41 protein-coding genes (1 of these 41 running past the window's edge) are annotated in these 47,384 nt (G+C 63.6%); 20 read left to right on the top strand and 21 right to left on the bottom strand.

Annotated elements, in window-relative coordinates; all coding sequences use genetic code 11:
- Positions 1-306 precede the first annotated feature (306 nt).
- Positions 307-498, bottom strand: a complete 192-nt coding sequence (locus P0D80_RS25480) for a rubredoxin (protein WP_007175738.1) — start codon at positions 496-498, stop codon at positions 307-309.
- Between the two features lie 325 nt (positions 499-823).
- Here P0D80_RS25480 and P0D80_RS25475 point away from each other — a divergent pair, with 325 nt between their 5' ends.
- The 5 genes from P0D80_RS25475 to P0D80_RS25455 all read left to right on the top strand — a co-directional run bounded on the left by P0D80_RS25475 (position 824) and on the right by P0D80_RS25455 (position 8,766).
- Positions 824-1,225 carry a DUF4399 domain-containing protein gene (locus P0D80_RS25475; protein WP_134456770.1) on the top strand — a complete coding sequence of 134 codons (402 nt, stop codon included), beginning with the start codon at positions 824-826 and terminating at the stop codon, positions 1,223-1,225.
- Between the two features lie 181 nt (positions 1,226-1,406).
- Positions 1,407-3,344: an ATP-binding cassette domain-containing protein gene (locus tag P0D80_RS25470; protein ID WP_132375402.1), complete on the top strand. Its 1,938-nt coding sequence runs from the start codon at positions 1,407-1,409 to the stop codon at positions 3,342-3,344.
- A 356-nt stretch (positions 3,345-3,700) separates the two neighbouring features.
- Positions 3,701-5,686 (top strand): DNA topoisomerase IV subunit B, encoded by a 1,986-nt coding sequence (locus P0D80_RS25465; RefSeq protein ID WP_408287362.1) that lies wholly within the window; start codon positions 3,701-3,703, stop codon positions 5,684-5,686.
- A gap of 64 nt (positions 5,687-5,750) precedes the next feature.
- Positions 5,751-8,075 carry a DNA topoisomerase IV subunit A gene (gene parC / locus P0D80_RS25460; RefSeq protein ID WP_408287359.1) on the top strand — a complete coding sequence of 775 codons (2,325 nt, stop codon included), beginning with the start codon at positions 5,751-5,753 and terminating at the stop codon, positions 8,073-8,075.
- Positions 8,076-8,307: 232 nt separating this feature from the next.
- A complete protein-coding gene (locus P0D80_RS25455) occupies positions 8,308-8,766 on the top strand; it encodes a CopD family protein (protein ID WP_012432243.1) in 459 nt (152 codons plus the stop codon).
- A 104-nt stretch (positions 8,767-8,870) separates the two neighbouring features.
- On the opposite strand, the gene P0D80_RS25450 is transcribed toward P0D80_RS25455, so the two are convergent.
- From P0D80_RS25450 to P0D80_RS25425, 6 genes are all read right to left on the bottom strand, one after another.
- A complete protein-coding gene (locus tag P0D80_RS25450; protein WP_342960565.1) occupies positions 8,871-10,079 on the bottom strand; it encodes a chromate transporter in 1,209 nt (402 codons plus the stop codon).
- A gap of 167 nt (positions 10,080-10,246) precedes the next feature.
- Complete coding sequence (locus P0D80_RS25445) at positions 10,247-12,601, bottom strand: bifunctional diguanylate cyclase/phosphodiesterase (RefSeq protein ID WP_342960554.1); 2,355 nt, start codon at positions 12,599-12,601, stop codon at positions 10,247-10,249.
- 496 nt (positions 12,602-13,097) lie between these two features.
- Positions 13,098-13,988 carry a PhzF family phenazine biosynthesis protein gene (locus P0D80_RS25440; RefSeq protein WP_408287354.1) on the bottom strand — a complete coding sequence of 297 codons (891 nt, stop codon included), beginning with the start codon at positions 13,986-13,988 and terminating at the stop codon, positions 13,098-13,100.
- 166 nt (positions 13,989-14,154) lie between these two features.
- Positions 14,155-14,619, bottom strand: coding sequence for a RidA family protein (locus P0D80_RS25435; RefSeq protein WP_132375398.1), 465 nt, complete (start codon positions 14,617-14,619; stop codon positions 14,155-14,157).
- An 88-nt stretch (positions 14,620-14,707) separates the two neighbouring features.
- Positions 14,708-15,904 carry an aminotransferase-like domain-containing protein gene (locus tag P0D80_RS25430; RefSeq protein WP_132375397.1) on the bottom strand — a complete coding sequence of 399 codons (1,197 nt, stop codon included), beginning with the start codon at positions 15,902-15,904 and terminating at the stop codon, positions 14,708-14,710.
- A 72-nt stretch (positions 15,905-15,976) separates the two neighbouring features.
- Positions 15,977-16,678, bottom strand: coding sequence for a VOC family protein (locus tag P0D80_RS25425; RefSeq protein WP_408287347.1), 702 nt, complete (start codon positions 16,676-16,678; stop codon positions 15,977-15,979).
- A 263-nt stretch (positions 16,679-16,941) separates the two neighbouring features.
- On the opposite strand from P0D80_RS25425, the gene P0D80_RS25420 reads away from it, so the two are divergent.
- A complete protein-coding gene (locus P0D80_RS25420; RefSeq protein ID WP_408287342.1) occupies positions 16,942-18,396 on the top strand; it encodes an aminotransferase-like domain-containing protein in 1,455 nt (484 codons plus the stop codon).
- 180 nt (positions 18,397-18,576) lie between these two features.
- Positions 18,577-20,475, top strand: a complete 1,899-nt coding sequence (gene htpG / locus P0D80_RS25415; RefSeq protein WP_408287339.1) for a molecular chaperone HtpG — start codon at positions 18,577-18,579, stop codon at positions 20,473-20,475.
- 155 nt (positions 20,476-20,630) lie between these two features.
- Here htpG and P0D80_RS25410 read toward each other — a convergent pair whose 3' ends face one another.
- Positions 20,631-20,912, bottom strand: a complete 282-nt coding sequence (locus tag P0D80_RS25410) for a hypothetical protein (protein ID WP_408287336.1) — start codon at positions 20,910-20,912, stop codon at positions 20,631-20,633.
- A 262-nt stretch (positions 20,913-21,174) separates the two neighbouring features.
- Here P0D80_RS25410 and P0D80_RS25405 point away from each other — a divergent pair, with 262 nt between their 5' ends.
- Positions 21,175-22,983: a tetratricopeptide repeat protein gene (locus tag P0D80_RS25405; protein WP_408287333.1), complete on the top strand. Its 1,809-nt coding sequence runs from the start codon at positions 21,175-21,177 to the stop codon at positions 22,981-22,983.
- A gap of 44 nt (positions 22,984-23,027) precedes the next feature.
- Positions 23,028-24,851, top strand: coding sequence for a tetratricopeptide repeat protein (locus P0D80_RS25400; RefSeq protein ID WP_408287330.1), 1,824 nt, complete (start codon positions 23,028-23,030; stop codon positions 24,849-24,851).
- Between the two features lie 63 nt (positions 24,852-24,914).
- On the opposite strand, the gene P0D80_RS25395 is transcribed toward P0D80_RS25400, so the two are convergent.
- Positions 24,915-25,421: an OmpA family protein gene (locus tag P0D80_RS25395; RefSeq protein WP_408287327.1), complete on the bottom strand. Its 507-nt coding sequence runs from the start codon at positions 25,419-25,421 to the stop codon at positions 24,915-24,917.
- Positions 25,422-25,661: 240 nt separating this feature from the next.
- Between P0D80_RS25395 and P0D80_RS25390 the strand changes: the two genes are divergently transcribed.
- The 6 genes from P0D80_RS25390 (at position 25,662) to P0D80_RS25365 (ending at position 31,243) form a co-directional block, all read left to right on the top strand.
- On the top strand, positions 25,662-26,345 hold the full coding sequence (locus P0D80_RS25390) for a chorismate--pyruvate lyase family protein (protein ID WP_408177967.1): 684 nt from the start codon (positions 25,662-25,664) through the stop codon (positions 26,343-26,345).
- Positions 26,345-26,818 carry a DNA-deoxyinosine glycosylase gene (locus tag P0D80_RS25385; protein WP_132375388.1) on the top strand — a complete coding sequence of 158 codons (474 nt, stop codon included), beginning with the start codon at positions 26,345-26,347 and terminating at the stop codon, positions 26,816-26,818. Before P0D80_RS25390 ends, P0D80_RS25385 begins: the two co-directional genes overlap by 1 nt.
- A complete protein-coding gene (locus P0D80_RS25380) occupies positions 26,815-27,756 on the top strand; it encodes a class I SAM-dependent methyltransferase (RefSeq protein WP_408177968.1) in 942 nt (313 codons plus the stop codon). The genes P0D80_RS25385 and P0D80_RS25380 overlap by 4 nt, the downstream gene beginning before the upstream one ends.
- A gap of 408 nt (positions 27,757-28,164) precedes the next feature.
- Positions 28,165-28,404, top strand: coding sequence for a DUF3311 domain-containing protein (locus tag P0D80_RS25375; RefSeq protein ID WP_132375386.1), 240 nt, complete (start codon positions 28,165-28,167; stop codon positions 28,402-28,404).
- Complete coding sequence (gene mctP, locus P0D80_RS25370; RefSeq protein ID WP_132375385.1) at positions 28,404-29,954, top strand: monocarboxylate uptake permease MctP; 1,551 nt, start codon at positions 28,404-28,406, stop codon at positions 29,952-29,954. Before P0D80_RS25375 ends, mctP begins: the two co-directional genes overlap by 1 nt.
- A gap of 164 nt (positions 29,955-30,118) precedes the next feature.
- Entirely contained in the window at positions 30,119-31,243 is a 1,125-nt protein-coding gene (locus P0D80_RS25365) for an FUSC family protein (protein ID WP_408177969.1), read from the top strand.
- Between the two features lie 22 nt (positions 31,244-31,265).
- Here the strand turns inward: P0D80_RS25365 and P0D80_RS25360 are convergent, their stop codons facing one another.
- The 5 genes from P0D80_RS25360 to P0D80_RS25340 all read right to left on the bottom strand — a co-directional run bounded on the left by P0D80_RS25360 (position 31,266) and on the right by P0D80_RS25340 (position 36,794).
- Positions 31,266-31,679 (bottom strand): VOC family protein, encoded by a 414-nt coding sequence (locus P0D80_RS25360; RefSeq protein ID WP_132375383.1) that lies wholly within the window; start codon positions 31,677-31,679, stop codon positions 31,266-31,268.
- A 481-nt stretch (positions 31,680-32,160) separates the two neighbouring features.
- The gene (gene tal / locus P0D80_RS25355; RefSeq protein WP_132375382.1) at positions 32,161-33,114 is read right to left on the bottom strand and encodes a transaldolase; all 954 of its coding nucleotides are present in this window, start codon (positions 33,112-33,114) and stop codon (positions 32,161-32,163) included.
- A gap of 288 nt (positions 33,115-33,402) precedes the next feature.
- On the bottom strand, positions 33,403-34,623 hold the full coding sequence (locus P0D80_RS25350; protein ID WP_408287320.1) for a benzoate/H(+) symporter BenE family transporter: 1,221 nt from the start codon (positions 34,621-34,623) through the stop codon (positions 33,403-33,405).
- A gap of 40 nt (positions 34,624-34,663) precedes the next feature.
- Complete coding sequence (locus P0D80_RS25345; protein WP_132375380.1) at positions 34,664-35,839, bottom strand: vWA domain-containing protein; 1,176 nt, start codon at positions 35,837-35,839, stop codon at positions 34,664-34,666.
- Positions 35,840-35,951: 112 nt separating this feature from the next.
- A complete protein-coding gene (locus P0D80_RS25340) occupies positions 35,952-36,794 on the bottom strand; it encodes an AAA family ATPase (RefSeq protein ID WP_132375379.1) in 843 nt (280 codons plus the stop codon).
- 446 nt (positions 36,795-37,240) lie between these two features.
- Between P0D80_RS25340 and P0D80_RS25335 the strand changes: the two genes are divergently transcribed.
- Both P0D80_RS25335 and P0D80_RS25330 read left to right on the top strand, forming a co-directional pair.
- The gene (locus P0D80_RS25335) at positions 37,241-37,609 is read left to right on the top strand and encodes a c-type cytochrome (RefSeq protein WP_132375378.1); all 369 of its coding nucleotides are present in this window, start codon (positions 37,241-37,243) and stop codon (positions 37,607-37,609) included.
- Positions 37,610-37,665: 56 nt separating this feature from the next.
- Positions 37,666-38,049, top strand: coding sequence for a c-type cytochrome (locus tag P0D80_RS25330; protein ID WP_132375377.1), 384 nt, complete (start codon positions 37,666-37,668; stop codon positions 38,047-38,049).
- 105 nt (positions 38,050-38,154) lie between these two features.
- Here P0D80_RS25330 and P0D80_RS25325 read toward each other — a convergent pair whose 3' ends face one another.
- The 3 genes from P0D80_RS25325 to rsxB form a co-directional block, all read right to left on the bottom strand.
- A complete protein-coding gene (locus P0D80_RS25325; RefSeq protein WP_012432270.1) occupies positions 38,155-38,589 on the bottom strand; it encodes a DUF1841 family protein in 435 nt (144 codons plus the stop codon).
- Between the two features lie 145 nt (positions 38,590-38,734).
- Positions 38,735-39,379, bottom strand: coding sequence for an endonuclease III (nth, locus tag P0D80_RS25320; RefSeq protein ID WP_408287315.1), 645 nt, complete (start codon positions 39,377-39,379; stop codon positions 38,735-38,737).
- A 19-nt stretch (positions 39,380-39,398) separates the two neighbouring features.
- Positions 39,399-40,232 (bottom strand): electron transport complex subunit RsxB, encoded by an 834-nt coding sequence (gene rsxB, locus P0D80_RS25315; protein ID WP_408287312.1) that lies wholly within the window; start codon positions 40,230-40,232, stop codon positions 39,399-39,401.
- 231 nt (positions 40,233-40,463) lie between these two features.
- On the opposite strand from rsxB, the gene P0D80_RS25310 reads away from it, so the two are divergent.
- Positions 40,464-41,096: a TetR/AcrR family transcriptional regulator gene (locus P0D80_RS25310; protein ID WP_012432273.1), complete on the top strand. Its 633-nt coding sequence runs from the start codon at positions 40,464-40,466 to the stop codon at positions 41,094-41,096.
- A gap of 94 nt (positions 41,097-41,190) precedes the next feature.
- Here P0D80_RS25310 and P0D80_RS25305 read toward each other — a convergent pair whose 3' ends face one another.
- Together P0D80_RS25305 and P0D80_RS25300 are read right to left on the bottom strand one after the other, a co-directional pair.
- Positions 41,191-42,468, bottom strand: a complete 1,278-nt coding sequence (locus P0D80_RS25305; protein WP_132375373.1) for a polyhydroxyalkanoate depolymerase — start codon at positions 42,466-42,468, stop codon at positions 41,191-41,193.
- Between the two features lie 180 nt (positions 42,469-42,648).
- Positions 42,649-44,529, bottom strand: coding sequence for a glycoside hydrolase family 15 protein (locus P0D80_RS25300; RefSeq protein WP_408177975.1), 1,881 nt, complete (start codon positions 44,527-44,529; stop codon positions 42,649-42,651).
- A 241-nt stretch (positions 44,530-44,770) separates the two neighbouring features.
- On the opposite strand from P0D80_RS25300, the gene P0D80_RS25295 reads away from it, so the two are divergent.
- Positions 44,771-45,016, top strand: a complete 246-nt coding sequence (locus P0D80_RS25295) for a hypothetical protein (protein ID WP_132375371.1) — start codon at positions 44,771-44,773, stop codon at positions 45,014-45,016.
- 243 nt (positions 45,017-45,259) lie between these two features.
- Here the strand turns inward: P0D80_RS25295 and P0D80_RS25290 are convergent, their stop codons facing one another.
- Positions 45,260-45,412 carry a DUF3096 domain-containing protein gene (locus P0D80_RS25290; protein ID WP_007175701.1) on the bottom strand — a complete coding sequence of 51 codons (153 nt, stop codon included), beginning with the start codon at positions 45,410-45,412 and terminating at the stop codon, positions 45,260-45,262.
- A 231-nt stretch (positions 45,413-45,643) separates the two neighbouring features.
- On the opposite strand from P0D80_RS25290, the gene P0D80_RS25285 reads away from it, so the two are divergent.
- On the top strand, positions 45,644-46,939 hold the full coding sequence (locus tag P0D80_RS25285) for a lactonase family protein (protein WP_408287308.1): 1,296 nt from the start codon (positions 45,644-45,646) through the stop codon (positions 46,937-46,939).
- Positions 46,940-47,057: 118 nt separating this feature from the next.
- On the opposite strand, the gene P0D80_RS25280 is transcribed toward P0D80_RS25285, so the two are convergent.
- Positions 47,058-47,384, bottom strand: the final stretch of a protein-coding gene (locus P0D80_RS25280) for a DNA translocase FtsK (protein WP_408287305.1). The gene runs 3,972 nt beyond the window's last position; 327 of the gene's 4,299 nt are visible here — the last part of the coding sequence; its start codon lies off the right edge, out of view; its stop codon occupies positions 47,058-47,060.

The following is a 47,384-nucleotide window of genomic DNA, read 5'->3' as shown; positions in this document are numbered from 1 at the left end:
TCTGACAGGCCTTGCGCCTGTCATTCCACCCCCTGAACTACAGGGAGAGGACCAAACCAAAATGATCGCCGCAATCCCGCTATCGAACAAGGTCCGCGAGGATCGGCGAGTCCAAATTCGCCAGCGAGCGCAGAGTATATCAAACACGCCCAAACGCGAGGAGGGCCGTGCAGGAGCGCCGAAGCCCGTCCCACAAAGCAAACGGCCCAGCAGTCAAAGCCTGCTGGGCCGTGTGAACTGCCCGGGCGATCGCTCCAGCGCGTGCAGCGACCTAACGCAGCGCCCCGGCAGCCCGATAAATCCGCCTCAGAATTCCACCACCGCGAACTCAGCCTTGCCCACGTCGCACAGCGGGCAGCGCCAGTCTTCGGGAATCGCGGCGAAGCGCGTGCCCGGCGCGATGCCTTCCTCGGGCAGGCCTTCTTCCTCGTTGTAGATCCAGCCGCAAATCAGGCAGACCCAGCTCTTATATTCAGTCACTTCAATTACTTCGCTCACGACGCACTCTTCTCTAGTTCAATGCAAAATCCGCCCAGTCTGCCCCTTTTTTGGGCACGGCGGCGACCCGCAATATTACCGGAATTTGTCAATCCGGCTGAAAACGGCCGATGTGGCAGCGCCGTAAAGCGTCCGGCACCACGCCGAACCCACTCGACGGACCGCGTCACACACAGCGTGTATGCTCTGATCCGCAGCTGATCTTTTGGACCGGCGCGCCGGGGCGCCTGGCATGAACTGCGACGATCGGCCTCAGGCCACTGAGGCGCCATCGCCGCCGACATGGCCCGCGCATGACTTTCGTTTCCCAAAAAGGAGAAAAACGATGTTCAAGAACAAATGGTTGGTCGGTGCGGCATTGGCCGGATTGCTCGCCGTATCCGGTGCGGCGCAGGCCGCGAGCGTGTCGTTCGTGCAGCCGGCGGACGGCGCGACCGTCAGCAATCCCGTCCACGTGGTGTTCGGTGTCGACGGCATGAAGATCGCGCCGGCCGGCACGATGACGGAAGGCACGGGCCACCATCATCTGCTGGTGGACGGCAAGCCGCTGCCCAAGGGCGAGGTCATCCCCGCGAACGACAAGTCGCTGCACTTCGGCAAGGGCCAGACCGAAACCGATCTGACGCTGCCGCCGGGCGACCACACGCTGACGCTGCAATTCGGCGACGGCGCGCATCGTTCGTACGGTCCGGAAATGAGCAAGACCATCACGGTGCACGTGAAGTAACCCGCCGCACGAGACAGCCGGGTGGGTGCAACTGCCCGTCCGGCGTCCGCGCCATGCGCAGCCGGGCTACCCGCGTCGGGCAAGCCGGCCGTTCGATCTATCTCTTCCGGCATACAGGCACCCGCCCGTGCGCCCGGTACAATGGGCAGTTCCGACTCATCGCTGTCTTCTCCAATTCTCCATGTCGCTTTACACCATTACCGGAGCCCAACTGGCGTTCGGTCACGTCGCGTTGCTCGATCACGCGGATTTCTCTCTCGAAGCGGGCGAACGCGTCGGGCTGATCGGCCGCAACGGCGCGGGCAAGTCGTCGCTGCTGAAGATCGTCGCCGACCTGACCAAGCCTGACGACGGCCTCGTCACGCGCCAGCAGAGTCTGAGCACGATTTACGTACCGCAGGAGCCGGAGTTCGACACGGACGACACGGTGTTCGAAGCGGTCGCCGCCGGCCTCACGCACGCCCGCGCGCTGCTGGACGAATACGACGCGGTCGCCAACCAGCTCGCCGACGAGCCGGAAGGCCCGGAGCACGACGCGCTGATGTCGCGCATGAACACGCTGCAATCGGCCCTTGACCATTCGGACGCCTGGAACTGGAGCACGCGCGTCGCGACCACGCTGCAGCAGATCGGTCTGAACGGGGAGGCGCGGGTGGGCTCGCTGTCGGGCGGCATGCAAAAGCGCGTGGCGCTGGCGCGCGCGCTGGTCGTGCAGCCGGACGTGCTGCTGCTCGACGAGCCGACCAACCACCTCGACTTCGACGGCATCCGCTGGCTCGAAGACCTGCTGGTGTCGCTGCGCGCGGGCCTGCTCTTCATTACCCACGACCGCGCGTTTCTCGACCGCGTCGCCACGCGCATCGTCGAACTGGATCGCGGGCGTCTGTTGTCGTATCCGGGTAATTTCTCGGCTTATCAGACGCGCAAGGCGCAGCAGCTCGAAGTCGAGCAAGTGGAAGCGGCCAAGTTCGACAAACTGCTCGCGCAGGAAGAAGTGTGGATTCGCAAGGGCGTCGAGGCGCGCCGCACGCGTAGCGTCGGCCGGATTGCGCGGCTCGTGGAAATGCGCAACCAGCGCGCGGAACGCCGCAACGTGCAGGGCAACGTCAAGCTCGACGTCGGCCAGGGCGAGAAGTCCGGCAAGATCGTCGCCGAATTGACCGACGTCACCAAGCGCTACGGTTCGCGCACGGTGGTCGACAGCTTCACGGCCACCGTCATGCGCGGCGACAAGATCGGCTTTGTCGGGCCTAACGGTGCGGGCAAGACCACGCTGCTCAAGATGATCCTCGGTGAATTGGCGCCCGACGAAGGCACGGTGCGCATCGGCACGAATCTGCAGGTCGCGTATTTCGACCAGATGCGCGCGCAACTCGATCTGGACAAGAGCCTCGCCGATACCATCAGCCCGGGCAGCGAGTGGGTGGAAGTCAACGGCCAGAAGAAGCACGTCATGAGCTATCTCGGCGACTTCCTGTTCGCGCCGGAACGCGCGCGTTCGCCGGTCAAGTCGCTGTCGGGCGGCGAGCGTAACCGCCTGCTGCTCGCGCGTCTGTTCGCGCGTCCGGCCAACGTGCTGGTGCTCGACGAACCGACCAACGACCTCGACATTCCGACACTCGAACTGCTCGAAGAACTGCTCACGGAATACGACGGCACGGTGCTGCTGGTCAGCCACGATCGCGCGTTCCTCGATAACGTCGCGACCTCGGTGATCGCGTCCGAAGGCGGCGGCAAGTGGCGCGAGTATGTCGGCGGCTTTACCGATTGGCAGATCCAGCGCGACCGTTCGCAGCAAATGGCGCTGGACGCGCAGAAAGAAGCCGGCAAGGACGCGGGCAAAGATGCGGCCGCGGCCAAAGACAGTTCCGCGGGCCGCAATACGCAACGCGCCGCGAAGCTGTCGTTCAAGGAGCAGCGCGAACTGGAGGCGCTGCCGGAGAAGATCGCCGCGCTGGAAGCCGAGCAGAAAGCGATTGGCGCACAACTCGAAGACGGCTCGGTGTTCGCCAAAGACGCGCAGGAAGGCACGCGTTTGACGGAGCGCTATGCCGCGATCGACGAAGAACTGCTGGTCGCGCTCGAGCGTTGGGACGAGCTGGAAAACCGGCGCAAATGAGGCGCGGGGGCGGCGCGGGATGGGGCCGCGCCACCGCCGTCCCTTATCCAGACGGCCAATCCCGTGCATCGTGAATTGCCGCGCGTATCGAAATCAGTAAAATACCCCGCGAACAGGCTTCCCCGGCGTTCGCACCAGCGTCGACGTTGCCCGCCTTGTTGCACTTGCAGGGCAGGCTTCGAGCCGCCGTCGAGCGCGCCAACGGGAAGCCATGCGACAAAACAGCTTGCCCGCACTGCGGGCACCCCACCTAACCCCGTTGTTTCGTTTCGCTTTTTTTGAAACCTCAACGCATTGTCCACAGACCTGTGAACAGGACCTGTGGACAACGATGAACCGACGCACCCGAGTCAACCATGTCTACGAAAAAGCCAAACGCCGCGTATAGCGAAGCGTCGATCAAGGTGTTGAAGGGTCTGGAGCCGGTCAAGCAACGGCCCGGGATGTACACCCGCACCGAGAATCCGCTGCACATCATTCAGGAAGTCATCGACAACGCGTCGGACGAGGCCCTCGGCGGCCACGGCCGGCAAATCACGGTCACGCTGCACGCGGACCATTCGGTCTCGGTCGAGGACGACGGCCGCGGCATTCCCTTCGGTCTGCATCCGGAAGAAGGCGTGCCGGTCGTCGAGATCGTTTTCACGCGTCTGCACGCGGGCGGCAAGTTCGACAAAGCCGCCGGCGGCGCGTACACGTTTTCGGGCGGCTTGCACGGCGTCGGCGTGTCCGTCACCAACGCGCTGTCCACGCGCCTCGACGTTACCGTGTGGCGCGACGGCAAGATCGCCGAACTGAGTTTTGCCAATGGCGACGTCGCCAAGGAACTCGAAGTGCGGGCCGCCACGAAAGGCGACAAGAAATCCGGCACGCGTGTCACCGCGTGGGCCAATCCCAAGTACTTCGATTCGCCGAACCTGCCGCTCGGCGAACTGCAACGTCTGCTGCGTTCGAAAGCCGTGCTGCTGCCGGGCGTCGAAGTCACGCTGATCAACGAGAAAACCGGCGAACAGCAAACCTGGAAATACGAAGACGGTCTGCGCGGCTATCTGCTCGAAGGCATGAACGGCAGCGATCTGCTGATTCCGCTGTTCGAGGGCGAGCGCTATGCCGAAAACTCGCGCGCGAGCGAAGAGACGTTCGCTGAGGGCGAGGGCGCCGCATGGGTGGTCGCGTGGAGCGAGGAAGGTACGCTCATGCGCGAGTCGTATGTCAACCTGATTCCCACGCCCGCGGGCGGCACCCACGAATCCGGTTTGCGCGACGGTCTGTACCAGGCGGTGAAGAGTTTCGTCGAGTTGCACAACCTGCAGCCGAAGGGCGTCAAGCTTCTCGCTGAAGACGTGTTCGCGCGCGTGTCGTTCGTGCTTTCCGCGAAGGTGCTCGATCCGCAATTCCAAGGGCAGATCAAGGAGCGCCTGAATAGCCGCGACGCGGTCAAGCTGATGTCGTCGTTCGCGCGGCCGGCGTTGGAGTTGTGGCTGAATCAGCACGTCGAGCACGGCAAGAAGCTCGCCGACCTCGTCATCAAGCAGGCGCAGGCGCGCACGCGCGCCGGGCAGAAGGTCGAGAAGCGCAAGAGCTCGGGCGTCGCGGTGCTGCCGGGCAAGCTGACCGATTGCGAATCGACGGAAATCGGCCGCAACGAACTGTTCCTCGTCGAGGGCGACTCGGCGGGCGGCTCCGCGAAGATGGGCCGCGACAAGGAATATCAGGCGATCCTGCCGCTGCGCGGCAAGGTGCTGAACACGTGGGAAACCGAGCGTGACCGCCTGTTCGCCAACAACGAGGTGCATGACATCTCGGTGGCGATCGGCGTTGATCCGCACAGCCCTGACGACAAAGTCGACCTGTCGAATCTGCGCTACGGCAAGATCTGCATTCTGTCGGACGCGGACGTCGACGGCTCGCACATTCAGGTGCTGTTGCTCACGCTGTTCTTCAAGCATTTCCCGCAGCTGATCGAACGCGGACATGTGTGCGTGGCGCGTCCGCCGCTGTTCCGGGTCGACGCGCCCGCGCGCGGCAAGAAGCCGGCGCAGAAGCTGTACGCGCTCGACGAAGGCGAACTCGAAGCGATTCTCGACAAGCTGCGCAAGGACGGCGTGCGCGACACGCAATGGTCCATCAGCCGCTTCAAGGGTCTCGGCGAAATGAGCGCGGAACAGTTGTGGGACACCACGATGAACCCCGACACGCGGCGCCTCTCCCCGGTGGCGCTCGGCGAACTCGACTACGACGCCACGGTCGCGCGCATGACGATGCTGATGGGCAAGGGCGAAGCGGCGTCGCGCCGCAGCTGGCTGGAAGAAAAGGGCAACGAAGTGGAAGCGGATATCTGAGCGCTTTTTAAAGCGCACTCGCTCCGCACGAAAACTTCACGCCAAACACGGATACGGAATCTAGATGGACGACGATAACACTCTCGACCTTTTCACTGAGCCGCCGCCCCCGGAGGGCGACTTTCTCACGCTCGGCAACTACGCGGAACGCGCGTATCTCGACTATGCGGTGAGCGTGGTCAAGGGCCGCGCGCTGCCGGATGTGTGCGACGGCCAGAAGCCGGTGCAGCGCCGCATCCTGTTCGCGATGAACGACATGGGTCTGTCCGACAACGCGAAGCCGGTCAAGTCGGCGCGCGTGGTCGGCGACGTGCTCGGTAAGTATCACCCGCACGGCGACCAGTCCGCGTACGACGCACTGGTGCGTCTCGCGCAAGACTTTTCGATGCGCTATCCGCTGATCGACGGCCAGGGCAATTTCGGTTCGCGCGACGGCGACGGCGCGGCGGCAATGCGGTACACGGAAGCGCGCCTCACGCCGATCGCGAAGCTGCTGCTCGATGAAATCAACCAGGGCACGGTCGATTTCATGAAGAACTACGACGGCGAGTTCGACGAGCCGAGGTTGTTGCCGGCGCGCTTGCCGTTCGTGCTGCTGAACGGGGCGTCCGGCATCGCGGTGGGTCTGGCCACGGAAATCCCGTCGCACAATCTGCGCGAAGTCGCGGGCGCCACCGTTGCCATGATCCGCAATCCGAAGATCTCGCACGCGGAATTGATTCAGCACATTCCGGGTCCGGACTTCCCGGGCGGCGGCCAGATCATTTCGAGCGAAGCGGAAATCTCCGCGGCGTACGAATCCGGCCGCGGCAGCCTCAAGGTGCGCGCGCGCTGGAAGATCGAAGAGCTCGCACGCGGCCAGTGGCAACTGGTGATCACCGAACTGCCGCCGAATACGGCCGCGCAGAAAGTGCTCGAGGAGATCGAAGAGCAGACCAATCCGAAGATCAAGCTCGGCAAGAAGGCGCTCACGCCCGAACAGTTGCAGACCAAGCAGACCATGCTGGCGCTGCTCGACGCGGTGCGCGACGAGTCCGGCAAGGACGCGCCGGTGCGTCTTGTGTTCGAGCCGAAGTCGAGCCGCATCGATCAGACCGATTTCGTCAATACGCTGCTCGCGCATACGAGCCTGGAATCCAACGCCTCGCTGAATCTGGTGATGGTCGGTGGCGACGGCCGGCCGCGTCAGAAGGGCTTGAGCGAAATCCTGCACGAGTGGATCGCGTTCCGTTTTGCCACGGTCACGCGCCGCACGCGGCATCGTTTGTCGAAGGTCGACGACCGGATTCACATCCTCGAAGGCCGGATGATCGTCTTTTTGAATATCGACGAGGTCATCCGCATCATCCGCGAATCGGACGAGCCGAAGGTCGCGTTGATGGCCGCGTTCGGCCTGTCCGATCGTCAGGCCGAGGACATTCTTGAAATCCGGCTGCGTCAGTTGGCGCGGCTCGAGAAGATCAAGATCGAGAAGGAACTCGCCGAACTGAAAGACGAGAAGGCCAAGCTGGAAGAACTGCTCGGCAGCGAATCGGCGATGAAGCGCCTGCTCATCAAGGAAATCGAAGGCGACGCCAAGCAGTACGGCGACGAGCGCCGCACGCTGATCCAGCAGGAAAAGCGCGCGACGTTCGAAGCGCGCGTGGTCGATGAACCGGTGACGGTCGTCGTCTCGCAGAAGGGCTGGGTGCGTGCGCTGAAGGGCCACGGCCTGGACGCGGCGGGCTTCACGTTCAAGGCCGGCGACGGCCTCTATGCGGCCTTCCAGTGCCGCACGCCGGACACGCTGGTCGCGTGGGGCAGCAACGGCCGCGTCTATTCGGTTGCGGTGGCAATGCTGCCGGGCGGCCGCGGTGACGGTGTGCCGGTCACGTCGCTGATCGAACTGGAGTCGGGCAGCCATCTGATGCATTACTACGCGGCGTCCGCGGATCAGGCGTTGCTGCTTGCTTCGAGCAACGGCTTCGGCTTCGTTGCCAAGGTCGGCGACATGGTGAGCCGCGTGAAGGCCGGCAAGTCGTTCATGACGATCGACGCCGGCGCCGCGCCGCTCGCGCCGATGCCGATGCTGCCGGACGCGACGCACATTGCGTGTCTCTCCTCGGGCGGGCGTTTGCTGGTGTTCGGCCTCGACGAGATGAAGACGCTCTCGGGCGGCGGCCGCGGCGTCACGCTGATGGGCCTCGACGACAAGGAAACGCTCGTGCAGGCGCTGGCCATCAATAACGCGGGTGTCGTGTTGATCGGCACGCGCCGTGGCGGCCGCGTCGACGAAGAAAAGGTGAGCGGCGCCGCGCTCGCGCCTCATATCGGCAAGCGGGCGCGCAAGGGCCGCGCGCCTGAGAGCAAGATGAAGCTCGAAGGCATGCGTCCCGTGCTGGCCGTTTAACAAAGCTTGACGCTGGAACGCGGCAAGCGTCTGCTAGCATGCGAGGCGCTTGTCGTGCGTAGTACAAAACCGGGGAGCAGCATCGCCATTGCAGTGGGCATGCTGCGATAACAACTACAAAAACGGCGTGAAAGCCACGAATGCCATGGAACTGCGTGCATAGCGCGCGGTCGAATGCGCTCAATAGCCGCTCGTTATACGCGGTGTGGCGTCGTCGGGAGAGGAAAACAACATGAACAAGGCTATCGAACTCGCGCTCTTTCTCCATCTACTCGCGGTTGCGGTGTGGGTAGGTGGGATGGTGTTCGCGCATTTCTGTCTGCGCCCGGCAATTGCCGATCTCTCGCCTCAATTACGCTTGCCGTTGTGGGAATCGGTGTTCGGCCGCTTCTTCAATTGGGTCGCCGCCTCCGTGCTGGTGATTCTCCTCACCGGCGGCTTCCTGCTGATGCAATTCGGCGGTGGGCATGCCACCTGGCCGCTGCATGCCATGGCCGGCCTCGGCATTGTGATGATGCTGATCTTCGGGCACATCCGTTTCGCCGTGTTCCCGCGCATCCGCCGCGCAGTGCAGGCGCAAAAATGGCCGGATGGCGCGCGGGCCGTCGGCACGATCCGTCGTCTGGTGCTGATCAATATCGTGCTTGGCGTGGTGACGATCGGCGTCGCGGTGCTGTCGCGCGGCTTCTAAAATTTTGCAATTGCCCGTTTGAAGTCCGATCGCCGCGTGGTGACACCGCCGCGCGGCGCACCCTTGAAGCCTCGCCATCATGGAGCGAAGCGCCGCTGCGCCGTCTAGATCAGCGCGCCATACGCGAGCCACAGCCCGCACACCACCGCGACCGTCCCGTACACCACGTACACCGGCACCTTCAGCTTGGCGAAGCACATCGCGGAGAACAACGCGGTCAGCAGATAAACCGGTTTGAACGGCACATGCGCGGCAATGCGCAGCACGGCCACCGCGAGAAACGCGGTGGTGACGGCGCGCAGGATCCGCATGCCGTGCTCGAAGCGCGGATTGGCCTTCAATTGATGCAGATGCCGCTGTGCCAGCACGACGAGGCACCCCGACGGCACGAATAACGCGAGCGTGGCAATCAGCGCGCCCACCCAGCCATCCACCAGATAGCCGAAGAACGGCACCACGTTCAACAGCGGCCCGGGCGACAGCGGCGACAGCGAGAACGCCAGCGTGAAGTCGTTATCGGAGACGCCGATCGCCGGCGTGACGAACAGCGTCTTGAGCACCGGCAATGCCGAGAAGCCGCCGCCGAACAACGTCATGCCGGCACCCGCAAGCCGCGGCCACAACAGCGCCAGTTCATAGCGATGCGGCAACGGCATCGCGAACAACACGAGAAACACGCTCAGGGCGGTCAGCATCTGCCAGTCGCCGCGCGCGAACGACACGACGACGCGCGAGTTCCGAACCGGGCTCACCAGCCAGCCGGTGCCGAAGGCCGCCCCGAGCATGACGACATAAGCGGCCGGACTGCGCGCATAGAAGAGCGCGATGCAACCCAGCACCGCCGCGCCCCATTCGAGTTTGCCGCGCACCAGCGCGCGCGTCTGTTTGTACCAGGTGATCGCGATCAGCGTGGCCAGCACGACACTGAAGTGATTGAGCAAGGTTTGCGAGGCGGCGGCGCGCACGAACGGCGTGCGATAGAAGATCGCGAACAATGTCATCAGCATGAAGAAGGGCAGCACGCTGGCAATGCCCGCGACCCAGGCGCCGGCGCGTCCGCGCAGCGCATGTCCGAGTTGCACGGCGACATTGCAGCCTACCGGGCCGGGCACCATCCAGGCGAGTGCGATCAGATCGGAGAAAGCGACGCGCGAGAGGCGTCCTTCGCGTTCGACATAATGGTTTTCAAGTTGCGCCATGAGCGCGAGGCCGCCCCATGACAGCGCGGACAGGCCGAATACGACCCGAAACAGCGTCCATAGCGGTTCCCGTTCGCCTCGTCGGGCAGCATCCTGGCTCGTGATCATCTGCATGGCGCCACGAGCGCCCGGCAGGCGGCCGCTCGTCCTTTGAGATCATCGTTTAGTGGTTTTGACGCGGCCGGCGGGCGGCATCGCGCTGTGATGCAGTACAGCGAGAATGTAGCCGGTTTTGCGGCGCTGCGGGTAGATGACCCGTGACGACCCGCTGCGTGCGCCGCTCAGGTGTTGGTGCTGGACACGCTGCTGGCGCTGTCGGCTTCGTGCGCGGTGCGGCGGCCCGTCATGCCGCAGACGCCGAAACGTTCGAGCAGCGCCGGAATCGCGTCCACCGGAACTGGACGCGAGAACAGGAAGCCTTGCGCCTCGATATGGCCGAGCGCGGCGAGCCACGCGATCTGCTCTTCGGTCTCCGTGCCTTCGACTACCACCGTGAGCCCGAGCGAACGCGCCAGATTGACGATCGCGGTGACCATCACGCAGACGCTGCGGTCGCCCGGAATTGCCTGGATGAACGAACGGTCCACCTTCAACGTATCCACCGAGAAGCGGTTCAGATAAGACAGCGACGAATAGCCGGTGCCGAAATCATCGAGCGCGATGCGCACGCCGAGACGCTTCAACGCGAAGATCTTCTCCGAGACGAGTTCGGGATACTCCATCATCGCCGTTTCGGTGATTTCGAGCTCGAGGCGGCGCGCGGAGATACCGCTTTCCTCGATGGCGTGCGAGATCGTTTCGTACAGGTCGCCGCGCCAGAACTGCACTGCCGAGATGTTCACCGCCAGCGACAGCGTGTCGTAGCCCTGTTGCTGCCACAGCGCGAGTTGCCGGCAGGCGGTCTCGATCACGAAGTCGCCGATCGGCACGATCAGGCCGGTCGACTCGGCAACCGGAATGAACTCGTTGGCCGGAATCAAACCGTGCTGCGGATGATTCCAGCGCACCAGCGCCTCGAAGCCGGTAATGCAGCGGCGCGTCAGATCGATCTTCGGCTGATAGGCGAGGAACAGTTGCCCTTCGGCGAGCGCGACGCGCAACTGCTGTTCCCACTTCATCAAATGATCCGCGCGATGCGACAGTTGCGGCGAATAGAACTGATAGCAGTTCTTGCCCGCGTCTTTCGCGCTGTACATGGCGAGGTCGGCTTTTTTCAACAGGTCGATCTCGCTTTCGTTGGTGACGGAGTAGAGCGCAATGCCGATGCTCGCATGCAGCACGAACGAACTGCCGCGCACTTCGAACGGCTTGGCGAACGCTTCGGCCGCGGCTTCGGCGAGCGCGACGGCGCGCTTCTCGACGTCGTCGCCCTTGATCACGACGACGAATTCGTCGCCGCCGATGCGGCTTAACGCGCCGCCTTCGCCGACCGCGGTGGCGAGCCGTGAGGCCGTCATTTGCAGCACGATGTCGCCGGCGTTGTGGCCGAGCGTGTCGTTGACGGTCTTGAAGTTGTCGAGATCGATAAAGAGAATCGCGAGGCGGCCGAGGTTGGCCTGCTGCGCCACGTCGTGCCGCAGCGTTTGCAAGGTCGCGTAGCGGTTGCGCAGACCGGTGAGCAGATCGTATTCGACCAGATGCGTCATCTCGCGCTCGCGGCCGAGCAGTTTGCCGATCAGGCCGGTGGCCACGGCGAAGAAGCTCAGCATGGCGAGCGAGATGAAGCCCGCCATCAGCAGATAGACGTTGCGTGTGTGGTTGTAGTCGGCGAATTCTTCGGCTTGCGAGAGACCCACCAGCACGCCGAGCGGATAACCGTCGATATGCCGGTACGACACGATGCGCGTGACGTTGTCGATCGAATCGATGTAGGTGCCCGACACATGCTCCGAGGTCGGATACGAGCCGCTCGCAGAGAACGCGCCGTTGGCGGTTTCGGCGCTGCCGGTGCGCCGCGCGAGCACGGTGCCGTTGTCCGAGATCACCGCGATCACGCCTTCGCGGCCGATGGCCGCGTTGTTGTAGAAGTCGGTGGTGAAATAGCTGGGATCTTCGGAGACCACCACGACGCCCGCGAACGAGCCGTCCGGATGATTCAGACGCCGCGTCATCTGCAATGTCCAGTGGCCGGACACGCGACCGAGCACCGGCTTGCTGATATACAACTGGTCGTCGTTCTCGTGTTCGTGGACCTTGAAGTGTTCACGGTCGGATAGATCGATGCGCCTGGGATTGAGTTCGGCGGTGTTGGCGATCAGCGTGCCGTGCTCGTCGATCAAGGACACCTGCACTAGCGTCTCGCTTTGCACTACGCCTTTTTCCACTGTGCTGGCGAGATCGAAATGATTCGGCGTCTTCTCGAACTCGAATTTGACAAAGCGGGTGATCTGATCGACCTGGTGAATCGCCTTGACCGTGTGCTGCTCCAGCGCCGCGGAGAGAATCGCAGCAGAGGCCATGGCTTCACGATAAGTGGCTTCTTTCTCGACCGACAGACGCGCGAAGATCACCGTCCAAAGCAGGATCAGGACCAATACGCCGAGCGCGGGAATCGCGAGCAAAGCGCGCCGGCGCGACACTGCGGGATCGCGCCGGGCTTTGGCTTCGCGCTGGTCGGAGAAGCGGGATTGACTCATCGGGCGGCCCGTGCGTGGGTGCCGGCCGGTTGCAAACGAACGAGCGTCGACTGCGCTGATTTCATGAGTGGCTGCATGGTGACCAAGGTGCCGGAACTGCTGCGCAGAAGAGATAAGCGTGGCGCCGTGCCTGACCATCCGCAGGTCATCGGGTACGTCTCGATATTACTTAATGCCACTGGATTAAGGAAGAGGCCGGGCATCGGGTATACGAGGGCGCGGCAAGCTGGCCGGTGCGGCGATTTTGACACCCCGTGCGGCCAATCTTGAGGCGGCCGCTGCGCTGTCGTGTTCGAGTATTTCATCGGGAATCGGCGGCGAGGCGCGCCGGCATTCAGGTGTGCCAGGCCTTTAACAGGCCTCTTCCAATGCAAGGCGCATTTAATCGCGCAAACGATGCGGCGTTTTGTGGTCAAGCGCGGCCAGGCAGGGCGAACCCTATGCCGCCTTCTTCGGTTGCATGCCAGACACATGAACGAGGCAAGGGGCGTGCCGATCAGGGCAAGCGAAACGTGCCGTCGACAATCGTCACCGACGGGCCGCCGATCCATGTCTTGCGGCGTGCGTCGTCGTAGTGCACGGAAACCTGGCCGGCTCGGCCCAGCGCGGTGCCTTGACGGGCTGAATAGTGCGTGCCCGGGCGCAACTGCTGGGCGCTCAGCAGGCCGGCGAGCGCCGCATTGGCGCTGCCTGTCACAGGGTCTTCACCGATGCCGAAACTACCGCCGGCCATCAGGCAGCGCACCTCGAAAGTGGCCGGGCCGCCGGCCTCGTGCGGGCCGTAGACGGCGAGGCCATGCGTATTGACCGAACGCACGATGTCGGCTAACGCGGCGGCATCGGGTTCCAGCGCGAGGCATTCACGCGCCGAATTGACGCGCACCACGAGCCACGGCGCACCATTGTCGACCGCGCAGGGCGTCGCGCTGAAATCGATCGCGTCGCTACGTAAAGCCGTAGAGAGCGCCGCGTAGCGATCCTCGGCAAGCGGCGTGACTCGCGCGGGCGGCGCGGCGAAGGCCCACGCGCCGTCCGCTCCGGGCAGCGCCTCGAGTTCGACGAGTCCCACGCCGCATTGCTGCACGAGCTTGCCGGCCTGCTTCGGCTGATAGCCGCTTTCGCGCAGCGCGTGCGCGGTGCCGAGCGTCGGATGACCCGCGAACGGCAGTTCCCCATGCGTGGTGAAGATGCGCACGCGATAGTCGGCGGCCGGGTCGGTCGGCTTCAACAGGAAAGTCGTTTCGGACAGATTGGTCCAGTGGGCGATGGCCTGCATCAGATTCGCATCGAGTGCATCGGCATCGAACACGACGGCAAGCGGATTGCCTTTGAACGGCACCGACGTGAACACGTCGACTTGTTTGAAACGGACAGTGTGAGCGGGCATCGGGCGCGGTCCAGCGAATCAAACGGATGGATAGGGTTGGCGGATTCTATCCGTTGACGGCGGAACGATCTACCTCGCCACAAATGCAAAACGCGCCGCGGGTGGCTGACACCTCGCGACGCGTTCCTGTTCCGCTGCGCCGGATGAACCGGCGGCGTCGACTGCGTTACTCGACTTCGGCGATCATCTCGATCTCGACGCACGCGCCGAGCGGAATCTGCGCGACGCCGAATGCCGAACGCGCATGCTTGCCGCGTTCGCCGAACACGTCGGCGACCAGTTCGGACGCGCCGTTGGTGACCAGATGCTGTTCGGTAAACTCGAGCGTCGAGTTGACGAGGCTCATCAGCTTGACGATGCGCGTGACGCGGTTCAGATCGCCGACATGCGCGTGCAGCGTGGCGAGCAGGTCGATGGCGATCGAGCGTGCGGCGGCTTTGCCTTCCTCGGTCGTGAGGGTGGCGCCGAGCTTGCCGGTCCATACCTTGCCGTCCTTCTTGGCGATATGTCCGGAGAGATACACCGTGTTGCCGCTTTGCGCGCTCATCACATACGCGGCAGCCGGTGCGCCGGCGGTCGGCAGTTCGATGCCCAGTTCCTCGAGCCTGTCGTAAATATTCGTTTGAGCCATGGTGTGTCCTTCGTTAGTAGTGGAATTCGCTGGATGCGGGCCGGGCGAAAATCGCGCAAACCGCGCGCAAACAAGCGCGCGGCAGCGTTTAGATTTTCGCGCGGATCAGCGCGCCGAGACGCGACACGCCTTCGTCGATTTTGGCCGGCGGCACCGTCACGAACGACAGGCGCAGCGTGTTGTGTTGCGCTTCGCTCGCGAAGAACGGACCGCCCGGCACGAACGCGACGTTCTGCGCGACAGCTTCTTCCAGCAGCTTCATGCTGTCGATCTGCGCGGGCAGATTCACCCACACGAACATGCCGCCTTCCGGGCGGTTCCAGCTTACGCCTTCCGGCATGTAGCGTTCGAGCGAGGCCAGCATGGCCGCGCATTGATTGCGATACAGTTCGCGGATGGTCGGTACGTGCGTGTCGAGGAAGCCGTCCTTGATCACTTCGTACACGATGCGCTGCGTGAAGCTCGGCGTGTGCAGATCCGTGGCTTGCTTGGCTTGCACGAGTTTGAAGATCAACTCTTCCGGCGCGATGATGTAGCCGACCCGCAGGCCCGGCGCCAGCACCTTCGAGAACGAGCCGAGATGGACGATGTGGTCAGGCGCCATCGACAGCATGGTGGGCAGCGGTTCGCCCGCGTAGTCGAGCGCGCCGTACGGATCGTCTTCGATCACCGGGAACGGCGCGGTCTTCGCGAACTCGGCGAGCGCGCGACGGCGTTCGACCGGCAGGCGGCGCCCCGTCGGGTTCTGGAAGTTGGGTTGTGCGTACAGGAGGCGCGCGCCGGCCGTCAGCTCGGGCGTGAGCCCTTCGGGGACGAGGCCCTGTTCGTCGGTCGGCACTTGCACGTAGCGCGGCTCGTACATGGAGAACGATTGCAGCGCGCCGAGGTAGGTCGGCGTTTCGACCAGCACCGGGCTGTCTGGACATACCAGCACCTTGCCGAGAAGGTCGAGCGCCTGCTGCGAGCCGGTCGTGATCAGCACCTGAGTCGGACGAATCTGCGCGCCGTTCACCGAATAGCGCTTCGCGACCCATTCACGCAGCGGCAGAAAGCCTTCGGTCGCGCTGTATTGCAGCGCCGCGGCGGGTTCGTCGCGCAGAATGCGGTCCGCTGCCGCGCGCATGCGTTCGGCCGGGAAGGTCGCCGGCGAAGGCAGGCCGCCCGCGAACGAAATGACTTCGGGCCGCTCCGTGACCTTCAGAATCTCGCGAATCGCCGAGCTCGTGAGCTTGCGTGCGCGTTCGGACAATTGCCACGTGGGGGCTTTCAAGTCGCTTTGGTCCATGGTCTCCTCTGCTGGTACTGGAACCGGTCAAAACTTCAATTATCGCGCGAGTCGGCGACCCGCGCGCGCTGCTTATTTAAGGGTCCGTAGACCGTCGGGTGTTTCAAATTCGGCGGTGAGCGCCGGGGCACCTTCCGTGGGCTGCAACTCGATCAGATGCGCTGCGCCGAGCCAACGCAGTTGCGCCGCCACCGTATCGGCTTGCGGATGCGCGCCTTTCAAGGCTTTCAGCGAAATCTCCGTTTCCGGCAAGGCCGTGGACGGATGGTTCGTCGTATCCCACTGGATCAACGAGGGCAGCACGCCGTCGCCGATGCCTTGCCAGGCGGGGAACGCGCCGTCGTCGGGTACGGTCAGGCTCCACGTGAAATCGCCGCGCGTCATTGGCACGACAGGTGGAATGCGCTGCGGATACTGCGCCTGCCACGTCGGCAGGTGTTTTGGCCGCTCGACCCGGGCGACCCAGTGCGACAGATACGGTCCGTTTTCGAGCCGCGCGTGCGTTGCCGGGTCGTCGAGGGCAAAGAGGCGCGGGCGTGGCGCGCTGCCGTCGGCTGGCGCAGTGGCCAACGACGCCGCCTGCGGATCGACCGCGATCACTTCCAGATACACGCCGCCCCACAGATTCAGCAGACGGTTGTGCGTGCGCATCAGCGGATGCGCGCCGCCGCCGGCCGGTGCGACGCCGAGCGTATCGGCGACGTACTGCGTGCCCTCGTCGAGGGTGCGGGCGGAAATGACGAGGTGATCGAGGCGGAGCGGATGAGCAGTCATGACGGATCGGGGAAACGGTTTCTGCGGTAAACCGGAGCGTGCCGGGTGTCGCGGCAACGCTGCCGGGGCCGTAAGCATAACCGTTTGCCGGATCGGCGGGCCATGCGGATGGGTGTTCGGCAGGGTTTTGCCGGAGAGCGCGTGGGCGTGGTGAGGCTTGCCGTGCCGCATTCCATCCTTTACTGCTCTCAAATGTAACGACGCCGACCGGCACAGTAACGGTACAATCCATTCGATACTGTTCGGTACAGTTGGAGCCCGTCATGTCCGTCCCGCTCGCCCAGATTCCCGCCCCGCACGACACGGCCTCGCTGACGCTGGTCGAGCAGCTCGTCCAGTGGGCGCGCCGCCGTATCGAGGAGCGCGTGTTCCGCCCCGGCATGCGCATGCCGTCGATCCGCAAGCTCGCGCTCGACAAGGGCGTGTCGCGCTTCACCGTGGTCGAGGCGTATGAACGGCTGGTGGCGCAGGGTTTTCTGGAGTCGCGGCGCGGCTCCGGGTTCTATGTGCGCGAGCGGCTGGGCGCGTCGGCCAGCACCGAGATTCATCCGCTCACCGAGGCGGCGCCGGCGCCTGCCACGATCGACGTGGTCTGGCTGCTGCGCAACATGCTGCACACCGGCGCGCGGCCCGAGCGCAGTCCCGGCCTCGGCTATCTGCCGGCGCGCTGGCTCGACGGCGACCTGATCACCAATGCGCTGCGCACGCTCGGCCGGCAAAGCGGCGCGCAGATGCTCGGCATCGGCACGCCGCTGGGTTTCCTGCCGCTGCGCCAGCAATTGCAGACGCGGCTCGAGGAACTGGAGATCGGCGCATCGCCGGATCAGATCGTGATGGTGTCCGGCATCACGCAGGCCATCGACCTGATCTCGCGAATCTACGTCAAGCCGGGCGATGCCGTGATCGTCGGCGATCCGGCGTGGTTTCAGATGTTCGGGCGTTTCGCGTCGCAGGGGGCGCGGCTGGTCGGCATGCCGTATACGCCGGACGGCCCGGATCTCGACTCGCTCGAGTCGCTCGTGCAGACGTGGCGGCCGAAAATGCTGGTGATCAATTCGGTGCTGCAAAACCCGACCGGCACGTCACTCACAGCGGCCCAGGCGTTCCGCATTCTGCGTCTTGCCGAAGCGTACGATTTCATCGTCGTCGAGGATGATATTTATGGCGATCTATGTCCGCCGAGCTATCCGGGCACGCGCCTGGCGAGCCTCGACCAGTTGAAGCGCGTGATCTACCTCGGCAGTTTTTCGAAGACGCTCGCGCCGAATCTGCGGGTCGGTTTCGTCGCCTGCGCGCCTGAAGTGGCCACGGCGGTCAGCGACCAGAAGATGCTGGTCGGCATGACGAGCCCGGAACTGAACGAGCGTGTGCTGTACAAGATCCTGACCGAGGGCCACTACCGGCGGCATGTCGAACGGCTGCGTGTGCGGCTCGACGGCGTGCGCGAGAAATCCGTGCGGATGCTGGAGAAGACCGGCCTGAAGCTGTTCCTGACGCCCATGGCCGGCATGTTCCTGTGGGCCGACACGGGCGTCGACGCCGACGCGCTGGCGGCCGCCGGCCACGAGGCCGGTTTTCTGCTGACGCCCGGCAGCCTGTTTTCCCCGCAGCAGTCGTCGACCACCTGGATGCGCTTCAATATTTCCAACTGCGGCGATCCGGAGCTGGCAACCTTTTTGTGCCGTTATCTCGACAGCGTGGCGCGCCGCGCCTCTTGAAAGCGCGCCGGCTTGCCCCCAATTACGCGGACAATCCGGCGGCCGGCGCATCCGGCGGCCGGCGCTTCGGCCCAGCGGCGGCGGCCCACCGGCGTTCCGCCGGCGGCAAGCCGGCAGGCCGCAGCGAACGGCGCCGCGCCTGACTTGAACCCCCATTCGCAACAGAGAGGAAGTCCGACCATGGCACAAGAAACCATGAGCTTTCAGGCAGAAGTGAAACAGCTTCTGCACCTGATGATCCATTCGCTGTACAGCAACAAGGAAATTTTCCTGCGCGAGCTGATTTCGAACGCGTCCGACGCGGCCGACAAGCTGCGCTTCGAAGCGATCGAAAACAGCGCGTTGTACGAAAACGATCCGAACCTGCGGATTCGCGTGTCGTACGACAAGGCCGCGCGCACCATCACGCTCGACGACAACGGCATCGGCATGAGCCGCGACGAAGCGATCGCCAACCTCGGCACGATTGCGCGCTCGGGCACCAAGGAATTCTTCGGCAAGCTCTCCGGCGACCAGCAGAAAGACGCGGCGCTGATCGGCCAGTTCGGCGTGGGCTTCTATTCGGGCTTTATCGTCGCGGACAAGATCACGGTTGAAACGCGCCGCGGCGGTTTGCCGGCCTCGGAAGGCGTGCGCTGGGAAAGCGCGGGCGAGGGCGACTTCGCCGTCGAGCAGATCGAGCGCTCCGCGCGCGGCACGACCATCACGCTGCATCTGCGTGCGGATGAAGACGACCTGCTGTCGTCGCATCGTCTGAAGTCGATCATCCAGAAGTACTCCGACCACGTCGCGCTGCCGATCCTGATGCAGAAGGAAGAGTGGGACGCGGAAAAGAGCGAGATGGTCACCAAGGACGAGGACGAGACCGTCAATCAGGCCAGCGCGCTGTGGACCCGCGCAAAGAACGACATCACCGACGAACAGTACAAGCAGTTCTATCAACATCTCTCGCACGACCATCAGGATCCGCTCACGTGGACGCATAATCGCGTGGAAGGCCGCAGCGAGTACACGCAATTGCTGTACGTGCCGACCCACGCGCCGTTCGACATGTTCAACCGCGACTATCGCGGCGGCCTGAAGCTGTACGTGAAGCGCGTGTTCATCATGGACGACGCCGAGCAACTGCTGCCGGCGTATCTGCGCTTCGTGAAGGGCGTGGTCGATTCGGCGGATTTGCCGCTAAACGTGTCGCGCGAAATCCTGCAGGAAAGCCGCGACGTGAAGGCGATCCGCGAAGGCGTGACCAAGCGTTCGCTGTCGATGCTCGAAGAACTGGCCAACTCCGATAACGAGGCGGACAAGGAAAAGTACGCCGGTTTCTGGAAGGAATTCGGCCAGGTGCTGAAGGAAGGCATCGGCGAAGACTTTGCCAATCGCGAGCGGATCGCGAAGCTCGTGCGCTTTGCGTCGACGCATACGGACACGCCGGAGCAGACCGTGTCGCTGGCCGACTACGTTGCGCGTATGAAGCCCGAGCAGACCAAGATCTACTACGTGACCGCCGACACCTGGCAGGCCGCGACCCACAGCCCGCACCTCGAAGTGTTCCGCAAGAAGGGCGTGGAAGTGCTGCTGCTGACCGACCGCGTGGATGAGTGGATCCTGTCGTTCCTGAACGAATTCGAAGGCAAGCCGCTGCAAAGCGTGGCGCGCGGCGACCTCGATCTGGGCGCGCTGAACGACGAGGAAAAGCAGGCGCAGGAGAAGGTCGGCGAAGAGTTCAAGCCGCTCGTCGAGAAGATGAAGGAAGCGCTGAAGGACAAGGCCAAGGACGTGCGTCTCACGTTCCGCCTGACTGATTCGCCGTCTTGCCTCGTTGCCGACGACGGCGAAATGAGCGGCTATTTGCAACGCATGCTCAAGGCCGCGGGCCAGCAAGCGCCGTCGTTCCATCCGATTCTCGAAGTGAATCCGGAGCACGCGCTGGTGAAGGGCTTGCATGCGGACAGCGCGAACTTCGACGACTGGTGCCATCTGCTGTTCGATCAGGCATTGCTCGCCGAAGGCGGCGCGCTGGACGATCCGGCGAGCTTCGTGAAGCGCACCAATGCGCTGCTGCTGGCGCGCGCGAATTGAGCGTGGGTCGAGTTTGATTACGCGGCGTCTTACTGACGCCTGGAGTTGAAAGATGCGCTGCTTCGGCAGCGCATTTTTTTTGCCTGGTGCGGCGTGATGCGGCGTGACGGAGCGAAGCGCAGTTGACTCCGCTTCGGCCGCCTCAGGACGGGTGCTTAACGCGCGGGCACCGATTCATCCAGATGGCGCGCTTGCGAGAGCACGCAACCGGCCAACTCTTTTGCCTCGTGACACGAAGTGTGATCGGCCAGCACTTTCGCCGCGAGACTGCCGATGGCCTTGCTGGTCTGTTTCGACGTGTGGTGTTGCGCCAGCGCTGAGCCCGCCAGTTCTTTTTCCAGTTGCGCGACACCCGCGCGCCGTAGAACGACCGCAGCCAGATGAGCGATGCGGTCGGACGTTTCCTTCAATTTTTCAGTATTCAAACGTTGCTCCATGCTGTAGTTGATCAAACTGATCGACTAACGGGCGTTACTCGTAGTCGACTGAAATTAATTATGGTTAACTAACTAAATAGAATCAACGTCATTAAATTGAGATTGATTTATGAGATGTGAAAACGTGGTTTTGTCTTATGCTCGCGCGATTTTTATTCGGAGGCTTGAAGGATTATTTTCAATCTCTAGGCATTGAAATCACCAGGTCTTATTTTTGTGATTACGCCTTCGCGCATGACAACAACAACGCTCTGAACTCCCCATGTCCGATTCCGCCCTGGCAGTACCTCTCGATTCCGTTCATCTCCTGTGGTCGATCCTGCGCGAGCAAGGTTTCGATGCCGCCGCGCGTCGCGCGGTCGAATTCGCCGTGGCCGGCGCAACGCCGCAGTTGCACGCCGACTTGTGCGCGAGCGCGGGGCGTTTCGAAGAGGCGTATCACAGCGCGTCGCAGGCGCAAGCGTGCGCGAACGGAGCGCGCCATGCGCGGGTCGCGCTGTTCGCCGACGCGCTCGGCTACACCAGCGCCGCGCAGCGCAACAGCGAGCGCGCGGTGGCCGTGCAGCCGGTCGAGGCAACGATCGACTGGGTCGTGTGGTTGATCGAGACGTGCGGCGCGCAGTCGGCGGCCGCGCGGATCTTGCGTGCCTATGAGCGTCGAGCGCCGCAGGACGCGCGCGCGCCGTGGTGGTTGTCGATCGCGTTGGCGGCGCTGCCTGACACGAGCGCGCGGGACGAGCGTCGCGCCGCGTTGTTGCGGGCGTACGCGCTCGACCCCGCGGTCGATCCGGCGGTGCCGCTGCAACTCGTGCTGGCGTTACGCGAAGTGCGCGATTGGCCGATGGTCGAGCGTATCTGCCGCGAAAGGCTTGCGCGCAATCCCGCCGATGCGGAGATGGCGTGGCAACTCAGTCACGCGCAATGGCAGTGCAACGACGCGCCAGCGGCGGAGGCCACCATGCGCGCCGTGGACGCCGTCGCGCCGGGCAACGCGGACGTGCTGGCGGCCATCGGCATGTATCTGAACGAGCAGGCGCGCTACGAGGACAGCGAGGCGGCACTGCGTGCGGCGCTCGCGATCGATCCGTCGGCGGTGCAGGCAGCGGTCGATCTCGCGGACCTGGAACTACGGCGCGGCGATTGGTCGAGCGCGTGGCCGCGTTTCGAGGCGCGTCTTGCGCGCGAAGACCGCCAGCACAACAACATCGTCAGCGTGATGATGCGTTTGTGTCCGCGCTGGCATGGCGAAGCGCTCAGCGGCAAGACCCTGATCGTGCACAGCGAGCAGGGCAGCGGCGACGACATCCAGATGGTCCGCTTCGTTTCGTATCTGGCGGCACGTGTGCGTGACGAAGGCGGACGGCTGGTGCTCGCCGTGCGTCGCGCGTTGCAACCGCTGTTTGCGCGTTCCTACGCGGACTGCGTGTCGATCGAAGAAGGTCCGCTCGGCTCACCGGATTACGCTTTGCCGCTCATGAGCCTGCCACTCGTGCTCGGTCTGGAACCGGAGCAGGTCCGCGGCGCGCCTTACCTGCAGGCCGATGCGTCGAAGGTCGCGGCGTGGCGCGAACGGATCAGCGCGCACGCGCCCGATGCGATGTGGCACGTCGGTCTCGTGTGGTCGGGCAGCCCGACGCATCGGCGCGACGCCAAGCGATCGATTCCGCTCGCGGCACTGGCGCCGCTGCTGAGGCTACCGGATGTCGTATTCCATCCGCTCACGCCGGGACGCCACGCCGACGTGACGGCGCTGGCCGCGCAGGGTTTTCGTCTGTGCGATCTGACCGCCGATTACGAAGACGGCTTCGCCGATGTGGCGGCGCATCTCGCCGCACTAGACGCACTCGTGACTATCGACAGCGCACCGTTGCATCTCGGCGGCGCGTTAGGGCATCGCGTGTTCGCAATGCTCGATCACGTTTCGCATTGGTCGTGGGGCAACGAGGAGACGCAGCCCTGGTATGACTCGGTCGAACTGTTCCGACAGCCGCAGCCTGCCCAGTGGGCGCCGGTGGTCGAGCGCGTGGCCACGCGTCTGAAGACGATGATGGCGCCGGACCGGACAGCTTGAGCGGCGCAAGCCACCCCACGTTGAGCAACTCACGCAACTGATCGATGTCGATGCACGAACCCGAATTCCCACTCCATACCAGCGCCTCCAACGATGTCGGCGCGATCACCGCGCGTGCCGATGCCTGCTTCGCCGCGGGGCGCCATCGCGAAGCGATTGCCGGCTACGAGCGCGTTCTCGCCGAACAACCACGCAACGTGCACGCGCTCCATCGTCTCGGCCTCGCCTCATTTCGCGTCGAGCGGCCCGAACTTTCGCGCGAGTATCTCGATCAGGCATTGAACGTCGCGCCTGAGCGCGCGGATATCTGGGAGCATCGCGGCTTGATCGCCGCGCTGGGCGGCGAGCTGACGGCCGCCGAAGCGTTTTACCATCGCGCGATGGACCTGGATGGCGGCACTGCGAGCCTGCATCGGAATCTCGGCGATTGCCTGAAGCTTGCGAAGCGTCTCGTCGAAGCGCGCGGACACTACCACGAGGCGCTCGAACTCGAGCCGGCATTGCATCATGCCGTTCGCGCGCTCGCACAGATCAGTACGGAGCTCGAACGCTATCAGGACGCCGCGGATTACTGGCTGCATGCGTGGACGCTCGACTCGACGCATCTGACGGACGCGCTCGAACTAATTGCGGCGTTGTGGAGAGCACAGGGCGGTGCGGGGATCGACGGCGTGCTCGTCGAGCTGCGCGCTCGCTTCGCCGGCGACGCATCCGCGCTGCAACAGGTGGCCTTCGCATTGAACGGCGTGGAGCGTCTCAGGGATGCAATCAGCGTCGCCACCGAAGGCCTCGGCGTCGATCCGCACAACGGCTGGCTGCATCACAACGCGTCATTTGCGTTCAATATGCTGGGCGACTTTCCGGCCATGTATGCGCATGCCGTCGAAGCCGCGCGGCTGATGCCCGATCATCCGTCGATGCAGTTCAACCTCGCCGCGGCACAACTGCGCGCGGGCGACTACGAAAACGGCTGGAAGCAATACCGCTGGCATGAGGCGCTGCCGGAAAATCACGATCTGGTTCGCCCGCCATATCCGGAGTGGCAAGGCGAGCGGGTGACGGGCCGTCGCTTTCTGCTCGTCGGCGAGCAGGGGCTGGGCGATCAACTGCAGTTCTTGCGCATGGCCGAGTGGTTGCATCGCCGCGGCGCGCAGGTCGACGTCTGGGTCGAGGCTCCGCTGAGCGAAGTGGCGCGCAATGCGGCCGGCGTGCATGCTGCGTGGACCACCGCGCCGCCCGGACCGTACGACTACTGGTGCCGCATGCTCAGAATGCCGGAGCATATGAAGCTGGACCTGCCGATGCTGCCGCTCGCGACGTCCTATCTGCGAGCGGAACCGGCGCAGGTGCAACGTTGGCAGAACCGCCTCGATGCAATCTGTGCGGCCGATGCGCGCGGTCCGCTCGGAAAACGCGTCGGCATTGTCTGGGCCGGCAATCCGGCGTACAGGCTCGATCGCTATCGTTCGATTCCGTTACGCGAATGGCTGCCGGTTTTGCAGCAGACTGGCCTGCAATGGTTCGCGCTGCAAAAGGGCGAGGCACAGAACGAGGCGGTGGCGTGGCACGCGGATATCGGCATGCACAGGCTCGGGCCGGAGATCGGCACGTTCGCCGACACGCTGGCGATCCTGCAGTCGCTTGATCTGGTGATTACGGTGGACACGGCGGTTGCCCATCTGGCCGGCGCATGCGGCACGCCGGTCTGGGTGCTGGTGCCCACGTTTACCGACTGGCGCTGGATGACGGAGCGCGACGATAGCCCGTGGTATCCGTCGGCGCGTCTGTTCAGGCAGCGCGAGTTGGGGCGTTGGGATACGGTGCTCGACGAGGTCGCACGAGCATTGCGCGATTTTGTCGCTGATTGAAAACCGGGCGGGCTCACACGCGCCCGGGTTTTTATTTAGAGCTGGCCTGGAACTGGTGGCCGTCTACTTCTTTCCCATCAAGGTATCCGTCGTCTCGCCACGCACGACGATTTCGGTGCGACGATTCAGCGCGCGGCCTTCGGGCGTATCGTTGCTCGCCACCGGATTGTTGTACGCATTGCCCTTCGTGCGAATGCGGCTCGTCGGGATGCCGCGCGCCACCAGTGCGTAGCCCACCGCGGTCGCGCGCGCTTCGGACAGTTGCTGGTTATATTCGAGCGTGCCGACGTTGTCGGTGTAGCCTTCCACGACAATCGGTTTCTTGCTGCGCTTGAGCAGCACGGCCGAACGATCGATGACTGCGGCGGCGTCGCTGCGCACGTTGGATTTGTTGAAATCGAACAGGGCGGTTTCGGGCAGCTTGACCGCGACACCGCCGGCAACCGGCGCCACCTCGATACCAACGGCCTTGTTCAACGATGTCTCGGTATCGCGGTTCAGTTGCGCCGCGCAACCTGCCACCAGCAGGACAGAGATAGCGCATGTGGTGGTGCTCAGGATGTGCTTCATCTTCGTGTTTTCTCCTTGATTATTCGTTCACATGGCGCGCCATTCGATCGTCGGCGGCCGGCTTTGCAAAGCACGGAGGTTTTATCGCGCGACGCGAGCCGCGGAGAATCGGAACTATCTGAAATCGACGCGCCCGTGGAAGTGCTGCACGACCGCCGTCGTAGTCGATGGAATCTGCTGAAGGGAAAGGCCTGCACGCTGGCGAATGGTCCGACAGCCGCGCCGTTATAATCCGACACCATGTCTATCCGTTTCGATGCCGCCGACGCCCACTGGCGCGTCGCGCCCTTACCCGGCTTGAGCGCCGCCCAGAAAGACTGGCTGACCCGTGGTGGTTCACTGACCGCACATCTTCGTGCGCTCGGCGCGGTCGCGGTACGCGTGACGCGCGAAGGCGTCGCGTTGCCGTGGGCCGACGAGAGCGCCGCGCTCGGCCTTGCGCCGCGTGCGCCGGTCTGGGTTCGGGAAGTCGTGCTGTGCGTCGACGGCGTGCCGTTTGTCGCCGCGCATAGCATCGCGCCGCTCGCCGCGAGCGCGGGCGTGTGGCAGGCCATGCGGCGCTTGCGAATGCGACCGCTGGCGGAACTCCTGTATAGCGATAGCAGTGTGGCGCGTTCGTCGCTGGTGAGCCGCAGGTTGACCGCGCGGCATCCGCTCTATCACCTCGCGGCACATGAGGTCGACGGGCCCCCGCCGCATGCGCTGGTCGCGCGCCGCTCAGTGTTCGAGCGCCGCAGTGCGCCGCTGATGGTCACCGAGTGCATGTTGCCGGCGTTATGGACGCATCTGGCGACTCTGTCCGGCGCGAGCAAGTCGGATGAGTGGCTGGCGCATCCGCGGGTGCGCGAGCACGGCCGCCCGCTCGAGCACACCGCATCGCGCGCGCATCCCGCAACGCGTGCATCCGACGAACGGAGCCGCTGATGCTGCGCGGCTTTCCTCCCGTCGTCGCCGCGGACACGCATACGCTGATTCTCGGCAGCTTTCCCGGCGAGGCGTCGCTTGCCGCGACGCAGTACTACGCGCATCCACGCAACCAGTTCTGGCGCCTCATCGGCACGGTGCTCGACGAACCGCTCGCCGAACTCAGCTACGAAGAGCGTCTGCGCCGCGTGCTCGCGCACGGCATCGGCGTGTGGGACGTGCTTGCCGCCTGTACGCGCGAAGGCAGTCTCGACGCGGCGATCCGCAATGCCAGCCCCAATGATTTCGCTTCGTTGCGCGCCCACGCGCCGAAGCTCGCGAAAGTCTGCTTCAACGGCAAGACGGCGGGCCGTTTCGCGCCGGTAATCGGCGCGGCGGGCTACGTCACCCTGGTATTGCCTTCGTCGAGTCCGGCGAATGCTATGCTCTCGTTCGACCAAAAATTGCGTCTTTGGCGCGACATCCTTACATGACGAAATTGATCAAGCGCGCTTCGGCTGAAGCGCGTGCCTTCCGCAACCGCGACGCTGACGTCGCCGGCGGTAAACAAAAAACGCAAAAAACGCAGAAAAAGCAGAACGCCGCGCGCAACAAACAGCGCGTTTCGCACGACGACGATCTGCACGATGCGCCGCAAATCGAAGCGCCGCGCAAGCCGCGTTTCGCGCCGGTGACGTTCTCGGAAGAGGGCGGCGTGCGCTTCCTGCATTTCGGCACGGAGTGGGTGCAAGGCGCAATGCGTCTGCGCAAGCCGGATCACATCGAACTCGAATACGCGCAGCAGATGATGGCCTGGCTGCTCTTCATCGAAACGCCCAAGCGCATCGTCCAGCTCGGTCTGGGCGCCGCGGCGTTGACCAAGTTCGCGCACCGTTTCCTGAAACGCGCGAAGGTCGAGGCGGTGGAAGTGAACCCGGCGGTCGTGGTGGCCGCGCGCACGATGTTCGAATTGCCGCACGACGACGCCCGTCTGACGGTGCACGAAACCGACGCATGGGACTTCGTCAACGACCGCGCCAACCACGGCACGATCGGCGCGCTGCAGATCGACGTCTATGACGCGACGGCGCGCGGTCCGGTGCTCGACAGCGTCGGCTTCTATCGCGCGGTGCGCGCGTGCCTGACCGACGCGGGCGTGGTGACGGTGAACCTGTTCGGCGATCACCCGAGCTTCGTGCGCAATATGAAGCGTTTGAACGAAGCCTTCGACGGCCGCGTGGTCGCGCTGCCGGAAGTGCACGACGGCAACCGCATCGCGATCGCGTTTTCGGGTCCGGCGCTCGAGGTGCCGTTCACGGCGCTGCAGGCGCGCGCCAAGTTGATCGAAGCGGAACTCGGTCTGCCAGCGCGCAAGTGGATCAAGGGTCTGCAGGAATCGACCGGACAGACCGGCGTCTCGTTCTCGGTCTGATTGCGACGACCTGGGCGGTCGGGCCGCGCAAGCCGGTCCGATCCAAAGCAGTGCATGGACTGAACACCGCCGTCGGTGTGCCGCTCGCCGTTGCGCCCACGCGACGCTCGCCGCCGTCATCCATCGCGTATTGAACAGCCGGTCCTCTTCCTCGCGAAGCGGGCCGGCCTGTCAGACCCAAGCCACGCGGCCTTACGCGCCCCGCTGCAGCGCTTCAAATAGGCCCGTCGAAACAGCGTCCCACTGGCCCCTGAAAGCACGCTCGTGCTGGGGTCGTCCCTGCTTGACCGCGCGTTCGCCGCTCCTATACTCTTTCGAAGCTTTCGGGGCGCCCGTGGCCATCCGCTATGGGATCCACCTCCCGTCAAACACGGGCCGACATTTCAATAATAGGGAAGAGGAGACGTCATGGCTCACGACGCCGACGCGAACAAGGCCAGCAAGCACTGGCTCTGGTTGCTGCTGTTGCCCTGGATCGCGATGATCTGGGTGCCGTCATATAACAAGGTCGAACCGGTGCTGTTCGACTTTCCGTTCTTCTACTGGTATCAGCTCCTGTGGGTGCTGATCAGCGCAGTCATCACGGCGCTCGTGTACTTCAAGACCAAGACGCGCTCCAGCGGCCGTCCGCAGGGGGGCGCACGATAATGAACGCCATTGCAACTTTCGTCTTCGTTCTGTTTTTCATCGGCGTCACGATTCTCGGCTTTATCGCGGCTCACTGGCGGCGCGGCGATCTCGCGCATCTGGAAGAGTGGGGCCTCGGCGGGCGGCGCTTCGGCACCATCGTCACGTGGTTCCTGCTGGGCGGCGACCTGTACACCGCGTACACCTTCATCGCCGTGCCGGCGCTGGTGTTCGGTGCGGGCGCAACCGGTTTCTTCGCGTTGCCGTACACGATCCTGATCTATCCGTTCGCGTTCGTGGTGTTCCCGAAACTGTGGAGCATCGCCAAACGTCAGGGCTACGTCACATCGGCGGACTTCGTTTCGGCGCGCTATGGCAGCCGTATGCTCGCTCTGGCGATCGCCGTGACCGGCATCGTCGCGACCATGCCGTACATCGCGCTGCAACTGGTCGGTATCGAAGTGGTGATCGGCGCGCTCGGTTTCGACACCAAGGGCTTCGTCGGCGATCTGCCGCTGATCATCGCGTTCGCGATCCTGGCGGCCTACACGTACACCTCGGGTCTGCGCGCGCCGGCCATGATCGCGGTGGTCAAGGACGTGCTGATCTACATCACGATCTTCGCCGCGATCATCGTGATTCCGCCGCAACTGGGCGGCTTCGGCCACATCTTCAGCGTGGTGCCGCCGGCCAAGCTGCTGCTCAAAGCGCCGGACGTCTCGAGCCTGAACGGCTACAGCGCGTACGCGACGCTCGCGGTGGGTTCGGCGCTCGCGCTGTTCCTGTACCCGCACTCGATCACGGCGGTGCTGTCGTCGAAGTCGGGTAACACGATCCGCCGCAATATGGCGATGCTGCCGGCTTATTCGCTGGTGCTCGGCCTGCTCGCGCTGCTCGGCTACATGGCGCTTGCCTCGGGTGTGAAGGACATGCCGGAGTTTGCGCCGTACTTCAAGGCGTTCGGCCCGAACTTCGCGGTGCCGGCGCTGTTCCTGCATTACTTCCCGTCGTGGTTCGTCGGCGTGGCGTTCGCGGCGATCGGCATCGGCGCACTGGTGCCGGCGGCGATCATGTCGATCGCGGCCGCGAACCTGTACACGCGCAACATCCACAAGGAGTTCGTCAATCGCAACATGACGCATGAGCAGGAGACCAATGTCGCAAAGCTGGTCTCGCTGATCGTCAAGGTCGGCGCGGTGGCGTTCATTCTCGGCCTGCCGCTCACGTACGCGATCCAGTTGCAGCTGCTCGGCGGTATCTGGATCATCCAGACGTTGCCGGCGATCGTGCTGGGTCTGTACACGCGCGTGCTCGACTATCGCGGCCTGCTGATCGGCTGGGCGGTCGGCATCGCAACCGGCACGTGGATGGCGATTTCGCTGAAGCTGGCCGGCTCGATCTTCACGATCCACCTGTTCGGCATGGCGATTCCGGGCTATGCCGCGGTGTGGTCGCTGATCGTAAACCTGGTGGTGGCGGTGGTGGTGAGCCTGCTGGTGCGCGCGGCCGGCATGCAGCGCGCCGAAGACCGCACCCGTCCGGAGGACTATCTGGACGTGGTCGAAAGCTGATCACGCCTGCTTGATGTCGTGCCGCTTCACGGGGTTCGACAAACTGAAAACCGCAACGCCCGCACACGAAAGTGTGCGGGCGTTTGTCTTGCCGCCGTTTGTCCTAATGAGGCACTCCAGGGCAGGATAGCGGAACCGTCCTTCACCGCATCGAGCGCGCCGCCATGGCTTCTGCCGATTCCCACACCGTGATTCCACGCCGCTCGGCCCTTAGCCGGATGGTTCGCGCGGTTACGTCGCCTTACTACCGCTATCGCCACGCCAAGGTGCTGCACAGTATGCGCGTCGGGCTGGCCATGCTGGTTTCGATTCTGGCGACCACCGGGATCGACATTCCTCACGGCATCTGGTCGTCGGTCACTTTGCTGGTGGTGATCGGCGGCTTGCAGCATCACGGCAATATCCGCAAGAAGGCAGCCGAACGGGCGGCGGGCACGTTGCTCGGGGCGTCGATCGGGCTTTCGCTGATCGTGTTGCAGAACCTCACCGGGTCGGCGCCGCTCACCTATGTGTTGATGTCGATCGTCGCGGGCATCTGCGCGTGGTTCGCGATCGGCTCGTCAGGCTATATCGGGCTGTTGACGGCGATCACCATGTGCATCGTCGCGGGTCACGGCGACAATCTGATCGACGTCGGCCTGTGGCGCACGCTGAACGTGCTGATCGGCATTGTGATCGCGCTGGCGTTTTCGTTCGCGCTGCCGCTGCATGCCACCTATTCGTGGCGCTACGGGCTCGCGACGAATCTGCGCGAATGCGCGCGCGTCTACACGCGGCTGCTGGAAGGCGAGACGATCAGCGAGGAAGAGCAGGTCAAGCGCTTTCTGGCGATCAACAAGCGGCTCGTGCAATTGCGCTCGCTGATGCCTTCGGTGGCGAAGGAAATCGACGTGCCGCAGTCGAAGCTCGAAGAGATTCAGCGGCTGCACCGCTCGGTGCTCAGTTCGCTGGAGCTGCTCGCCACGGGTCCGCTGATGCACGCCGACGCCACGGCGCGCGCCGCGTACGCCGAGCAATGCGGCGTGGAGGTGCGCACCGTGCGCTCGATTCTGCTGGCGATGGCGCGCGGCCTGCGCTTTGGCCGGGCGACACACTTCGGCATTCCGGCCGCATCGCCGCTCGCGCAGAGGCACGGCGACGCGGCGCTCAAGCTGCCGACCGAATTTCAGGGGCCGTATTGGCTCGGACAGCGGCTTGCCGAACAAGTGGACCGGCTGCGCGAGTTGTTGCTGGAAACCGAGCCGAACTGGAACATCGAACGGCATTCAAGGACTTTGCTGAAGGCTTAGGTGCGGCTGCGACCCTCAACGCTCAGCCCTCCGGCACCGTCACCATCCACATGAGACCGAAGCGATCGACCACCATCCCGAAGCCCTTGCTCCAGAAAGTCGGCTGAAACGGCAGCGTCACCTGGCCGCCGTCGGCGAGCGCATTGAAGTACTTTTCGGCGGAGGCGGCGTCGTCGGCGGTGAGTGACAGGCTGAAGCCGTTCATCGTAGCCGAGGGATCGCAATGTCCGTCGGATGCCATCCAGTCGGTCGAACCCATCCGCACGTTAGCGTGCATGATCTTTTCTTCGAGACCCGGCCGCGGCTGGTTTTGCGGATCGGGCGGCGCCTCCTTGTAGCGCATCTTGAAGGTCACCTGAGCGCCGAGTTTCGCGCAGTAATAGTCGAGCGCTTCTTCGCAGCGCCCGTTAAAAAATACGTAAGGTTGAACCAGCATGATCGTCTCCGGAAAGGGTGAGCAGCGCGATATCCCCGCAACAAGCAACGCAAGAGTCCTAGGGTTGAAGAAGTACCGCGACGGCGCGCGCAGCGCCGCCGGAAGAATGAGTGCCTTGTCACGAGCGCACAATGCGCGAGGGCACCGATTCCAGATGCACCACTACCGTGGCTACGCGGGGAGCCCGCTTAAGGGTTGGCGGTGTAAAGCGGCTTTCTTTGCCTACTTTCTTTGCCGTGGCAAAGAAAGTAGGTGCCGCCCCGCACAGGGGCAACGCTAATAGACCACCGTGAATCGCCCTTGCAGAAGATTCTAGTCGCCCGTCAGGCGTTACTTGTGACTATATGTCGTAGGCGCGGCGGTCCATGACGCGGGTCAAACGCAACCACAACCGCCGAAGGTCGGTAAACGGCACACGGCCCGGAACCGTGAAGTCCAAGGCCGTGTGTTTTGCGCGCCAGCCAAGCGGCGCGAGCAAAGCTTAACGCAACGCTTCGATCAGCTTTTCCAGCTTGACCGCGTCCGCAGCGAAGGCGCGAATCCCTTCGGCGAGCTTTTCAGTTGCCATGGCTTCGTCATTGACGAGGAAACGGAACGACGCTTCGTCGACCGGCACGCGTTCGATATCCGCACCTTTGGCGATATCCGGCGACAGCTTGCGCTCCACCTTATCGGTGCTGTCCTGCAGCTTTTGCAGCAAATCCGGGCTGATGGTCAGCAGGTCGCAGCCGGCCAGTTCCAGAATCTGACCCGGTGTGCGGAAGCTCGCGCCCATCACCTCGGTCTTGTAGCCAAACTTCTTGTAGTACGCGTAAATGCGGCGCACCGATTTGACGCCCGGGTCGTTGGCGCCGCCGTCTTTCGCTTCGTCCCACGCGCTGCCGGCATTCTTTTTGTACCAGTCGTAAATCCGGCCGACGAACGGCGAGATCAGTTGCGCGCCCGCTTCGGCGCAGGCGGCCGCCTGGGCGAGCGAGAACAGCAGCGTCATGTTGCAGTGGATGCCTTCCTTCTGCAGCACTTCCGCCGCGCGGACGCCTTCCCAAGTGGAAGCCAGCTTGATCAGCACGCGTTCGCGGCCTATGCCGTGCTCCTTGTACAGTGAGATCAGTTCGCGGCCCTTGGCGATCGAGGCTTGCGTGTCGAACGAGAGGCGCGCGTCCACTTCCGTCGACACGCGGCCCGGAATGATCTTGAGAATTTCGGTGCCGAAGGCGATCAGCAACTGGTCGATGATCGCGCCGACCGGCTTCGACGCGTGCGCCTTCACGGTCTTTTCGAGCAGCGGCTTGTAGTCGTCTTTCTGCACCGCTTTCAGAATCAGCGACGGATTGGTGGTCGCGTCCTGCGGCTTGTACTGGGCAAGCTGCTGGAAGTCGCCGGTATCGGCCACGACGGTGGTGTATTGCTTGAGTTGATCGAGTGCGGTTGTCATGTTCGAGCCTTCAGGGCGCGTGCGCGCCGTGGTTCAGGAGAAATGAGGTTGCCACCGGCCTGAAACGCTAACCAGATCCGGCGGCCGCGGGTCACGCTGCAACGCTGCCCGCCATCTTGCCGGGGAATTTTGACGGAAAGCGCTGCCGGATGCTTCTATTCTATGGCGGATCGGCTGATGCGGTATTGACAGTTGCCCACGGCGATCCGTTCACGCGGATTTCAGGCGGCATTTTCCGCCGACCGATCCGGCGCTGACCGATTCCGCCGAGCGCTTTTTGCCGACTGATCAGGCGCGCCGCGCGTTCAACACCACTTGCGTCAGCACGCCCGCCACCAGCCCCCAGAAAGCCGAGCCGATGGACAGCAAAGTCAGCCCGGACGCGGTCACCATGAACGTGACCAGCGCCGCCTCGCGCTGCTTCAGGTCCTGCATGGCGTTGGCGAGGCCGCTCATGATCGAGCCGAACAGCGCCAGCGCCGCGACGGAGACCACCAGCGCCTTCGGCAAGGCCGCGAACAGCGCGGCGATGGTCGCGCCGAAAACCCCGGCGATCAGGTAGAAGATGCCGCACCATACCGCCGCCATATAGCGCTTGTTGCGGTTTTCGTGCGCTTCGGGGCCGGTGCAGATCGCCGCGGTGATTGCCGCAAGATTGATGCCGTGCGAGCCGAACGGCGCGAGCAGCAGCGAGGCGATGCCGGTGGTCGAAATCAGCGGCGCCGAGGGTGTGGTGTAGCCGTCCGCGCGCAGCACGGCGATGCCCGGCACGTTCTGCGACGCCATCGCGACGACGAAAAGCGGAATCCCGATGCTGACGCTGGCCGCCACCGAAAACACCGGCATCGTGAACACCGGATGCGCCAGCGCGACGTGGAAGCGGCTGAAGTCGAGCAGCCCGAGCCCGCCGGCGGCCGCCGTGCCGACGATCAGCGTCGTGACGATCGCATAGCGCGGAGCGATCCGTTTGACGATCAGGTAGGTGAAGAACATGGTCAGCACGAGCGCGGTCTGGAACTGCGCGGCGCGGAAAATCTCGATGCCGATCTCGAACAGGATGCCCGCCAGCAAGGCCGAGGCGATGCCCGCCGGAATCTTCTTCATCAGCGTATCAAACCAGCCGGTCAGGCCGACCAGCGTGAGCAGCAGCGCGCAGACGATAAACGCGCCGATCGCCTCTCCATAAGCCACGTGCGGCAGCGACGACACCAGCAGCGCCGCGCCGGGCGTCGACCAGGCGATCACGATCGGCGCGCGAAACCGCAGCGAAAGGCCGATCGTGCAGACGGCCATGCCGATCGACAAGGCCCAGATCCACGACGAAATCTGCGCGTCGCTCAGATGCGCGGCCTGGCCTGCCTGGAACATCAGCACGAGCGAACTGGTGTAGCCCGTCATCATCGCGACGAAACCGGCGACGATGGCGGACAGCGAAGTGTCGGCGAAAGGGTTGAGGCGCCCGGGCGGAGTGACGGCAGGGGACAAATCGGGCGTGGAAGACGGACTCATGCAGATGCTTTCTTATCGTTGAAGGTAAAACTCGAGCGGACTATTTGCTCAGCGTGCGCATGGCGGTCTCGAGGCCGGCGAGCGTGAGCGGATACATGCGGTGGCCGAGCACCTCGCGGATCGCGCTGACCGACTGCCGGTACGCCCACAGGCCTTCCGGTTCGGGATTGAGCCACGCGTGGTGCGGGAAATGATCGGCGAGCCGGCGCAGCCATACCGCGCCGGCTTCGGCGTTGTTGTACTCCACCGAGCCGCCCGGCTGCAGCACTTCGTACGGGCTCATCGTCGCGTCGCCGACGAAGATCAGTTTGTAGTCGGACGTGAATTTGTGCAGCACATCCCACGTCGGCATGCGCTCGGCGTGACGGCGGCGGTTGTTCTTCCACAGGAAGTCGTACACGCAGTTGTGGAAATAGTAGAACTCCAGGTGCTTGAACTCGGCTTTGGCGGCGGAGAACAGCTCTTCGGTGCGCTTGATGTGATCGTCCATCGAGCCGCCCACGTCGAGCAGCATCAGCACTTTCACCTTGTTGTGCCGCTCAGGCACCATCTTCAGGTCGAGCCAGCCGGCGTTCGCGGCGGTGCTGCGGATCGTGTCGGGCAGGTCGAGTTCTTCGGCGGCGCCCTCGCGGGCGAAACGGCGCAGGCGGCGCAGCGCGATCTTGATGTTGCGCGTGCCGATTTCGACCTGATCGTCGTAATCGCGATAGGCGCGTGCTTCCCAGACCTTGACGGCGGTGCGGTTGCCCGCCGCGTCGCCGCCGATGCGCACGCCTTCCGGGTTGTAGCCGCCATTGCCGAACGGCGACGTGCCGCCGGTGCCGATCCACTTGTTGCCGCCTTCGTGGCGCTCCTTCTGTTCGTCGAACAGTTCCTTCAGGCGCTCCATGAGCTTGTCGAGGCCGCCCATCGCTTCGATCTGCGCTTTTTCTTCCGGCGACAGATCGCGTTGCAGCTTCTTCTTCAGCCAGTCGAGCGGGACGTCGAAGGCGAGCTCCGAGGCTTGCGCGACGCCTTTGAAATACGCGCCGAACGCCTGGTCGAACTTATCGAAGTACTGCTCGTCCTTGACCAGCGTGATGCGCGCGAGATAGTAGAACTCGTCGAGTGACGGCGCGATCACGTTGGCTTTGAGCGCCTCGAGCAGCGTCAGGTATTCCTTCACCGACACCGGCAGTTTGGCGGCGCGCAGCGAGTAGAAGAAGTCGATCAGCATGCTGGGTCCTCTGCGGCGGCGGCGGGTGGTCGGGGCGCCGCGCGCTTCAATGGCGGCTTGGCGGCCGGTCGGCGACCATCCGGCGCTCAATCAACGATCAATCAACGATGGTTCAACGGTTGTTGCGGTTCATGAAGATCAGCCGCTCGAACAGATTCACGTCCTGCTCGTTCTTCAGCAGCGCGCCGTGCAGCGGCGGAATGATCTGCTTCTGGTCGGACGAGCGCAGCGCTTCCGGAGGAATGTCTTCGGCGAGCAGCAGCTTGAGCCAGTCGAGCAGTTCCGAGGTGGACGGCTTTTTCTTCAATCCGGCGACGTTGCGCAGTTCGAAAAAGCTCTGCATGGCGGCCGCGAGCAGTTCCTTCTTGATGCCCGGATAGTGCACCTCGACGATCTGCTGCATGGTGACCGGATCGGGGAACTTGATGTAATGGAAGAAGCAGCGGCGCAGGAACGCGTCGGGCAGCTCCTTCTCGTTGTTCGACGTGATGATCACGAGCGGGCGCTGTTTCGCGCGGATCAGCTCGTGCGTCTCGTACACGTAGAACTCCATGCGGTCGAGTTCGCGCAGCAGGTCGTTGGGGAATTCGATGTCGGCCTTGTCGATCTCGTCGATCAGCAGCACCGTTTGCTCCTCCGACTCGAACGCCTGCCACAGCACGCCCTTGACGATGTAGTTGCCGATGTCCTTGACGCGTTCGTCGCCGAGTTGCGAATCTCGCAGGCGCGACACCGCGTCGTACTCGTACAGACCCTGCTGCGCCTTGGTGGTGGACTTGATGTGCCACTGCAAAAGCGGCATGCCGAGCGCGGCGGCGACCTCTTCGGCGAGCATGGTTTTGCCCGTGCCGGGTTCGCCCTTGATCAGCAACGGGCGCTTGAGCGTCATCGCGGCGTTGACCGCGAGCTTGAGGTCGTCGGTGGCGACGTACTGCGATGAGCCTTCGAAACGCATGGCGAGATGCTCTTTTTCGGGAAAAACCCAGTATAAGTCAGAAGGCCTGTTGGCCTGAAACCGCCTCGCGTAAGGTGTCACCCGCGGTGCCGTAGCGCGAAGCCAGTGCGCACGCGGCGCCGGCGAGCGGCCCGAACGTTCGCCCGGCGGGCCTGGTGGGCGGGCGCGGCGGGCGAGAGCGGGCTGAATGCGGTGTCGAACCGGGCGAGCGGCCGGCATGCGGCGGTGGCCGCCATGCCTTGCGGATCGGGCGCGGCGGAGCAAACCGGCGCTAGCCGTGGCTTTGCGGTGGCCGGATGCGCCGCGGCCCCGCGCGGTGGACGTTCGGCGCGGCGTCGCGGTACAATTAGCCCGATTTTTTTGGCCTGCGTGGCTCCCTATAAGAATAACGGCGCGGGCCGTTGCCTTTTTGGTCGCCCGTTTCCCCTCAAGCCAGGTTACATGCTATGAATAAATTCGTTGGCAAACACGTCGTGATCGCAGCGCTGTCGGTGCTCGCGGGCTATACGGCCGGTGCGCAGGCAGCGGATGTCGTCGGCAACGCGAAGGCGGGCCAAGGCAAGGTCGCGATGTGTATTGGCTGCCACGGCATCCCTGAATACCGCACGGCTTACCCTGAGGTCTACCGCGTGCCGATGCTCGGCGGGCAGAACCAGGCGTACCTCGAGAACGCCCTGCATGGCTACAAGAAGGGCGACCGCCATTTCGAAACAATGCGCGCCATCACCGCGTCGCTGTCGGATCAGGACATCGCCGACATCGCAGCCTACTACGCAGCGCAAAATTCCTCTTCGAAGAGCAATCCCGACAAGTGACCGGCGGCTTGTCCATCCAGTCACTCGGTAAATAAATTCGCGGGATAGGAGAATTCATGAATAAGCCCCAACAGGCACTCCACACGGTGTTCAAGGCTGCATGCGCGTCGGCGGCAGTGATCGGTCTGGTTGCAGCGAACGTCGCGCACGCCGCCGACGCCGGCAACGGCAAGGTGCTGTCCGACAGCCACAACTGCGCGGCTTGCCACGGCGTGAACCTGAACAAGCCGGTGAGCCCGGAGTATCCGAAGCTCGCGGGTCAGCATTCTGATTACGTCTACTGGGCGCTGCGCCAATACCAGATGGGCAACGGCAACCCGCACCTCGGTCGCAACAACCCGATCATGCAGGCGCAGGTGCAAAGCCTGTCGCAAAGCGACATGAAAGACATTGCCGCTTATGTCGAATCGCTGAACGGCGATCTGGTGCAGAAGAAGTAAGCGCGGCGCATAAGTCTTCGCGCTGCTTTCGGATTGAAAGACACCCCGCTTCGGCGGGGTGTCGTGCTTTTGGGCGCTCGGTTCCGGCTGGCGGATGTGCCAGCTTCAGTCGCGCGTGGCGCGCCGCTCGATGCGCTGCAGGTATGCGTCCGTGTCGGGCGGCGTGCCGGTGCGCTGCGCTTCCCAGATGGTTTCGCCAAGGCAGTCCATGATGGCGTGCTGCGCCTCGTGGGTCGAGCCGAGGCGTGCGGCAAGGCGTTCGTGCGCCGCGCGAATGCCGGGCGGCTGGTCGATCGACAGCTGTTCGGTGATCGCCAGATGCATAGATAGATGCAGGAACGGGTTGGTCTGGCCGCGTTCGGGCGAGTAGTCCTGTGCCTGGGCGGCGTCGCCGTCGGTCAGGTCGGCGTGATATTCGGGATGCTCGACGATCCAGTCGGCGGCGATCGCCTCCAGCGGCGTCAGAATCTCGCCTTTGCGCTGCTTGCGCCAGGTGTCGGTGAAGAAGAGACGGACTTCGTCGCGGCTGGGATTGAACATCGTGAGACCGGTGCGTTGAGTGGGGCGTGTGACGTGAGCCTGTAAAGCGTCAGCCTGTGAAGCGGACGAGGCAGGGCGTCATTTTACGCCGGGGCGCCGCGGGCTGCTGGCGGCGCTTTGGCGTTGAATGAGGTGTCGGTTCCGCCTACAGATCCGGTGGCGGTGTTTTCGGCCGGAACTCGCACAGCGGCTCGATCACGCAATGCCAGCATTCAGGCCGGCGCGCCTTGCATACATAACGGCCGTGCAGGATCAACCAGTGGTGCGCGTCCTGCTTGAACTCGGCGGGCGTGAATTTCTCCAGCGTCGCTTCGACCGCGCGAACGTCCTTGCCGGGCGCAAGACCGGTTCGATTCGCAACCCGAAAGATGTGCGTGTCGACCGCGATGGTCGGGTGACCGAACGCGGTGTTCAGAATCACATTGGCCGTTTTCCGGCCGACACCCGGCAGGCTTTCGAGCGCTTCGCGATCCTCTGGCACTTCGCCGCCGTACTGGTCGAGCAGAATGCGGCAGGTCGCAATGACGTTCTTCGCCTTGGTGCGATAGAGGCCGATGGTCTTGATGTAGCCGGTCACGCCTTCTTCGCCGAGATCGAAAACTTTCTGCGGCGTGTTCGCGACCGGGAACATCTTGCGCATGGCCTTGTTGACCGACACGTCGGTGGCCTGCGCCGACAGCAGCACGGCGATCAGCAGTTCGAACGGAGTGGTGTACTCGAGTTCGGTTGTCGGATGAGGCGTGAGACTCTGAAACGTCTCGTAGATGGCGCGGCGTTTGTTCGCGTTCATGCTGGGCGTGACGGTGCGGTTAGTGCTTATCGGACGGTGTATCGGGGTTGTCCGCGGCGAGGCCGAGACGGCGGCGGCGTGCTTCGGCGGCATCGATCTGCGCCTGCACGTCCGCGCTCACACGTTCGGTGTTCAGCGGGCCCTGGCCTTTGGCGGCCAGTTCCTCTTTCTTCTTGCGAGCACGGTCGAGCGCGGCCTGGATGATCGCGCGTTTCTTTGCTTCGGCGTCGTCCGCGGCGGGCGCGGCCGATGGCGCCGCAACGTTGGCTTGCGTTGTTTCGGTAACCTGAGCAGCGGCAGCGCTGCCGGCCCGCCGCGCTGCAGCACGTGCTTCGGCAGCCTCGCGCTCGCGGGCGAGACGCGCTTCGCGCCGGTCATGGCGCGCGCGCGCGGCGTCGGCCTGCGCCTGGCTCCACGCGTCCCAACCGGTCGCTTCGCCGGTGACCGGCGGCAAGGCAATGCAGTCGACGGGGCAGGGCGGCACACACAAATCGCAACCGGTGCAGAGTTCGGCGATCACCGTATGCATCTGTTTCGGTGCGCCAACTATTGCATCGACCGGACAGGCCTGCATGCACAACGTGCAGCCAATGCAAACTTGTTCGTCGATAACCGCCAACGGACGCGGCCGTTCGACGCCGTTGGCGGAATTGAGCGGAATCACGGGCTTGCCGAGCAAAGCGGCAAGCCGTGCGATGCCTTCGGCGCCGCCCGGCGGGCATTGATTGTAGTTGGCCTCACCGCTTGCAACGGCTTCGGCATAGGGGCGGCATGCGGGGTAACCGCACTTGGTGCATTGCGTCTGGGGGAGCAGATCTTCGATGCGGTCTGCGAGTGTTTTGGTATCTGTCACGGTCACGACGTGGGGCTTTGGCTTGCGGCCGCACAGCTTGAACTAAATAGCACATTATCGCCGATTTCCCCAATTGCCATCCGCAATCCATGTGCCATAATCGAAGCGCTTTTTTCGAAAGACCGCAGAAGGGTATTCCCCCAACCAGCCCGTTCAGTGCTGTCGGTGCAAGGCCCGAGGAGAGGCCGGCGGCGCGATCCGGATAACGCGGCTCACGAAGACGATGCCACCATGAATCAGCCGAAAATCAAAAGAGATCCTGAAGGCACACGGCGCCGCATTCTGCTTGCGGCGGCCGAAGAGTTTGCAAATGGTGGGCTATTCGGCGCGCGCGTCGATCAGATCGCCCGCCGCGCGGAAACGAATGAGCGCATGCTCTATTACTACTTCGGTAGCAAGGAGCAGCTTTTTACCGCCGTACTCGAGCACGCGTTCAGCGCGCTCAATGAAGCGGAGCGCACGCTCGAGCTCAATGGCATCGCCCCGGTCGAGGCGATCACGCGTCTCGCGCATTTTGTTTGGGATTACTACCGCGATCATCCCGAGTTGCTGCGTCTCATCAATAACGAGAATCTGCATGAAGCACGCTATATGCAGAAGTCGACGCGCATCCGCGAAATGATCTCGCCGATCGTCGCCACGCTCGGCGGCATTCTCGAGCGCGGTCAACGTGCGGGGCTGTTCCGCACCAACGTCGATCCGCTGCGCTTCTACGTCACGCTCTCGGGCATGGGCTACTACATCGTGTCGAACCGCTTCACGCTCGAAGCCACACTCGGCCGCGATTTCAGCAGCGCGAGCGAGCGCAGTGAAGTGATTCAGATGAACACCGAGTTGCTGCTCGCGTATCTGTTGCGCAAGTAGGCTGCGTCAAAAGCGGCGCAATGAGGCTTCGGGATCCTCATGAACGACAACGGCCTCCGAAGAGGCCGTTGTTTGCCGACTACGCGTGCGACGCTCAGGCTTCGACTTTTTCCTTCGCTACCTTCGGCGCCTTGTTGTGCTCGAGGATGAAGTCGCGCAACTGCGGATAGATGATGGTGCGCCAGCGGCGTCCGGAGAAAATGCCGTAGTGTCCGCACTTCTCCGCGGTGAAGTGACGTTTGTGCTCTTCCGGAATGCCCGTGCACAGCTCATGCGCGGCAAAGGTCTGGCCGTCGCCGGAGATGTCGTCCAGTTCGCCTTCGATCGTGAAGAGCGCCGTTTTCGTGATGTCCTGCGGCTTCACCCGTTCGCCGGAAACGTCCCACGTGCCTTCGGCGAGGCGGAATTCCTGGAACACCACGCGGATCGTGTCGAGGTAATAGTCCGCGTCCATGTCGAGCACGGCGTTGTACTCGTCGTAGAAGCGGCGGTGCGCTTCCGCGTCGTCTTCGTCGCCGCGCAGCAGGCTCTGGTAGAAATCCCAGTGCGATGCCGCGTGACGTTCCGGATTCATGGCGACAAAACCGGTGTGCTGCAAAAAGCCCGGGTAAACCTTACGGCCCACGCCCGGATAATTCGGCGGCACCGTGAAGATCACGTTGTTGTCGAACCACTCGTACGAGTGTTGCGTGGCGAGCGAGTTGACCGACGTCGGGCTCTTGCGCGCGTCGATCGGGCCACCCATCATCGTCATGGTGCGCGGCGTGTCTTCGCCGCGGCTCGCCAGCAGCGAAATGGCGGCAAGCACCGGCACGGTCGGCTGACACACCGAGATCACGTGCAGATTCTTCGCGCCGATGTGGCGGATGAATTCCTGAATGTAGGCGACGTAGTCGTCCAGATGAAACTCGCCGGCTTCGAGCGGCACCATGCGTGCGTCGATCCAGTCGGTCAGGTAAACCTTGTGGTCTTGCAACAACGTGCGCACGGTGTCACGCAGCAGCGTGGCGTGGTGTCCCGACAACGGTGCGCATACCAGCACGACCGGTTCGTCTTTCAATTGGGTAACGGCGTCGCTGTCGTCGGCGAAACGCTTGAAGCGCATCAGGCGGCAAAACGGCTTCTCGATGATCGTTTGTTCAATGATCGGAATGTTATGACCGTCTTTGACAATCTGATGAAGATTGAACTCGGGCTTTTCGTAATCTTTACCGAGCCGGTAGAGCAGTTCGTAACCGGCTGAGAGGCGCGTGGCGCCGGGCACGTAGGCCAAAGGGCTGGCGGGATTCGCGAAGGATTTCGACGCGGCCTGGGCCCAGGCGGTAAGGGGGCTCAACATCGCCCGCTGGAATTCGTGCAGTTGGTAGAGCATGGGTGCTCCGTTCTAAGCGGTTCGCATGGGGCTTCGCAAACACGCGTGTGGCGTTGCGGCGGGCCAATTTGGTTGTGGGCACATTGTTTTTCGGCCAACAGTCTAGTCGATCATATCGAACAAAGCGTACTTGTGCAATGCAGCATTTTGCGCGCGGCTATCACGCAAACCGTCATTAAATCATGCTACTGGCGACGTTGCCGCGCCGCTATCGGGGGTTGCAGCAGCATCAAGTTCTGGTTCTCCGGTGCCGTCATGGGGCGGTTGCCCGGTCGCCTGCGCCATCGCCTGCTCGTGTTTCATCAGGTTCAGGCCGGTGTGCACGAGCGCCACATGCGAAAACGCCTGCGGGAAATTGCCCACGAGGCGCTTCGCAGCCGGATCGTACTCTTCCGCGAGCAAACCGACATCGTTGCAGAGCGCGAGCAGACGTTCGTACATCGCGATTGCTTCGTCGAGGCGGCCTTGCAACGCCAGGTTGTCCACCATCCAGAACGAGCAAGCGAGAAACGTGCCTTCCCCCGGCGGCAGGCCGTCGTCGTATTCGGTGGTGCGATAGCGCATCACGAAGCCGTCGCGCATCAGGTCCCGCTCGATCGCCGCCACGGTGCCTTTGACGCGCGGATCGTTCGGCGGCAGGAACGCGACCAGCGGCATCAGCAGCACGCTCGCGTCGAGCTGGTCGGTGCCGTAGCACTGCGAGAACGCGTTGAGCGCGGGATTCCAGGCCTTCTCGCAGACTTCCGCGTGGATTTGCGCGCGGGTGGCGCGCCATTCGTCGAGCGGGCCGTCGAGCTTGAACATTTCCGCCGACTTGATGGCGCGGTCGTAGGCGACCCACGCCATCACCTTCGAGAAGGTGAAATGCTGGCGGCCGCCGCGCGTTTCCCAGATGCCTTCGTCGGGTTCCTGCCAGATCGTGTCGAGGTGCTTGAGCAACGCGCACTGCACGTTCCACGCGGTGTCGTCCGCCTGCAGGCCGCCGACGCGCGCGAGATGCAACGCATTCATCACTTCGCCATAGACGTCGAGCTGGCGCTGGCCGACCGCGTTATTGCCGATCCGCACAGGTTTCGCGTCCTGATAGCCCGGCAGCCAGTCGATTTCGAATTCGGGCAAGCGCCGCTCGCCCGCGATGCCATACATGATCTGCAACTGGTCCGGCGCACCGGCCATCACCCGGCCGAGCCACGTGCGCCACGCGCGAGCTTCGTCGTAATAGCCGCCGCGCATCATCGCGAGCAGTGTGATCGTGGCGTCGCGTAGCCAGCAGTAGCGGTAGTCCCAGTTGCGCATGCCGCCGAGCTGCTCCGGCAGCGAGGTCGTGGGCGCGGCGACGATGCCGCCGGTCGGTTCGTAAGCGAGCGCCTTCAGCGTGATCAGCGAACGGCGGATCGGCTCGGCCCAGCGCCCTTCGACCGTGCCGCGCGCCGACCATTCGAGCCAGTGATTCTCGGTGCGCGCCAGCGAGGTGTGCGGATCGCGCGCTGGCGGAATGCGCAGATGCGAGGGCGAGTAAGCGAGCGAGAACGGCACCCGTGCGCCTTCGCTGACGGTGAATTCGGCGACCGTCTTCATGTCTTCGCCACGCAACTCGACCGGCGTGCGCAACACGGCGGTGTCCGGTCCGACGATCGCCTTGATGCCGCTGTCGTGCTTCAGGCGGTCGACCCACGGAATCGAGAAGCCGTAGTCGAAACGCAGCACCAGTTCCATCTTCATGCGCACCGTGCCGCGTTTGCCGACGACGAGCCGCACCATTTCCGACCAGCCGTTACCCGGCGGCATGAAATCGATCAGCGTGACGGCGCCCTCGGGCGTCTCGAAGTCGGTTTCGAGGATCAGCGTTTCGCCGCGATAACGGCGGGTGATGGTCGGCGGCGTGTCCGAGACCGGCGAGATCAGCCAGCGGCCGTTCTCGGGCGTGCCGAGCAGGGCGGCGAAGCAGGCGCCGGAATCGAAGCGCGGCCAGCAGAGCCAGTCGACGGAACCTTCACGGGAAACGAGCGCGGCCGTGTGGCCGTCGCCGATGAGCGCATAGTCTTCGATGAGTGCGGGCATGGGGAGCGAGTCAGTATGGCGCGCGGCGAGGAGGCGCCGTGCAAGGTGTCATCGAGGTGTCGTTGTTGTTACCGGACTTGCGCGATGCGCTTTGGTTCATCATGTAATGCAGCGAAACGCGGGTTGGTAATTGTCAAATCAATGCCTACAATCAGATTTCATGCCGACGCCCGGAGCTTTCCGGATTATGAACCGGCCCCGCCCATGGCGCATACAGACGCCGTTTCCGAGGACCAAAGCTATGCTGAACCCGTCGAAATCCGACTGCATCACGATTCTCTCGGCCGCCAGCGAACTTGCCGACGATTCGATGTTACCGCTCGATTATGGCCGGCTAGGGCTAAGCCGCAACGGCATGCTGACCGCCGCCGCCTTTCTGGTCGAACGGGCCTGCTTCCGGCGCTATAAGGAAGGCGATGGCCATTATGCCGTTGGCGCTCTCTCGCTGCAGGGACGCTTGCGTCTCGACCAGCTTTCGAACGGCTGACTGATGGCGCTTCGCGCACGCCGGATGGTTGCTGCACCGCACTGACCGCAAACTCACCGTGCTTCGGGCGAGCCTACGCCGCTTCGCTGCGCCATCCGGTTTTATTGCTTGCCTCGAGCTTCACGGCCATTGGCGCGTGACGCTTGCGCACGTCTTATGTCCTGCCTCGACGCGAGGCGCCGCCGGGCCGGCGCTGCGCCCGGTCGTGCGTCCCGTGCTTGCGTAGCCGATTGCCGCCGCCGCTCAGAAGTGCGACGACCCCACGCCGAAGATCCCAATGATGCCGATGATGATCAGATAGAGCGCGACGATGTAGTTCAACAGGCGCGGCATGACGAGAATCAGAATACCGGCGATCAACGAAACCAGCGGGCCCAGGCTGAGTGTGACGTTCATGAAGACTCCGTAGTGTGAGACGCGATTGAAAAAACGCCCCGTCAGGCGGGACAATTGCCACTCATGCTGCCGATTGCCGCCTGACCGGATAGCGGTCACCGGATTCGCTGCATGATCCGACACAACGCTTTTATACTTCTTTCGATAAGAACAACGCTCGAACGATTGCGCGGCAGACCAGAGACACCATGACAACCGAATCAACCAAATAACCGATGTAGAGGAGGTCATATGCTTCGTCGTCACCGGGCCGCGATGCCTGCCGTTGCAGATTCCCGCTTGCCTTCTGCTGCTGATTCCACCTCATGGCGCGCGGCGCACCCTGCTCCATTGCGCTCCGCCCGTTCGATAATAAAAGGTTTCGTGCTCATGGTCTCGATTGTTGCTTCGCAGGCGTTTGCGCAAGATTCCGGCCCGGCCCCCGCCGACGGCGTCTATGACATGGTGGTCGGCACCTATACCGGCCCGAAGAGCGAAGGCCTGTATGTCTATCGCTTCGACACCAGGACGGGCGAAGCGACGCGCGTCTCGGTCGCGCAGACGGTCAACCCGTCCTACCTCGTGGTGAGCCGCGATCGCCGCTTCGTCTACGCGGTCAACGAAATGCCCGGCGACAACGGCCCGGCCACGCAGCGCGGCGGCATCAGCGCGTTTCGTTTCGACGCCGCGAGCGGCCAGCTGACGTTCCTCAACAAGGTCTCTTCGGACGGCAATGATCCGTGCTATCTGAGCCTGTCGCCGGACGGCAAGTATTTGCTGACCGCGAACTACTCGGTGGCCGCCGATCCGGGCGGCAGCTTCGCGGTGTTCCCGTTGCAGGCCGATGGTCAGGTCGGCCCGTCGGTGCTCACGGTGCATCACGAAGGCGGCGGTCCGGTGAAGGGCCGGCAGGACAACTCGCACGTTCACTCCACCGTGTTCTCGCCGGACGGCCACTATCTGTTCGCGCAGGATCTCGGCGCGGACAAGCTGTACTCGTATCGCTACACGCCTGACGGCAGCCGCGGGCTGTTCGGCCCGACCGACTGGCGCTACAACCAGGAGAAAGCCGGCTCGGGTCCGCGCCATCTGGTGTTCGGCGCCGACGGCAAACATGCGTATCTGACGAGCGAAATGGCGGCCACGGTCAGCACGTTCAATTACAACGACGGCAAGCTCACGCAGGTGCAAACGCTTTCGCTGACCGAGCCTGGCTTCAAGGGCGCGGTGGGCGCGGCGGCGATTCATCTGTCGCCGGACGGCCGCTTTCTGTATGCCACTAATCGCGGCGACGCGAACGACATCGTGATCTTTTCGGTCGACCCCACCAACGGGCACCTGAAGAAGATCGGCCATCAATCCAGCATGGGCAAGTCGCCGCGTGAATTCGCAATCGACCCGACCGGCAACTGGCTGATCGTCGGCAATCAGAACAGCGATACCGTGTACGTGTTCAAGCGCAATCAGCAGAGCGGTATGCTCGAAGCGAATCCGAAGCGTTTCGAACTCGGTTCGCCGGTGGATTTCAAGCTGGTCTCGCCGTCGTAAGTGTGGGCGAAGCGCGTGATGTGACGGCGCGCGCCGGATAAAAAATGGGCCGCTTTTTCAAGCGGCCCATTTTCTTGCGGTGGGTGGTTTCGCACTGGCGGTGGCCAACAATAGTTGCTTATTCCGCCGGCCCAGGCGCGAGCACTTCGCGGCTTCCGTTGATGCCCATAGCCGACACGAGGCCCGCCGTTTCCATCTGCTCGACCAGACGCGCCGCGCGGTTATAACCGATGCGCAACTGCCGCTGCACCGACGAGATCGACGCGCGCCGCGTGCGCACCACGAAAGCGACGGCTTCGTCGTAGAGCGGATCGGCTTCCGCATCCGGCGATTCGCCGAACAGATCCTGCGCCGCGCCGCCGTCGGTGGCCGGGCCGTCGAGAATGCCTTCCTCGTACTGCGGCTCGCCGAACTGCTTCAGATACTCGACGATCCGATGCACTTC

Source organism: Paraburkholderia sp. RL17-373-BIF-A (assembly GCF_046030175.1).
Taxonomy (GTDB): Bacteria; Pseudomonadota; Gammaproteobacteria; order Burkholderiales; family Burkholderiaceae; genus Paraburkholderia.
Note: the sequence above shows the minus strand (reverse complement) of the source record. Positions and strands in the feature narration are given on the sequence as shown.

What these genes read in the sequence shown, in the direction of transcription:
- P0D80_RS25475 (WP_134456770.1), top strand. Translation starts at nt 824, where the DNA reads ATGTTCAAGAACAAATGGTTGGTCGGTGCGGCATTGGCCGGATTGCTC.
- P0D80_RS25350 (WP_408287320.1), bottom strand. Translation starts at nt 34,623, where the DNA reads ATGAGTCCGTCTTCCACGCCCGATTTGTCCCCTGCCGTCACTCCGCCC.
- P0D80_RS25345 (WP_132375380.1), bottom strand. Translation starts at nt 35,839, where the DNA reads ATGCTGATCGACTTCTTCTACTCGCTGCGCGCCGCCAAACTGCCGGTG.
- P0D80_RS25385 (WP_132375388.1), top strand. Translation starts at nt 26,345, where the DNA reads ATGCTGCGCGGCTTTCCTCCCGTCGTCGCCGCGGACACGCATACGCTG.
- P0D80_RS25405 (WP_408287333.1), top strand. Translation starts at nt 21,175, where the DNA reads ATGTCCGATTCCGCCCTGGCAGTACCTCTCGATTCCGTTCATCTCCTG.
- P0D80_RS25305 (WP_132375373.1), bottom strand. Translation starts at nt 42,468, where the DNA reads ATGCTCTACCAACTGCACGAATTCCAGCGGGCGATGTTGAGCCCCCTT.
- htpG (WP_408287339.1), top strand. Translation starts at nt 18,577, where the DNA reads ATGGCACAAGAAACCATGAGCTTTCAGGCAGAAGTGAAACAGCTTCTG.
- P0D80_RS25430 (WP_132375397.1), bottom strand. Translation starts at nt 15,904, where the DNA reads ATGGACCAAAGCGACTTGAAAGCCCCCACGTGGCAATTGTCCGAACGC.
- P0D80_RS25375 (WP_132375386.1), top strand. Translation starts at nt 28,165, where the DNA reads ATGGCTCACGACGCCGACGCGAACAAGGCCAGCAAGCACTGGCTCTGG.
- mctP (WP_132375385.1), top strand. Translation starts at nt 28,404, where the DNA reads ATGAACGCCATTGCAACTTTCGTCTTCGTTCTGTTTTTCATCGGCGTC.
- nth (WP_408287315.1), bottom strand. Translation starts at nt 39,379, where the DNA reads ATGAACGCGAACAAACGCCGCGCCATCTACGAGACGTTTCAGAGTCTC.
- P0D80_RS25445 (WP_342960554.1), bottom strand. Translation starts at nt 12,601, where the DNA reads ATGAGTCAATCCCGCTTCTCCGACCAGCGCGAAGCCAAAGCCCGGCGC.
- P0D80_RS25465 (WP_408287362.1), top strand. Translation starts at nt 3,701, where the DNA reads ATGTCTACGAAAAAGCCAAACGCCGCGTATAGCGAAGCGTCGATCAAG.
- P0D80_RS25340 (WP_132375379.1), bottom strand. Translation starts at nt 36,794, where the DNA reads ATGCGTTTCGAAGGCTCATCGCAGTACGTCGCCACCGACGACCTCAAG.
- P0D80_RS25365 (WP_408177969.1), top strand. Translation starts at nt 30,119, where the DNA reads ATGGCTTCTGCCGATTCCCACACCGTGATTCCACGCCGCTCGGCCCTT.
- P0D80_RS25395 (WP_408287327.1), bottom strand. Translation starts at nt 25,421, where the DNA reads ATGAAGCACATCCTGAGCACCACCACATGCGCTATCTCTGTCCTGCTG.
- P0D80_RS25285 (WP_408287308.1), top strand. Translation starts at nt 45,644, where the DNA reads ATGCTTCGTCGTCACCGGGCCGCGATGCCTGCCGTTGCAGATTCCCGC.
- P0D80_RS25295 (WP_132375371.1), top strand. Translation starts at nt 44,771, where the DNA reads ATGCTGAACCCGTCGAAATCCGACTGCATCACGATTCTCTCGGCCGCC.
- P0D80_RS25325 (WP_012432270.1), bottom strand. Translation starts at nt 38,589, where the DNA reads ATGTTCAATCCCAGCCGCGACGAAGTCCGTCTCTTCTTCACCGACACC.
- P0D80_RS25335 (WP_132375378.1), top strand. Translation starts at nt 37,241, where the DNA reads ATGAATAAATTCGTTGGCAAACACGTCGTGATCGCAGCGCTGTCGGTG.
- P0D80_RS25420 (WP_408287342.1), top strand. Translation starts at nt 16,942, where the DNA reads ATGTCCGTCCCGCTCGCCCAGATTCCCGCCCCGCACGACACGGCCTCG.
- P0D80_RS25455 (WP_012432243.1), top strand. Translation starts at nt 8,308, where the DNA reads ATGAACAAGGCTATCGAACTCGCGCTCTTTCTCCATCTACTCGCGGTT.
- parC (WP_408287359.1), top strand. Translation starts at nt 5,751, where the DNA reads ATGGACGACGATAACACTCTCGACCTTTTCACTGAGCCGCCGCCCCCG.
- P0D80_RS25435 (WP_132375398.1), bottom strand. Translation starts at nt 14,619, where the DNA reads ATGGCTCAAACGAATATTTACGACAGGCTCGAGGAACTGGGCATCGAA.
- P0D80_RS25450 (WP_342960565.1), bottom strand. Translation starts at nt 10,079, where the DNA reads ATGCAGATGATCACGAGCCAGGATGCTGCCCGACGAGGCGAACGGGAA.
- P0D80_RS25425 (WP_408287347.1), bottom strand. Translation starts at nt 16,678, where the DNA reads ATGACTGCTCATCCGCTCCGCCTCGATCACCTCGTCATTTCCGCCCGC.
- P0D80_RS25290 (WP_007175701.1), bottom strand. Translation starts at nt 45,412, where the DNA reads ATGAACGTCACACTCAGCCTGGGCCCGCTGGTTTCGTTGATCGCCGGT.
- P0D80_RS25440 (WP_408287354.1), bottom strand. Translation starts at nt 13,988, where the DNA reads ATGCCCGCTCACACTGTCCGTTTCAAACAAGTCGACGTGTTCACGTCG.
- P0D80_RS25360 (WP_132375383.1), bottom strand. Translation starts at nt 31,679, where the DNA reads ATGCTGGTTCAACCTTACGTATTTTTTAACGGGCGCTGCGAAGAAGCG.
- P0D80_RS25330 (WP_132375377.1), top strand. Translation starts at nt 37,666, where the DNA reads ATGAATAAGCCCCAACAGGCACTCCACACGGTGTTCAAGGCTGCATGC.
- tal (WP_132375382.1), bottom strand. Translation starts at nt 33,114, where the DNA reads ATGACAACCGCACTCGATCAACTCAAGCAATACACCACCGTCGTGGCC.
- P0D80_RS25470 (WP_132375402.1), top strand. Translation starts at nt 1,407, where the DNA reads ATGTCGCTTTACACCATTACCGGAGCCCAACTGGCGTTCGGTCACGTC.
- P0D80_RS25390 (WP_408177967.1), top strand. Translation starts at nt 25,662, where the DNA reads ATGTCTATCCGTTTCGATGCCGCCGACGCCCACTGGCGCGTCGCGCCC.
- P0D80_RS25410 (WP_408287336.1), bottom strand. Translation starts at nt 20,912, where the DNA reads ATGGAGCAACGTTTGAATACTGAAAAATTGAAGGAAACGTCCGACCGC.
- P0D80_RS25300 (WP_408177975.1), bottom strand. Translation starts at nt 44,529, where the DNA reads ATGCCCGCACTCATCGAAGACTATGCGCTCATCGGCGACGGCCACACG.
- P0D80_RS25380 (WP_408177968.1), top strand. Translation starts at nt 26,815, where the DNA reads ATGACGAAATTGATCAAGCGCGCTTCGGCTGAAGCGCGTGCCTTCCGC.
- P0D80_RS25310 (WP_012432273.1), top strand. Translation starts at nt 40,464, where the DNA reads ATGAATCAGCCGAAAATCAAAAGAGATCCTGAAGGCACACGGCGCCGC.
- P0D80_RS25400 (WP_408287330.1), top strand. Translation starts at nt 23,028, where the DNA reads ATGTCGATGCACGAACCCGAATTCCCACTCCATACCAGCGCCTCCAAC.